Genomic DNA, 56,859 nt, shown 5'->3' with positions numbered 1-56,859 from the left:
ACGATCTACCTCGGCCCCACGCTCGTGATGATCGGCTGGTGGTGGATCCTGCGCAAGCTCGTGCGGATCGGCCGGACGCAGCGCATCACCTCGGTCGCCGACCTCATTTCCTCGCGCTATGGAAAGTCCACCACGCTCGGCGTGCTGGTGACGCTGCTCGCGGTGATCGGCACGACGCCCTATATCGCGCTCCAGCTCCAGTCCGTCGCCCTGTCCTTTGCCGTCTTCGGGCTCAACGATCCCTCGGGGGCGGTCTTTCCCGACCTCGACAAGACCGCGCTCTGGGTCGCGGCGGGGCTCGCGCTCTTCACCGCGCTGTTCGGCACGCGCAACCTCGATGCGAACGAACGCCATCACGGCGTCGTCACCGCCATCGCGCTCGAGGCGGTGGTGAAATTCGTGGCCCTGGTGGCGATCGGCCTCTTCGTGATCTTCGACCTGACCGACGGCTTCGGCGACCTGCTCGCGCGGATCGACGCCTCGCCGGTGTCGCAGCGCCCGATCGACGGGACGCGCTGGGTCGCGCTCACCATGCTCTCGGGCGCGGCGCTGCTGACGCTGCCGCGGATGTTCCAGGTGATCGTGGTGGAGAATTCCGACGAAAGCCACCTGTTCACCGCGGGCTGGGCCTTTCCGCTCTACCTCCTCGGCATGTCGCTTTTCGTGATCCCGATCGCGGTGATCGGCCTCGAGGTGCTGCCCGACGGCTCCAACCCCGACATGTTCGTGCTCACGCTGCCGCTGCAATTCGACCACCGCGAGCTCGCGACGCTCTCCTTCCTGGGCGGCTTCTCCTCCTCGACCTCCATGGTCATCGTCGCGGCGATCGCCCTGTCGACCATGGTGTCGAACCACATCGTCATGCCGATCTGGCTGTCCTCGCGCAAGGGCGGGCCGACGGTGCCGGGCGACGTGCGGCGCGTGGTGCTGACCGCGCGGCGGCTGTCGATCTTCGGCATGCTGGCGCTCGGCTATCTCTATTTCCACTTCTCCGGCGGCTCGGAGGCGCTCGCCTCCATCGGCATGATCTCCTTCACCGGGGTGGCGCAGGTGCTTCCGGCGATGATCGGCGGCATCTTCTGGCGCGGGGCGACGCGGCTGGGGGCGATCTTCGGCGTGGTGCTCGGCTTCCTCGTCTGGACCTACACGATGTTCCTGCCCTCCTTCGGGGCGGCGGCGGGATTCACCGGGGCGCTGCTCGCCGACGGCCCCTTCGGCCTTGCGCTGCTCCGGCCGCAGGCGCTGTTCGGCGTGGACGGGGTCGATCCGGTGGTGCATGCGGTCTCCTGGTCGCTCGCGATCAACACGGGCGCCTTCCTGCTCGGGTCGCTCCTGTCCTTTCCGCGTCCGCTGGAACGGTTGCAGGGGGCGCAGTTCGTGAATGTCTTCGAACATTCCGGGTCGACGCGCGGCTGGTCGCACGGCTTCGCGGAGGCGGAGGACCTGCTGGTGATGGCGCAGCGCATCCTCGGTCCCGTGGAGGCGCAGGACCTGTTCCAGGCGGAGGCGGAGGCGCAGGGGAAGGGCGGCTACCTGCCCGATGCGACGCCCGAATTCATCGAGCGGCTCGAACGTGAACTCGCGGGCTCGGTCGGGGCGGCGACGGCGCATGCGATGCTCGGGCAGATCGCCGGCGGCGTGCTCGTCTCCGTCGAGGACCTGATGGCGGTAGCCGACGAGACCGCGCAGATCATGGAATACTCCAACCAGCTCGAACAGAAGTCCGAGGAGCTGAGCCGGACCGCGCGGCAGCTGCGCGAGGCCAACGAGAAGCTCACCCAGCTCTCGATCCAGAAGGACGCCTTCCTCAGCCAGATCAGCCACGAGCTGCGCACGCCGATGACCTCGATCCGCGCCTTCTCCGAGATCCTGCGGGACGGCGCGCGCGAGGGCGATCTCGGGGCGGAGGATCTCGCGCGGTTCTCCGGCATCATCCATGACGAGGCGCAGCGGCTGACCCGACTGCTCGACGACCTGCTCGACCTGTCCGTCCTGGAAAGCGGCTCGGTCAGCCTCAACTGGACGCGCACCAACCTGCATGACGTGATCGAGCGGGCGGTGCATGCGACGCGGGAGGGGCGCGACGGCCCGCCGCTCGCGATCCGGCGCCACGAGATCTCCGAACATGTCGGGATCGAGACGGACCCCGACCGGCTGGCGCAGGTCTTCATCAACCTCATCGCGAATGCCCGCAAGTATTGCGACGCGCCGCGCCCGGAACTGCGGATCGTCGCGCGCCGGCTGGGCGAGGACCGGGTTCAGATCGACCTCGTCGACAACGGTTCGGGCATTCCGAAGGACAAGCAGGCGGTGATCTTCGAGAAGTTCTCCCGCCTCACCGATCACGCCAAGGCGGGCGGCGCCGGGCTCGGGCTCGCGATCTGCCGGGAGATCATGGCCAATCTCGGCGGGTCGATCTCCTACCTGCCGGGGCAGGGCGGCGCGGCTTTCCGCCTCGACCTGCCGCGGCGTCGTGCGCGGGCGGAGGGCGCCGGACGCCGCGCGCGGGCCTGAGCCGCGCGGGCAGGCAACCCTTTCTTTACCTGTTTGCGTCATAAGAAGGGGGCAACGCCTGCCGCAGTTTTCGAGGTCCCGATGTCCGACGCCGAACTCATCTCCGCCATCCGCCGCAAGGCCGGGGTCGGACGCCCCCCGCCGGAGGTGGAGCCGATGTCGCCGGCGAAGGCGCTGCGCCTGGCCTGCGCGAAGGCCGCGGAGGAGGTGCTCGGCCTCGTGCTCCAGGTGACGCAGGTTCTGGAGGAGAAGACCGCGCTCTCGCGCCTGCCGGGCACGATCCCCGATTTCGCACTCCTCGCCCTGCTCGAGGGGCCACGGAACGCCTGCGGGCTCTGCGTGCTCGACCGGAACGCCGTCGCCGCGGTGGTGGAGCAGCAGACGACGGGCAAGGTGCTCCGCCTCGCGCCGGAGGACCGCCCGCCGACCGCCACGGACGCGGTGATGTGCTCCGGTGTGATCGACGCGATGCTCGCGGGGTTCGAGGGGGAGGTGCAGCATCTTCCGAGCCCGCCGGATGTCGCGGGCTTCCGCTTTGCCGCGCAACTGCGCGAGCCCCGCTCGATCGCCATGGCCTTCGACGACGTGGCCTATCGGCTCTGGCGGGTGACGGTCTCGCTCGGGCGCGGCGTGCGGGAGGGGGAGATCCTCTTCGTCTTTCCCTGCGCCCCTCCGGTCCCGCCGCCGGCACCGGGGATGCAGAGCGATTTCACCCGCGATTTCCAGGCCGCGGTGATGCGTGCGGAGGCGCGGATCGACACGGTGCTGCACCGCCTGCGGATGCCGCTGTCCGAGGCGATGGCGCTTGCCGAGGGCGAGCTCCTGCCGCTGCCGCGGGAGGCGCTGTCGCGGGTCGAGCTGCGGGCGGATGGGCGGTTCCTGTCCCGCGCCCGGCTCGGACAGCTGTCGGGCAAGCGCGCGGTGCGCCTTGTCGACGGGCCGCCGCAGGACGCGCGCGGACAGAAGGAGGCGGCGGCGGGTTTCGAGCTTCCGGCGCCGGGCGCCCTTCCCGGCCTGTCGGGCGGGCGCGGCGCGGGCGGAGCGCGTCCGCCGCTGGCGGATCTGCCGCCGGAGGAGCTGCTGTCGGGGGATCTGGCGGTCTCCCCGGACGGCATGGCGGCGGCGATGGAGGGCGCCCTTCGCGGAGCCGGAGAGCCGGCGCCGGGGAAGGTTTCCGCCGGGGTGCCGACGCCGCCGCCCGGATAGAGGCGTCGCCCATCGGCGGATTCACGCCGCACTCGCGCGAAGGTTGATCTGAATCATAGACCGAAACGGGTTTTGCGGTGACCCTGAAAGACGAAGGAGGACGGGCCATGATGGATCTTGAAAAACGCCGGAGCCAGCTTGTCGCGCGTCGGGTGGAACTCGCCGCGCGGTTGAGGGAGATCGACGCCGAGCTGGATGCGCACCAGTCGAAGGACTGGTCGGAGCTCGCCACCGAGCGGGAGGCCGACGAGGTGCTCGAGGTCATGGGCGCGTCCGGACAGGCGGAACTGGAGCTGATCGCCGCCGCGCTCCGGCGGATCGACAGCGGCGAGTACGGCTATTGCGCCGTCTGCGGCGAGGGCATCAGCGAAAAGCGCCTCGACGTGCTGCCCTACACGCCGCTTTGCAAGGAATGCGCCGCCGCGCGCGGGTAGGCGCCCGCCCGGCCTCGCCGCCTCGCGGACGAGGATGCCGGGCGCGGACCGACGGAGAGAATGCGCCAGATATGGAGGGATGTCGCATGACCAGAAGACCGAAAACCGAAATGGAAATCGACCGGATCGTCGATGAACTCGTCGTGGATGAAGCGACCGCGACGGAACTCAAGTCGCGGCTGCGCAAGTCGCTCGCCGAGGAGGACGCCGATTACACCGGCCCGGCGCTCGTCGCAAGCGACGGCGAGGCCGCCGAGGAGCTCTGGGACAACATGCCCGTGTGATCCGCCGCGCGCCGGCTGCCCCGTGGGCGCGCTGTATGTCACCGGCATGACCCGTCACCCCCTGACCCGCCGTACCGCAGCCTGTGGCACGGCGGGTTTCCCGTTCACCCCCCGCCGGCGGCGCGCGCGGCCGCTGACGGAATGCGCGAGACGGCCACCCGTCCCGGACATGCCCCCGGCGCGGGGATCCCGTGGAAGTCGCCTCCGGGGATTTTCAGGCCGGGGGCGACAAGGCGTTCATGGAGTTTGCACCCGAAGACCCTGGCCTGGCTCCCCAGCCCGCGGGCTCGCGCGGGAAATCCCGGAGGGGACCCGGCGGGGACCATGCCGGGTGGCGCGATTGACGCTCTCGCCCCTCCGTTCCACGGGGGATGCGCGTCCGGTCCGGAGGATCGAGGATGTCCGGGGCCGGAGCGTCCGGCGCTCATGGGATTGCAGGCGAAGACCCTTGAACGGCTCCTGTCGCCTGCGGGGGCATACCGGGGTCCCTCGAGGGGACCGCCGCTGTCCGGGGCGGGACCGCAGGCGGGGATCTCCAAAGGCTCAAGAGAGTGACCGGAGTGTCCCACCTGCGGGCCTCGCGCCGGAAAGCTCACTCGGGACAAGCTCTCTCGCGGGCGGAGCCACGCCGCGTGTGCGTCCGGCGTCCCCGGCTGCTCCCCGACTTCCCGCTCCCGCATCGGCGGACCGCCTGTCCGGGCTCGCGGGCGACGCCCCTGGCCGGGGCTTCCCCTTCCGCAGGCGCTGCGCGCAAAGATCTTGCCTTGCCGGGACCGGGTTCGCATTATGGGGAGGATCTGTGGATAACCTGTGGATAACCCCGCCGCGCACAGGATGCGGCGCGGGGTGCGTGGGGGTCGCAGCGGCAGGCGAGCGGGGCGGGAGCGATGGTGGAGAACTTGGCCGGGCGGGAGTCGCCGGCGCAGGAGGCGGGGCGAAGGACGCAGGCGGCGCCGGAGGTGCGGCCGGTGGAGACGCGCCGCGACGGGCCGGTTGCCCTGCTGCGCCTCGCGGCCCCGGCGGGCAATGCGCTTTCGGCCGGGATGCGGCGGGCGCTGGCCGGGGCGGTCCGTGCGGCGGAGGCCGATCCGTCGGTGGGGGCGATCGTGCTCGCGGGCGAGGGCGGTGCCTTTTGCACGGGTTTCCCGGAGGAGGAGCCGGTGTCCGCGGAGGCGGACCGGGAGCTCCTGGCGCTTTGCGATCTCATCGAAAGCTGTGAGACGCCGGTGATTGCGGCGTTGCAGGGGCCGACGCTCGGCGCGGGGCTCGCGCTGGCCCTTGCCGCGCACGAGCGGGTGATGGGGCGGTCGGCCCGGCTCGGCGCGCCGGAGATCGGTCTTGGCCTCGTGCCCGGCGGCGGGCTGACGCAGCGCCTGCCGCGGCTGGCCGGGGCGGAGGTGGCGCTCGATCTGCTGCTGAGCGGGCGCTCGGTCGCGGGGGTCGAGGCGGCGCGGATCGGGCTTGCGGATGCGCTCGCGCAGCGCCCGCCGGTGGAAGAAGCCATCGTCCGGGCGCGGGAGCGCGCCGCCGCCGCCCAGCCGCCGCGCCGCAGCCGGGAGGAGACCCGCGGGCTGCGGGACGGGGCGGGGGTGCTGCGTGCCGTCGCGATGCGCCGCGCCGCGGAGAAGGGGCGGCAGGGGCCGGCCGCCGGGCTGATCCTGGACTGCGTCGAGGCGGCACTGATGCTGCCGTTCGAGGCGGGGCTCGCGCGGGAGGCGGTCGCGCGGGAGGATGCGGCGGCGAGCCCGCAGGCGCAGGCGCTGCGCCATGTCGCCCTGGCCGAGCGCCGTGCGGTGCGGCTGCCTGCCGGGGTGAGCGTGGCGGCGCGCGCGGTGGAGACACTCGGCATCGTCGGGACGGGATCCGTCGCCCTGACGCTGGCGCAGGCGGCGCTCGATCACGGGATGGGGGTGGTGCTGGTCGCCTCCTCCGCGGACCGGCTGGTGGTCGCGGAACGGCATCTCGTCACCGCCTATGACCGCGCCGTGGCGCAGGGCCAGCTCGCCCCGGAGGCACGCGACGCGCGGCTGGCGCGGTTCCGGGCGAGCCCCCAGGTCGATGCGCTGCGCGCGTCCGGGCTGGTGATCGAGGCGGCGCAGAGCCCGGTGGGCGAGCGGGCGCGGGTGCTGGCGCGGGTCGAGGAATTCCTGCCCGAGGAGACGGTGCTCGCCACCGTCGCCAATCGCGGCTTCGGCGCGCTCGCGCGCGACCTGGCGCATCCCGAGCGTTTTCTCGGCCTGCATCCGGCGGGCGCGGATCCCGCGAGCCCGGTCCTGGAACTCGCGCGGCCGGAGGGGCTGAGCGATGCGGCGCTGGCGATGGCCCATGCCGTCGTGCAGCGGCTGGGCCGGCTGTCGGTGACGCTGCGCGCGCGGGACGGGCTGATCGCGGAGCGGGTGCAGGGTGCGGGATGGGCGGCGGTGGACCTGCTGCTCCTGATGGGGGCACGGCCGGCACGGATCGACGCGGCCATGCGCGGCCACGGTTTCGCGGTCGGGCCCTGCGCGCTCATGGATGCGATGGGGCTCGACCGGCTCGACACCGCGGTGGCGGAGCTTTTCGCCGCGGAGGGCCGGACGGGCAGGGCCGCCGGGATCGGATTTTACCGCTATGACGGGACGGAGGCGGTGTCGGATTCGGAGGCGGTGGAGGTGCTCGACGCGCTGCGGGCGCAGGGCCGGCTTGCCGCGCAGGAGATTGCCGACCGCGAGATCGTGGAGCGAATCGTGCTCGCGCAGGCGAATGCGGGGGCGCGGCTGGTGCAATCGGGGACAGTGGCGCGCCCGCTCGACATCGACGTGGTGATGACGCGCGCCATGGGCTTTCCCCGCTGGCGGGGCGGACCGATGAAAGCCGCCGACCTCATGGGGCTTTTCGCGGCCGAGCGGCGCCTGTCGGCCTTCGCGCCGGCCGCGCCGGACATCTGGACCCCTGCGACAATTTGGCATGAGCTCGTCAAGAACGGCGAGAATTTCGACGATCTGAACGCGCTGTGAGCGGCCTGTTCTGACGTAACTATATGATATGAATTGATTAATTAAGATCCCGCGCGTGGCGGGCCGGGTGTGCCGCCCGTGACTTGGGGCGGGATCAATGGCGAGAAACCCGCGCCCCTTGATCGAGATCAAGGTTCGGCGACTCGCTTCGGCCTATTCCTTATCTCGAGCGCAGGGGGCGCGTCAGCAGTCAGACATCTCCCCCTGCATTCCTCCCGCGGACTCTCCTTCCGATTCGTCCGCGCTGTATCCTGCCTTTTGTGCGTGGGCAGAATACGACACTGGCGCCGTAGGATTTGCGTTTCTCCTACGGCGCCGTTTTTTTTCTCCGGGACGGGTGCATCACGGACGCGCGGTCGCGCGGGCATGGACAAGCGGAGCGCGCGGGATAACACTGCGGGGCGACGGCGAGGCCAGACCCCGGAGACAGCGATGACCCAGAGCGAGACCGCATTCACCACACAGACGACCGAGGCCATTCCCGAAGTTGCGCTCGACTGGCACAGGCGCGGGGCGGGGGCGGTGCTCGCCACGGTGGTCGAGACCTGGGGCAGCGCGCCGCGGCGGGCGGGCAGCCTCATGGCGGTCTCGGGACAGGGCGATATCGCGGGTTCGGTCTCCGGCGGCTGTGTCGAGGGTGCGGTCGTGGCCGAATCGCAGGATCTCCTGGCGGCGGAGCGGCCGGAGGCGAAGCTGCTCGAATTCGGGGTGAGCGACGAGAATGCCTTTGCCGTGGGGCTGGCCTGCGGCGGAACGATCCGCATCCTGCTCACGCCGGTGGGCAGCGTGTTGCCGGCCGGCCTGCTCGAGGAGCTGGTGGCGGCGCGGGCGGCGCGGCGGGCCGTGGGGCTCCTCAGCGATCTGGACAGCGGGCAGCACAGCCTCGTCGGGCCGGAAAGCTATCCCGAACGCTTCGCGGCCGACCGCTCCGGCTGGATCGAGACCGGGTCGCGATGCGTGCTCACCCTGCACAATCCGCCCGCGCGGCTTGCCGTGGTGGGGGCGGTGCATATCGCCCAGGCGCTCGTGCCGATGGCGCGGCTTGCGGGGTTCGACGTGAGCCTGATCGACCCGCGGGGGGCCTTCGCCTCAGAGACGCGCTTTCCCGGCGAACGGATCCGTGACGACTGGCCGGACGAGGCGCTGGCCGATCACGGGCTCGATGCGCATACGGCGGTGGTGACGCTGACCCACGATCCGAAGCTCGACGATCCGGCCCTCCTCGCCGCGCTGCGGTCGGATGCCTTCTACGTCGGTGCGCTCGGCTCCACCCGGACCCATGCCAGGCGGGTCGAACGGCTCGCCGCGGCCGGGCTGGACGCGGCGCAGATCGCGCGGCTGCATGCGCCGGTCGGCCTCGACATCGGGGCGCAGGGGCCGGCGGAGATCGCCGTGTCGATCCTCGCGGAACTGGTGAGCGCGCTCAGGGCGCCGGCGTGACGCTGAGGCGCGCGCCTCGGGACCGTCTCCGCAGCCGCCGCGCCGCGCCGGGCATCAGCCGGGTTTGCGGGCGAGAAAGTCGATGACCGCGGAGCGGCCGACATGGCCGTGCCCTTCGGACAGCTCGGTCTCGAACGCGCGGTTCTCGAGGATCTCATAGCCGGGGAAGGCGGCGGCGAGCATGTCTTCGGTATACATGTTCTCGCGCGCCTTCGGACCGCCTGTGCCATGGTCCACCTGTTTCGGGGTGTAGCCGTGCAGGAGCAACCACCCGCCGGGCGCCGTCGCGCGGTCGATCTCCGCGAAGAGCTGCGCGCGCCGGTCGGGGCCGACGAACTGGATATAGATGCCGGCGACGAGGTCGAACGGCTGCGACCAGTCCCAGCCATCGAGATCGGCCTCGCGTGCATCGACCTCCACGCCCGCCGCCGCGGCGAGGCGCCGGCCTTTCGCAAGCGCGTTCGGTGCGGGATCGAAGGCCGTCACGGCAAGTCCGCGCCGGGCGAGCCAGACCGAATTGCGCCCTTCGCCATCCGCGATGCAAAGCGCGCGGCCCGAGGTCGGGAGCCGGTCGGCGAGACGGGGCAGCACCGCGGCGGGATCGGTGCCGAAGACATAATCGTCCCCGGCATATCGGTCGTTCCAGAAACTCATCGGTCTGCCATTCCCTCAAAAGAAAAGCCCCCGGAGGATCAACCGCCGGGGGCCCGAATTCATGCAGCGTGCCGGATCACGCCTTCGAGGGAAGCGGGCCGATCATCATCACCATCTGGCGGCCTTCCATCTTCGGCATGTTCTCGATCTTGCCGATTTCCTTCACGTCGTCGGCCACGCGTTCGAGCAGGTCGCGCCCGAGATCCTGGTGCGCCATCTCGCGGCCGCGGAAGCGCAGGGTGACCTTCACCTTGTCGCCGTTCTCGAGGAATTTCACCACGTTCTTCATCTTCACGTTATAGTCGTGAATATCGGTGCCGGGGCGAAACTTGACCTCCTTGATCTCGATGGTCTTCTGTTTCTTGCGCGCCTCGGATTCGCGTTTCTGCTGTTCGTATTTGAACTTGCCGAAATCCATGATCTTGCAGACCGGGGGCGTGGCGTTCGGCGAGATCTCGACGAGATCGAGACCGGCCTCGATGGCCATGTCGAGGGCGCGTGCCGGGGTCACGACGCCGATGTTCTCACCCTCTGCACCGATCAGCCGGATCTCGGGCGCGCGAATGCGTTCGTTGACGCGCGGTCCGGTGTCTCTGGTCGGCGGGGCGTTATGCGGTCTGCGGGCTATGGTCGGCTCCTATCGGTGGTTTCACAGGTGTTGCAGGAAAATAAGGCCAAACCACGCCGCTTTCAACCCGATTTCGGCAGCCGATCGCATGGGGGGAAAACCTTGGAACTGAACCCTTTTCTTCGCCCGAGCGGGACTGCATATTATCGGGCGAGGGCGGCAGGGGCCGCCCCTATCAAGGTGAGGACTACACATATGACCAATCGTTTTGTCACCGGCGCGCTCATCACCGGGCTCGCATTGTCGCTGGCGGCCTGCAAGGAAGAGGAAACGCCGGCCGAGTCCGAGACCGGCAGCGCGGTCGAGCAGATGGACGAGGCGGCGGGCAATGCCGTCGAGTCGGCGACCGATGCGGCCAACGAGGCCTCCGATGCGGCCGAGGCGGCGGTAGAGGCGGCGGACGACGCGGCGAACGAGGCGGCCGAGGGGGCGGCGGATGCGGCGTCCGACGCGGCGGCGGACGCGGTCGACGCGGCCAACGAGGCGGTCGATGCGGCCCGGCAGGCGGCGGATGCGACGGTGGAGAGCGCGGGCGAGGCGGCAGAGGACGCGGCCGATGCCGTCACGGATGCCGGGGAGGCTGCCACGGATGCCTCGGATGCGGCAAGCTCCGCGGCGACGCAGGGCGCGGAAGATGCGGCCGAAACGGCGGAGGCTCTTGCCGACACCGCCAACGAAGCCGCCGCGGGCGCGGTCGAGGAAGCCACCACCGCCGGCGAGGCGACCGAGCCGGGCACGCCGGGTGACGGCTATTCCGAGGAGGAGGCGGCCGAGGTGCTGACCACCGACGGGTTTGATCTGGACCGCGCGGTGGAGCTGGTGAATGCCTCGTCGCTGGGCCAGACGGCGAAGGAGACGATCACCACGGCGATGACGCAGGCGCAGGACAATCCCGAACTGCTCGGGCAGATCCTCGCGAATGCGCGCACGCTGCTCGGGATCGAGTGAGCCGCGGCGCAGGCGTTCAGGAGACCCGGTGAAAGCCCCGCTCAGGCGGGGCTTTTGTCATTTGGCGCGCGCGGGCTCAGGCGTCGGATGCGGTGTCCGCTTCGATCCGCCCCCGCCGTCCGAGCCAGCGGGCGACGAGCCAGACGCCGAGCGCCCAGGCCGCACCGAGCGACCAGCCGGCGAGCACGTCCGAGGGCCAGTGCACCCCGAGGAAGACGCGGCTCGCCCCCACCAGCACCGCGATCAGGGCCGCCGTAAGGATGAAAAACGCCCGGATGCGCCGTTTCGGCGTGCTGCGGCTCAGCATGACGGCGAGGGTGAGGTAGGTGACGGTCGCCATCAGCGAATGGCCCGAGGGAAAGGAGGCCGTGGCCACTTCGACCCCGTGGGGCACCAGGTCGGGACGCGGGCGGGAAAAGCCGAGCTTCGTGAGATGGGACAGGGCCTGCCCGCCGAGGATCGCCACGGCGAGAAACAGCGCCGAGGCGCGGCGGCCGTCGAGCAGGAGGTAGATCAGCACCGACAGGGAGATGACCGTGAGCACGGTGACGCCGCCGAGCGCGGTCAGGTCGCGCATCGCGACGGCGAGGCGCCGGCCGCCGATGGGATCGCCCGGATCGTCCGGGTTGCGCAGGGTCAGGAGAAGGCGCTCGTCGAAGGCATGCAGATCGCCCTCGATCATCTCCGCGGCGAGCCCGAAGAAGGCCCAGAGCGCGCCGCCGGTCAGCAGCAGGACGAGAAGCGGCACGAGTTCGATCCTGCGGCCAAGGTTCGCGATCGGGGCGGGGAGGGGCATGGCTTCTCCGTGCGTGTCCATGAGACGGGCGACGTGCTCAAGGTAACCGGGAGCGCCGCGATGTCGAGGGGACGGCACGGACAGGGGACGGGCGCCGGAAGGACGAAGGCCCCGCCGGGGAGGGGCGGGGCCTGTGGTCATGCCAAGGGGGGCGCTGTCCGCCTCAGTCGACGAAGGCCTTCTCGACCACGTATTCCTTCGGTTCGGAATTCGCGCCCTCGCGCAGGCCGAAGCCGTCGAGGATCGCCATGATGTCCTTGTTGAAGGCGAGGTTGCCGCAGACCATGCCGCGGTCGGTCTCCGGGTCGATCGGGGCGATGCCGAGATCCTCGAAGACCTTGCCGGAGCTGAGGTTGTCGGTGACGCGGCCCATGTGGTGAAATTCCTCCCGCGTCGTCGTCGGGTAGTAGCGCAGCTTGCCCTGTTCGATCTCCGAGAGGATCTCGTCGGATTTGATATGCTCGACGAGCTGGCGGCCGTATTCGAGTTCGCTCACCTCGCGGCAGGTGTGCATGAGGATGACCTCGTCGTATTTCTCGTAGACCTCGGGGTCGCGCATCAGCGAGGCGAAGGGCGCGATGCCCGTGCCGGTGGCGAAGAACCACAGCCGCTTGCCGGGCAGGAGCGCATCGACCACGAGCGTGCCCACGGGTTTCGGGCGCAGGATGATCTGGTCGCCCGGCTGGATGTGCTGAAGCCGGGAGGTCAGCGGCCCGTCCGGCACCTTGATCGAATAGAATTCGAGATGTTCCTCCCAGGAGGGGGAGGCGATGGAATAGGCGCGCAGGAGCGGTTTCTGTTTGCCGGTGTTGGGGTCGGGATCGCCCATCAGGCCGATCATCACGAATTCCCCGGAGCGGAAGCGCAGCGAGGCCGGGCGTTCCACCTTGAAGGAGAACAGCCGGTCGTTCCAGTGTGTCACCTCGAGCACGGTCGCGGCATCGGGAAGGGTGGGGACGGGTTTGGATTTGATCTCGGTCACGTCTGTCAGCTCGGTCATCTCGGTCTCTCGCGCCTTTTCAGGGTCGTCTGAACGAATTTCTCGGATGTCTCCCCGGTCCTTGCGGCACCGGCGAGGCACGGCAGGGCGCACTCACGCCCCTTTTGGACTTTCGGATGCCCCGCGTGCAAGGGCTATTCGGGCCGGCGCACGCAAGTGTGCGTTGCACAACTGCGCGCGTCAGGCCCGCGCGCGCAGCCGTGCCTGATAATCATGCGCCCGCCAATCGGCGCGGCGGAGCCATTGCGCCTCGTCCTGCCGCGCGGCCAGGTCGTCGGGGATCTCCACCTCGTCGAATCCCGCGCGGCGTGCCATCGCGTACTGGTCGGCGATGACATGGCCATGGGCGCGCAGCCGGCCGGCGAAGCCCTGGAGCCGCAGAAGCCGGGCGAGGGTGAAGCCGCGCCCGTCGGAGAAGGCGGGAAAGGCGATGCGGATCGCCGCCGCGCCGGCGAATTGCGCAAGCGTGGAAGGATCGGTGTCGGAGGGCAGTTCGAGCCATTCCCCGGTGAAATCCTCGGCGACGAAGCCCATGTCCTGGACGATCTGGGTCATGCTGCATCTCCTTTGAGCGGGCCGCGGACGATCTTGCCGTCCAGAAAGTGGATCCCGCATTCGGTCTTCTCCTCGCCGCGCCAGCGTCCGGCGCGCGGATCCTCGCCCTCCTTCACCGGGCTGGTGCAGGGGGCGCAGCCGATGGAGGGATAGCCCTTCGCCACGAGCGGGTGGCGCGGCAGGCGGTTGTTCACCATGTAATCGCGCAGATCCTCGGGTGCCCAATAGGCGAGGGGGTTGATCTTGATCCGGGTGTCGCCCTCGTTCTCGAAGAAGTCGAGCGTGGCGCGGGTCGCGCCCTGGAAGCGCTTGCGTCCGGTGATCCAGGCGTCGAAATCCCCCAGCGTGTTTTGCAGGGGCACGGTCTTGCGCAGGTTGCAGCAGGCATCCTTGTCGGAAAGGTGCAGCAGCCCCTCCGGGTCATGCGCGTCGAGCGCCGCGGGGGCGGGGCGGATGCGGCGCACGTCGCGCAGGTCGAGCTTTTCGATCAGCTCGAGCTGGTAGTGGATCGTCTCCTCGAAGAGCATCTCCGTGTCGATGAAGATCACCGGCGTGTCCGGCTTCATCACCGAGATCATGTGCAGCAGCACCACGGATTCCGCGCCGAAGGAGGACACGAGCGCGATGCGCCCGAGTTCGCGGTCGCGCAACGCGAGATCGAGCACGGATGTGGCCGAATGGTGCTTGTAGCGCGCGTTGAGGCGCGCCACCCGCTCGTCGACCGTACCGAATTCGTCGTAGAGCGAAACGGTCTGCGCGAGATTATGCTGCATGGGCTTTTTCCTTGCCCGCCTTGGCGTCCTTTTCCGGATAGAGCGCGGTCTTGAACGGATCCATGCCCAAGCGGCGATAGGTCTGGAGGAAGGTTTCCTCCGGCCCCGTGCGCAATTCGAGATAGGCCGCGATCAGCCGCTCGATCGCGGGCACGATCTCGTCATAGGCGAAACCCGGCCCGGTGCGTTCGCCGATCACGGTCGTCTCCGTGCCGTCGCCGCCGAGCGTGATCTGGTAGTTCTCCACCCCCGCCCGGTCGAGGCCCAGGATACCGATATGGCCGACGTGGTGGTGGCCGCAGGCGTTGATGCAGCCCGAGATCTTGATCTTGAGCGGGCCGATCTCGTGTTCGAGCTTCAGTTCGTTGAAGCGTGTGGCGATGCCCTGTGCGACGGGGATCGAGCGCGCCGTGGCGAGCGCGCAGTAATCCATGCCGGGGCAGGCGATGATGTCGGAGACGAGCCCGATATTCGCGGTGGCGAGATCGGCGGCCTTGAGCGCGGCATGGATCGCCGGCAGGTCGGATTTGTGCACATGCGGCAGGATCACGTTCTGCTCGTGGGAGATCCGCAATTCGTCATGGGCGAAGTCGCGCGCGATCTGCGCGAGCGCCCGCATCTGGTCGGCGGAGGCATCGCCGGGCGTCTGGCCGGGCTTCTTCAGCGACACGGTGACGATGGCATAGCCTTCGGCCTTGTGCGCGGCGAGGTTGGTATCGGCCCAGGCGCGGAACACCGGATCGGCCTCATGGGCGCGGGTATAGGCATCGACGGGTTTCGTGACGAAGGCGGGCGGGGCGAAATGCGCCTCGATCTCCGAAAGCATCTCCATGTCGATGCCGCCGAAGGCCGGTTTCACCTGTGCGAACCGCTCCTCGACGCGGGCGCGGATCTCCTCGATCCCGTGCTCGTGCACGGTGATCTTGATGCGCGCCTTGTATTTGTTGTCGCGCCGCCCGAGCAGGTTCCAGACCGACACCGTGGCCTCGAGATAGGGCAGCAGATCCTGGAGCGGGACGAAGTCCTTCAGCGTCTTGCCGACCATCGGCGTGCGCCCGAGGCCGCCGCCGACGATGATCTCCGCGCCGAGCGTGCCGGCGCGTTCGCGCAGCACGAGCCCGATGTCATGGGCGCGCACCACGGCGCGGTCGGCCTCGGCGCCGCTGACCGCGATCTTGAACTTGCGCGGCAGGAACTGGAATTCCGGGTGATCGGTCGACCATTGCCGGATCAGCTCGGCGATGGGGCGCGGATCGGCCACCTCGTCGGCGCTGGCGCCCGCGAAATGATCGGCGGTCACGTTGCGGATCGTGTTGCCCGAGGTCTGGATCGCGTGCATCTGGACATCCGCGAGATCCGAGAGGATCGCGGGCACGTCGGGAAGTTTCGGCCAGTTATACTGGATGTTCTGGCGCGTCGTGAAATGGCCGTAGCCGCGGTCGTAGGTCTCCGCGATATGGGCAAGCTGGTCCATCTGGCGCGAGGAGAGCGTGCCATAGGGGATCGCCACGCGCAGCATGTAGGCGTGGAGCTGGAGATAGAGCCCGTTCATCAGCCGGAGCGGACGGAATTCCTCCTCGGTCAGGCTGCCGTCGATGCGGCGGGCGACCTGGCCGGAGAATTGCGCGACGCGCTCGCGCACGAAGGCTTCGTCGAAGTCGTTGTACCTATACATTGGCCGCGGCCTCCTGCTTGCCGTGGAAGTAGTTGGACGGTCCGGTGCGGCGGAAGTCCTCGCGGAAATGGGTGGGTTCCGGGCCGTTCTCGCCGGGCGCCACATCGGTGAGATAGGCGCCCACGACCATCCTGTCCTTCGCCGCCTCCGCGAGCGCGGCCTCCGCCGCCGCCTGTTCGGTGAAGACCGCGGCATCGGAGAGGGCACGGACCCACTCGCCCGTGGCGGAGAGATAGATCACGTCGCCTTCGAGGAGGGCGTTCGCGGTGATGGCTTTGGGCGTGAACGGGCGCGGCATGGCTCATTTCCAACTTGCGAATTCTTACCTGTAATCTAGAACATTGTCCCTGTAATTGGACATGGCCTCCGGCGAATAAGGACGGAAGTTTCAAACTCTCTTCCGCCGGGGTCCAGAGTTCTGCGAATGGAGGCAAATCCGAAATGGCAGACCAGATCGACGCGATGGACAGGAAAATCCTGGGCGAGTTGCAGCGCGATGCGAGCCAGTCGCTCGATGAAATCGCGCGCAAGGTGGGCTCGTCCAAGACGCCGGTCTGGAATCGGATCCGCAAGATGAAGGAGGCCGGCGTCATCGGCCAGCAGACGGTGATTCTCGACCCGGAGAGCCTGGGCCTCGAGACCTGCTTCTTCGTGCTGGTGAAGACGAGCGCGCATGAGGCGGGCTGGCAGGAGAAGTTCCTGAAGGTGCTGAAGAAGCGCCCGGAAGTGCTCGAGGCGCACCGGCTCGCCGGCGAGATCGACTATATCCTCAAGGTGCGGGTGAAGAACGCGCGCGCCTATGACGCCTTCTACCAGGCGCTGATCAAGGAGGTGACGATCTACAACGTCACCGCGTTGCTGTCGATGGAGGAGATCAAGTCCACCACCGAACTGCCGCTCTGAGGCGCGGCGCGGGGCGTTGAGTATTTTCGGCACAAAGGAAACCCCGTCGGGAGGGCCGGGCGGCGCCGGCCTCAGTGATTGCCCGATCCGGTGAACAGGCCCGCATCCTCGGCCGCCTTGCGCAGGGCGTTGGACTTGTTGACCGTCTCCTGGAATTCGAGCTCCGGGTCGCTGTCGTAGACGACGCCGCCGCCGGCCTGGATATAGAGCTTTTCATCCTTCAGCACGGCGGTCCTGAGCGCGATGCACATGTCCATGTCGCCGCCGGCGGAGAAATAGCCCACGCCGCCGCCATAGACGCCGCGCTTTTCGGGCTCGAGCTCGTCGATGATCTCCATCGCCCGCACCTTCGGCGCGCCCGAGACGGTGCCTGCGGGCAGGCCCGCGAGCAGGGCGGAGAGGGCGTCGTGCTCCTCGGAGAGTTCGCCCACGACGTTGGAGACGATGTGCATGACGTGGGAATAGCGTTCGATGATGAATTCCTCGGTCGGGTGCACCGTGCCGATCTTCGCCACGCGGCCCACGTCGTTGCGGCCGAGATCGAGCAGCATCAGGTGTTCGGCCAGTTCCTTCTGATCCGACAGCAGATCCTCCTCGAGGGCGCGATCCTCCTCGGGCGTCGCGCCGCGCTTGCGCGTGCCGGCGATCGGACGGATCGTCACCTCGCCACCGAAGACCCGCACGAGGATCTCCGGCGAGGCGCCGACGATCTGGAACCCGCCGAAGTTGAAGAAGAACATGAAGGGCGAGGGGTTGGTGCGCCGCAGGCTGCGGTAGAGCGAGAAGGGCGGGAGCGGGAAGTCCTGGGTCCAGCGCTGTGCCGGCACCACCTGGAAGATGTCGCCGGCGGTGATATAGGCCTTTGCCTTCTCCACCGCCTCCTTGTAGCCCTCGTGGGTGAAGTTCGACACGGGCGGCGGGGCGACGAAGCTCTCGCCCAGGTCGTGGGAGGTTTCCGTCGGCGCGCGTTCGAGATCGCGCAGCGCGTCCATCACCCGTTCGGCAGCCTGCGCATAGGCGGCCTTCGCGCTCTGGCCCGATCCGGTCCAGGCCGGGGACACCAGCGTCACCTCGCCCTTCACCCCGTCGAGCACGGCGATCACCGAGGGGCGCATCAGCACCGCGTCGGGCAGGCCGATCGGGTCCGGGTTGACGTCCGGCAGGTGTTCCACGAGCCGGATCATGTCATATCCGAGATAGCCGAACAGCCCCGCGGCGGAGCCCGGCAGGCCGTCGGGCAGTTCGATCCGGCTTTCCTCGATCAGCGCGCGCAGCGAGGCGAGCGGGTCGCGCGCCTCCTGTTCGAAAGCCTCCGGGTCGAAGCGGGCGTCGCGGTTGAGGAAGGCGTCGGTGCCGGCGCATTTCCAGATCAGGTCCGGTTTCATGCCGATGATCGAATAGCGCCCGCGCACTTCGCCGCCGGTCACGGATTCGAGGATGAAACTGTCGGTGCGCGCGCCGGCGAGCTTGAGCATGATCGACACCGGCGTGTCGAGGTCGGCGGCGACCTTGGTATAGACGAGCTGGTTCTTTCCGGCGGTATAGGCGGTCTCGAACGCCTCGAAGGCGGGAATGAGCGTGGCCATGTCTGTCCTGTCTCTTTCTTGCGGCGCGCGGCCTATTGCAGCTGGCTGTGGACGGCGGTGAGCGCGCTGTCGTTCACCGTCACGCCCTCGCGCGTGCGGATGGCGTTGGCAAAGGCGGCGATCGCGTCCTGCGCGGCGCCCTGCGCGGCCGAGGTGATATAGCCCTGGGCGATGGCGGCGTTGTCCTCGTTCTGCTCGGGGGCGTCGATGCGGTTGACCTTCGCGATCACGACCTGTCCCTCGCCGGGGACGATGGTGGTGCCGCCCGCGGTGAGGCCGGGGGCGAAGACCGCGTCGATGAAGCCCTGCGGCATGGAGGCGACATAGCCCTGCCGGGTGATCGCCTCGAAGGTCTCGGAGGGCAGGCCGAGATCGGCGATCGCGGTGCCCGTCGCCACCTGGGTCTCGAGCGCCTCGGCGCGGGCGGTGAGCGCGCGCAGCACGGCATCGGCTTCCCAGTCGGCGCTCACCTGGTCGCGCACCTCCTCGAACGGGCGCAGCGTGGCCGGCACGATCCCGTCGAGGCGCAGGGCGAAGATGCCGCCGTCCGACAGTTCGACGATCTCGGGGAAGTCGCCCTCCTGCACCGCGGCGGCGGCGTTCTGGAAATCGGTATAGGCGGCGATCCCGCCCTCGCTGTCGGGCGTCCAGTCGATCGTGCCGAGGTCCATCGGCGTCTCCGCGGCGAGGTCCTCGAGCGTCGCGCCGGAGGCGAGCAGGTCATCGAATTCCTCGAGCCGGTCGGCGATGAGCCGGGCGGCGGCATCGCCGGCCATCTCGACCGCCAGTTCGTCGCGGGCTTCCTCGAAGGGGATCTCATGGCCTTCGAGCGTGCCGTTCACGCGGTAGAGCGCCGGGCCGAGATCGCTTTCCACCGGGCCGACGACGCCCGTGCCCTCGAGGCCGAACACCGCCTCGGCGGTCGGCGCGGCGAGGTCGTCGCGGCCGACATCGCCCATGTCCGTGTCGATCAGCTCGAGGCCGCGCGCGCGCGCCTCCTCCTCGAATCCGGTCTCGCCCGCGGCGATCCGGTCGGCGGCGGCCTGCGCCTCCTCGGTGCTGCCGAAGACGAGGCGTTCGACGAGGCGGCGTTCGGGCTGCACGTAGGAGGAGATGTTTTCCTCGTAGAGCGCGCGCAGCGCCTCCTCGTTGAGCTCGACCTCGTCGGTCAGCATGGCGGGCGTGACCCAGGCATAGGTGATGCGGCGGGTTTCGGGCGCGGTATAGCTCTCGGGATGGGCGTCGTACCACGCCTCGAGATCGCTGTCGGAGGGCAGGGGCGTGCCGGTCTCAAGATCCGCGGGGGTGAGGGTCGCCACCGAGATCGTGCGGCGTTCGCCGAGCCAGTCCACCACGACCTGACCGTAGGAATTCGGCATGGTGATGCCGGTCGCGAGGGCGCCGGTGAGCACCGCGCGCGCGGCGTCCTTGCGCAGCCCGGCCTCGAAATCCTTGCGGTTCATGCCGTTGCGGGCGAGCAGGTCGCTATAGACCTCGGGATCGAAGCGGCCGCTCACGCCCTTGAACGTGTCGATCGCCATGAGTTCCCGGCGGACCTGGTCGTCGCCCACGGAGATGCCGACCCGTGCCGTCTCCCCGTCGAGTGCGGCCTGGGTGATGAGCTGGGAGAGCACCTGCTGGGACAGGCCGAAGTCGAGCGCCTGCTGGAGCGAGAGCGCCTGTCCGGTCTGCGCCTCGATCCCGCGCATCTGGCTGCGCAGGGCGTTGGCATAGTCGGGGACGGTGATCTCCTCGTCGCCGACGCTGCCCACGCGGTTCACGCCCGAGCCGAAATTCGCGGTCCCGAATCCGCCCAGACCGACGATCAGCAGGGCGAGAATCCCCCAGATGACCATTTTCCCGCCAGATCCCTTGCCGCTCGCCATTGTTCTTCGTCTCCATTCACGATTGGCAAAGTGTCTAGGCGGTCAGGCACCGCTCTGCAAGCGTGAAGGGGAAGGCGATCAGGGTTCGATCGTCGACAGGCGTTCGAAAAGGGTTCCGATCCCGGCGCGGTCGATATTGGCGAAGGCGAGGCGGAGCTGGCGCGGCCCCTGTCTGCTGCCCTCGGGCATGAAGCAGGTGCCGGGCAGGAGCAGCACGCCGGCATGGTCGACATACCAGGGCGCGAGGTCGGGGGAGGGCATGGCGAAAGGGTGTTCGACATAGGCGAAGAAGGCGCCGCAGCCGAGGAGCCGCCAGCCCCGCGCCGAGAGGGCGGCGAAGCCCTCCTCGAGCGCGCGGCGCCGGGCGAGGATCTCCGCACGCTCCGCCGCGACCCAGTCGCCGAGGTTGCGCATTCCCCAGAGCGCGGCGTGCTGGCCGATCTGGTTGGGGCAGATGGTGACGGTGTCGAGATATTTCTCCGCCTCGAAGAGCCGGTCCTCGCCCGCGACGATGGCGCCGACGCGGTGGCCGGTGAGGCGGTAGGCCTTGGAGAAGGAATAGAGCTGGATCAGCGTGTCCTGCCAGCCGGGCTGGCGGAACAGGACGTGGGGCACGGTGTCGCGGCTGTCGAAATCGCGATAGGTCTCGTCAAGCACCAGCGCGATCCGGCGGTCGCGGGCGAGCGCGTAGAAGTTGCTGAGCAGTTCGGAGGGATATTCGACCCCGCCGGGATTGTTGGGCGAGACGAGGACGATGGCGCGGGTGCGCGGGGTGATGAGCCGCGCGGCGGTTTCCAGGTCGGGCAGGAGGCCCGCGCCCGTGGGCAGGGGCACGGCGGTGACGCCCGACATGTCGCACCACATCTTGTGGTTGAAGTACCAGGGCGTCGGGATGATGACCTCGTCCCCGGCGGTCGCGAGCGTGGTCATGACGGCGGTGAAGGCCTCGTTGCAGCCGGAGGTGATGGCGACCTCGGCGGGGGCGACGGGTGCGTGATAGGCGGCCGACCATTGCGTCGCGACTTCGGCGCGCAGCTCCGGCAGGCCGAGCACGGGGCCGTAGAGATGCGCCTCGGGCAGTTCGAGCGCGATCCGCGCGATCTCCTCGCGCAGGGCGCGGGGCGGCGGGTCCATCGGCGCGGCCTGGGAGACGTTCAGCAGCGGGCGCTCTGCGGGAAACTCCTTGCCCGCGATCCACTTGCGGCTTTCGACGATGGGCGAGGGGGCGGTGCGGCTCATCGGGGTTGTCAGCGGCAGCGGCGCGGGGCGGGCCATGTGGCGGTCTCCTTGGTCGTGTCTGTGTCGTGCGGTGTCGTGCGGTCGGTCCTGGAGGACTCTGTGCCTCATCTAGCGGCGGAGCGCGAGAGGGCAAAACGCGCGGCGGCGGCCGGGAGGCGGCGCGCGGGCCGGTCCCGATCACAAGCCGCCTTCGCGCTGTGCAAAAATCGTCCAGCGGATCAAATTTCGGGCGCTGCGGCGGCAGGGCGGGGAGAGTGGGGCCGCGGTTACGGGTCTTTAACCCGTTTCGTCCCTAGATCACCACAGGCATGCGGCGCGGAAGGCGCCGGAGAAGGCGTCCCGACGGAGGACCGCGTGCGAGGCACGGCAGCAGGTTTCAGAGGATCGACAGGTATGGCATCGGACAAGGACACGGACAGGGATATCGTGATCGCGGATCTGACGGCGGCGCTCGAGGCGGCGCGGGCGGGGGAGGCGGGGCGCGTCGAGCGCCTGACGGAGCGGATCCGCGACCGCTCCTATCAGCTCGAGCCGCGGCAGGCGGCCTATATGGTGCGCGCCGCCTGTACGGAGATCGAGCGGGTGCTGCGGATGGCGGACGAGGCGCAGGGCGTCTGGACCGCGCTTTCCGCCATCGCGCGGGTCGAGGACATGTTCCGCCGCGTCGGCTCGGCCAGCGACGCGGCCTGACCGGCGCGGGCCGGATCGGGTCCGGTGTGTCCGGGGTCAGTCGCGCCCGCGATAGGGCTGCACATATTGCAGCGCCATGTCCCAGGGAAAGAAGATCCAGGTGTCCTGCGACACTTCGGTGATGTAGCTGTCGACCTGCGCGCGGCCCTTCGGCTTGGCGTAGACCGTGGCGAAATGCGCCTTCGGATAACGGGCGCGGCAGAGTTCCAGGGTCTTGCCGCTGTCGACGAGATCGTCGATCACGAGGATGCCTTCGCCGTCGCCCATCAGGTCGGGGTCGGGCGCGTTGAGCACCTGGGGCTCGGTCTGGGTCTGATGGTCGTAGGATTTGACGGAGATCGTGTCGACCGTGCGGATGTCGAGCTCGCGGGCGATGATCATCGCGGGGGCCATGCCGCCACGGGTGATCGCGACGATGGCGCGCCAGGCTCCGTTGTCCGGCCCCTTGCCGTCGAGCCGCCAGGCGAGCGCGCGGCTGTCGCGGTGGATCTGGTCCCAGCTGACGTGAAAGCCTTTTTCATGCGGCAGGATGTCGGACATCTTCGGAAACCTCTTTTTCGGGCGGCTGGACTGTCCCCGGCGGGACGGTCGGGGCGGTTGCCGTGCCTTTTGACGAAAAACGCAGCCTGCGGCAAGGCATACCGCAAGCTGCGCCGGAATTTGCCGGAGCCGGGGATCAGTCCTTGGACATGTCCGGCGCGTCGACCGCCTTCATCCCCACGACGTGATAGCCCGCGTCGACGTGATGGGTTTCGCCCGTGACCCCCGCGCCGAGACCGGACAGCAGGTAGAGTGCCGAGCCGCCCACATCGTCGATCGTGACGTTGCGGCGGAGCGGGGAGTTGTATTCGTTCCACTTCATGATGTAGCGGAAATCGCCGATGCCGGAGGCGGCGAGCGTCTTGATCGGCCCGGCGGAGATCGCGTTCACGCGGATGCCGTCCTTGCCGAGATCTTCGGCGAGATAGCGCACCGACGCCTCGAGCGCGGCCTTCGCCACGCCCATCACATTGTAATGCGGCATCACCCGTTCGGCGCCGTAATAGGTCATCGTCAGCATCGCGCCGCCATCGGGCATGAGCTTCGCGGCGCGCTGCGCGACGGCGGTGAAGGAAAAGACGGAGATGTCCATCGTCAGGTTGAAATTCGCCCGCGTGGTGTCGACATAGCGGCCGCGCAGCTCGTTCTTGTCGGAAAAGCCGATGGCGTGGACGACGAAGTCGATCTTGCCCCATCTGTTCTTGATGTCGGCGAAAAGCGCGTCGATGGAGCCTTCGTCGGAAACGTCGCATTCCACCACGAAATCCGACCCGAGGCGCGCAGCGAGCGGATCGACCCGCTTCTTGAGCTGTTCGCCCTGATAGGAAAAGCACAGCTCCGCGCCCTGTTCGGAGAGGGCCCTGGCGATGCCCCAGGCAATCGACTTGTCGTTGGCGAGGCCCATGATCAGCCCGCGTTTGCCGTCCATCAGTTTGGTCATGGGTGGCCTCAACCTTTTGTCGTTTTTCGGTGAAAGCTGCTTTAGGGCTTTTGTCGGACCCTATCAAGCCTGCCGCACGGAAATTCATGACGCAACGTTATTCGCGGCATCGCGCCCGCATTTTGCGGGGTTGTTGCGGACGGGTGATCGCGCTATCGAATGCGGGCGAGACAGGAGAGCTGACATGGGTCCACGCAGGGGCATCTTTGCCGGGGAGAACCCGTTCGAGATCGCGCGCCGCTGGCTGGCGGAGGCCGAGGCGGCCGAACCGAACGATCCCAATGCGATCGCGCTGGCGACGGTCGATCCGGAGGGGCTTCCGAACGTGCGCATGGTGCTCCTGAAGGAGATCGCGCCGGACGCCTTCGTCTTCTTCACCAATTACGAGAGCGCGAAGGGCGAGGAGATCGAGGCCAGCGGCAAGGCCGCCTTCGTGATGCACTGGAAGAGCCTGCGCCGGCAGGTCCGGGTGCGCGGCACCGTCCTGCGCGAAAGCGCGGACCGGTCGGACGCCTATTACGGCTCGCGCGCGCTCGGCAGCCGGATCGGCGCCTGGGCCAGCCGGCAGTCGCGCCCGCTGTCCTCGAAGGCCGCGCTGATGGAGGCGGTCACGCGCGAGGGGCTGAAGCGGGGCACGCATCCGGAGCGGCCGCCCTTCTGGGGCGGCTACAGGATCGTGCCGGTGGAGATCGAATTCTGGGCGGACGGGGAGTTCCGGCTGCACGACCGGTTCCGCTGGCGCCGGGCGGATCCGGAGGCCGGCTGGGACGTCCAGAGGCTCAGTCCGTGAGCAGAACAGGTGTTTCGAGGGCGCGCGAGTGCCGGTTGACGCGAGGTAAGCTGGGCGTTTGACCGAAAAGTTATATAAGGGGGGCCTTGATCCTCGCGCCTGTTTGGCACAGGGTCGGCGTTGGGATGAGGGGCACGAGCCCCGACGTGTTTGGGCCGGTGCGTCTCGCGCCGCCCGTCTGAGTATGGACTAATGAACGATACGAACTTGGGGAAAGTCGTCTCGGGCCATGTGAAATGGTTCGATCCGTCGCGAGGATTTGGTTTCGTCGTCGCGGACGACGGTGGCCCGGACATTCTGTTGCATGCCAATGTCTTGCGGAATTTCGGTCAGAGTTCCGTCGCCGATGCGGCGGTGATCCGCCTGTCGGTGCAGAAGACCGACCGGGGCGTGCAGGCCGTGGAAGTGCTGGAGATCTCGCCGCCCGCAAATCCCGGCGGTCCGCAGCTCGAGGATCTCGAACAGATCATCGGCGCGGAGCGTGACCTGCCGCTCGAGCCCGCGCGGGTGAAGTGGTTCGACAAGGGCAAGGGATTCGGCTTTGCCAATGTCTTCGGCCGTCCCGAGGACATCTTCATCCATATCGAGGTGCTGCGCCGGTCCGGCCTGGCCGACCTCCTGCCGGGCGAGGCCGTGGGGCTGCGCGTGATCGAGGGGCGGCGCGGACGGATGGCCGCCCATGTTGCCGCCTGGGACAGCGCGGTGCGGGAAAATGACATCGGAACGTGAGCGGGGAGGGCGGATGCGCCGGGCGCTCTGGGCGTTCGTGCTCGTCCTTCCGGGCACGCTCTCCGCGCAGGAGGCGTGCCGGCCCGACGAGGTGGTGATCCTCGACGGTGGGAGCGGTGCGGCGCAGGCCCGTTTCAGCGTGGAAATCGCCGATGACGCGCCGGAGCGCGCGCGCGGCCTCATGCACCGCGAAAGCCTTGCGCAGTCGCATGGCATGCTGTTCGTCTACGAGGCGCCGCAACAGGTGGCCTTCTGGATGGAGAACACGCTGATCCCCCTCGACATGATCTTCACCGACCGGACGGGGCGGGTGACGCGGGTGCATGACAGCGCGGTGCCGCTCGACCGCACCCCCATTCCCGGCGGCGACGAGGTGCTTGCCGTGCTGGAGATCAACGGCGGGCTCGCGGCGGCGCTCGGCATCGGTCCGGGCGACATGCTGCGCCATCCCGTCTTCGGGGCGGAGGCCGCCGCGCCCTGCGCGGGCGAATAACCTCTTTTCAACGCCATCGGCAGCGGGTAGGACAGGCGCACGGTCGGGGCGTGGCGCAGTCTGGTAGCGCACCTGTTTTGGGTACAGGGGGTCGTGAGTTCGAATCTCGCCGCCCCGACCATCTTTCCTGATGTCGATAGCCGGGGCACGTGGTTTGCCCGTCGCACATGACCGGGGAGGTGCCCATCCCGGTTATAGCGAGTTGCTGACGCATCCGCCCATGTGCCCTGCCAACTGCCGGGCGGCGTCACCCTGGCTGCTCCAATCGTCCGTGATCTCACCAAGATACGCCCGGCGCGCATAATCCAGTGTCATGGCATCCGAGGCCGAGAGGCGCGGAATCGCCCAGTCGGCGGCGGCATCCTTCGTGACGAACACCCCGGTGCTGGCCGTGTGCCACATCCGCGCAAGCGTCAGCAGGACATTGCGCTCGTCCCCATGCAATCCATCCAGCAAATCCGGCAGCGCACCGCGCATGGCCTGACGGATATGCTCCGGCGAAACTTCTGGCAGCAGGTCATCCCCTGGCGGTCCGAGCAAGGGAATGGCCTGCTGACGGGCCTGTGCGATCACCAGTGAATACTCGGGATCGTGTTCAGGCATCGGGCTCTCACCGGCCTCGAACGCGTCCCGCAGCCATTCTCCATAGACGAATTCGGCCCGCACTGGGTGGTCGCCTCGGGCAAGGTCGGAGCGGCGAAATATCATGACCTCTAGGCAGCGTGGGCCTCCGGGCACGGCAGGGTGGCGTCCGGAAAGGTGCAGCAAGTTCCTCAGCAGACCGTTGCGCTGGTTCCCGGTCAGCTCGGATTCAACCACTGCCAGAAGATCAATGTCGCTCTGCGGCCGGAGGCCGCCCGACACTGCCGACCCATGCAGATACACACCGAGTAGCGCATCGCCGAGACTGCGCTGCAAGATCAGCAAAGCCGACTGGATCTGTTCTGTCTGATGGGGTGCCCTCTGCATGATGTTCTTCTAACGGCCATGGCTCATCATCGGAAGGCAGCTCTGTCCGGGGGGGGCTCGGATGGGCTTGCCGCGGCCTCGAAGCCGGAAGCAGACCACAGGTCAAGCGCTGAGCCTGCGGCCTGCCCGCGAGGGAGTTTTTCGGCGAGATCTCCGCATCGGTGTCGGTGTTGACGCCCGGCATCCACATGGCTAGCCTTTCGCTGTCTGAAACAGGTCAGGCTCGGGAAGGTTGGCCCGGCCCCCGTTCGAGCGGGCGCGACCCGGACGGGCATGTGTGCGACATCGTCTGGAATCCTGATCTGACCCCGTCCGATGAGTGACCGGCCGCCGACCCGTCGATCGGCGGCGCCGGGCCGGGGGATGTGGCGGGATCTCGGCGGAGAAGGGGCGCCGATTTCGCCGCTCCGCCTGCTCGTGCCGGATGCGGACCGGCAACATAATCATAGACATCTAAATATATTTCATCTAAGCAGGATCAGGTATCGGCGCAAAATGAGGCAACCATGAGCATCAAGAATGTTTTGTTGGCACATACGGGAAACACGGCGTTTCTCAGCAGCCTGCGTTATGCGGTGAAGATCGCCAAGCGGCATGACGCGTGGCTGACGGGCCTCTATGGCGGCACGTGGTCCTATGTCGACCAGGTCCTCGCGGTGGGCGGAGATCTTCGCGCCAAGCTGAAGGAGGTCGAGCGCAGCCGGGTGGCGGAGCTTCGGGCGCAGTTCGAAGAGGAGGCGGCCGCCGGCGGCATTGTGGAGCGGTCCGAATTCCTTCCGCCCGACAGCGTCAGCAAGTTCGCCCCGACCGAGATTGCGCGGAATTTCGATTTCATCGTAACCGGCTATCAGCCGAAGCTGCGGAACGACGAATATCGCGCGGTGAGCCCGGACATCATCGCCCTGCGCAGCGGCCGTCCGGTGCTGGTGGTGCCCGATGGCTACGAGGCCGAGACGCTGGCCAGCCACGCGCTCGTCGCCTGGGACGGCAAACGCTCGGCGGCGCGGGCGATCAACGATGCGATGACGGTGCTCGAGGAGAAGCCGCGGAAGGTGTCCATTGTCACCGTCGGCAACGTGCTGCACGAACTTCCCGACGCGACCTGGATCACGCGGCATCTGGAGCGGCACGGGGTCAAGGCGGAACATATCCACCGCACCAAGGCCGGCGGCAGCATCGCGGATGTCGTTCAGACGACCGCCGACGAGATCGGTGCGAAGCTGATCGTCATGGGTGCCTACGAGCACAGCAAGTTTTCCCAGGACATGTTCGGCGGCGTCACCCATCAGGTGCTCCGCACCGCCAAGGTTCCGGTCTTCATGTCGCATTGATCGCATCGAGGCCGCGCCCCGGCGCGGGCCGTGTTCCGGCCGCAAAGCGGCGGCCGGGCGGCGGCCGTGGGCCGGAGAGGAGGGCGCGACTTGGTCGTTGACTGGCCGGGTGAGCGCGGCTAGAAAAGAAAAAGCAACATAGATATCTAATATTAGGCACCTGGCACAGTGCCTCTATGCAGCTACCTAAAGAGGGAGGAAGATAATGAAACGCAAACTTACCATGTTTTTTGCTGCGCTCGGCATGTCCGTGCTCGGCAGCGGTGTCACGGCGCAAAGCGTCAACGTGACGCTTTCGGGGGGCAACCCGTCGGGTCTGTGGTCCCTTCTGGGGGCCGGCGTCGACCGCGCCGTGAAGGCCTCCGACCCCAGGGGGGTCGTCACCTACCAGGCCACGGGCGGCGGCTTTGCCAATATCGCCCTGCTTCAGGCGAACCGCACCGATCTGGGGCTCGCGCATGACGCGGAGATCAAGCTGGCGCTCGAGGGCGCAGAGCCGTTCCGGGGGCCGGTCGAAAATCTCCAGGCCATCGGCTACATGTACAACTGGGCGCCGATGCACTTTTTCCTGCGCAAGTCGATCGCCGACGAATACGGCATCGACAGCCTTGACGACCTTGCCTCCTCGGGCGCGTCCATCCGGGTCGGCAACAACAACGCCGGGAACGTGACGGCCAATATCACGAGCTTCATGCTCGACGCGGCCGGGTTCGACGAGGAGACGATCAGGGCGAATGGCGGCACCATGGTGCGCGGCGGTTCGGCGCAGCAGGCCGACCTGATGGCCGACGGCCGGATCGACATGGTCACCAACGGCATCTTCGTCGGCCATTCGTCCTTCCTCAGCGTCGACCGGAACACCGAGGTCGTGGTTCTTCAGGTCCCGCAGGACGTGATCGACCAGACGAACGAGAGATTCGGCACGACGCCGTTCGAGATCCCGGCGGGGAGCTACAGCAACCAGCCGGAGGCGGTCCAGACGCTTGCCCTCGGTGCGCTGCTGATCACCTCGGACGCGCTGGACGAGGAATCCGGCTACACCATCGCGAAGGACATCGTCGAGAACATGGACGAGGTTCGCTCCGTGCACAGCTCGATGAAGGAACTCACTCCCGAGCTTCTGGTCTCGCAGACCACGCTGCCCTTCCATCCGGGCGCGCAGCGGGCCTATACCGAGCTCGGGCTGCTGGAATAAGATCCTGAATTCCCGAAAATAAGAAGCCGGCGCATCGGAAACGGTGCGCCGGCTTTTTCATGGCCGCCTGATCATGGCCGCGGGTCTCGCGCGACACCTGGCGGGGCGTGCAGGCACAGCCGTTGCACCCATGGCGCGGGGCGACGGGTGGCGCAGGCCGGAGGGCGATGCCCTGTCAGCCGATCTGGTCGGGGGTGCTCTTGCCCTTGGTCGGCGGGACGCGGATGCCGCGGCGGGCCGCCTCGGCCTCGTCGCGTTCGAGGTTGCGGATGATGAGTGCAAGCGCCTTGCGCAGAGTGCGCTGCTCTTCCTCGCTCAGGCCCGCGACGGCCAGATCGTTCGCCTCGATCGCCAGCGGTTCGAGCAGGTCGCGCAGCTCCCAGCCCCTTGGCGTCAGGAAGGCATGCTGGCGGCGCTTGTTGCCCTCGACGTTGCGTCGGACGATATACCCAAGTTCCTCCATCCGAAGCAGGGCGGTATGGGCCGTGGGCTCCGTCAGATGCGCCCGTTCGCTCAGCTCGCGCTGCGACAGCCCGTCCTCCTTCCACAGGATCCGCAGGAAGATCCACTGGCCGAAGGTCACGTTCTGCGTGTTCAGCCGGATCTGGAGAGAGCGGTTGAATCCCCGCGCGGCGAGGCGCACGAGCCTCGCAAGGCGTTCGTCAGGTCTCGCTGATCCGAGATCAGGGCTGACGCATTTGGTTTGTTCGTTCATCCGGAGACTAAACCAATAAAACCCGATGTTGCCAAGAGCATGCAGGCCGGAACACCGCTTGGCAACCAAAACTTCGGCGGGGTTTCGCCCCTCGGGCGGGCTCGCGGTGCGACCCGCGGTCGCGGGAAGGGGGAGCGGCAGGACGCCGGGTTCATTCGCATCCTGCAATATGAGGCGAAATGGAAAAAATCAGTGACAAGCGCGGATCGTATTTTATAATAAGTAAATCAATTACGGAAAAAGAAATGATCCGGTGCGGAACCATGCTGGGAGACGGGCGACGGAGGGAGCCTTCCTGTCATCCCGCCGCGGATCAGGAGGAGAAAACGCATAATGACGGACCGTTTGTCTGGAAAAAAAGCGATTGTCACAGGCGCCGCGCAGGGGATCGGCTTTGCCGTGGCCGACGCCTTCGTCCGGGAGGGCGCGCAGGTGGTGATCCTCGACCTGAATGGAGATCTCGCCAGTGAAGCCGCAGGAAAGATCGGCGCGCGTTGCACAGGACTTCAGATGGATGTCTCCGACGAGGCCTCTGTGAAACAGGGGATCGCCGCGGCGCTCGAGGTGCTCGGCGGGCTCGATATCGTCGTGAACAATGCCGGTGTGCAGCGCGCGAGCAGCATCGAAGAGGCCTCGGTCGAGGACTGGGATCTACAGATGAGCGTCAACATGCGCGGGCCCTTCCTGGTCCTGCGCGAGGCACTGCCGCACCTGTCGGCGGGTGCGTCGGTCATCAATACCTCATCGGCGGCCGGCCTGCGCGGCGCGCCCGGCGTGTCGGGCTACTGCGCGAGCAAGGGCGGGCAGATCCTGTTCACCACCGCCGCGGCGGCAGAACTCGGGCCGCGGGGCATTCGCGTCAACGCCGTCTGTCCGGGCTGGGTGGACACGCCGTTCAACGGTCCGGTGATCCGGCAGATGGGCGGCACCGAGGCGCATGACGCGATGATCCGCGCCACCGTTCCCCTCGGGCGGCAGGCCACGCCGCCGGAGATCGCACCGACCTACGTGTTCCTGGCCTCCGACGAGGCCAGCTACCTGACCGGCAAGGCCATCGGCGTCGATGGCGGCGTCGTCTGACATCTTTCGTGGAACAGCAAGACAGGAGGAGACCTTGACCACATTTCCTTACGACCTCGCGGCCCGTGTGCTGCGTGAAGCCATCGAGGCGAGCGAAGCGCCCTCGAGCGTGACCATCCTCGACGCGGGGGGCAACCTCGTCGCCTTCGCCCGCATGGACGGTGCGCCGCTCGCGAGCATCGAGATCTCGCGCGGGAAGGCCTTTACCGCCGCCGCGATGGGAATGCCGAGCGGCGACCTGCTCGGCGCCGTGCAGCCGGGGGCGCCCTATTACGGGTTCCAGACCACCCATGGCGGCCTGCCGGTGGTTTTTGCCGGAGGACTGCCGATCCGCAGGGACGGGCAGCTCATCGGCGCGGTCGGCGTCGCGGGGGGCTCGACCGATCAGGATACGGCGGCGGCAACCGCCGGTGTCGCAGCCGCAGAGCGCACAGCCGGCTGAACCCCGGCCTCTGCACATCATTAGGGAGGAGAGAACATGTCCAGGAACCTGTTTCTGACGGGAATGGTCCGGGCTGCGTGGCTGTCATGCGTGATGATTGCCCCTGCCGGCCTTGCCGTCGCGCAAACGAACGACGGCACCCCGGCGAAAGGTCAGATCGACGAGGCGCGCGCGGTCGCCGCCGATGACGATATCGACAACTGGCTGCTGCACGGCCGGACCTATGAAGAGAAACGCTACAGCCCTCTGGCGGATATCAACCGCGAGAATGTCGATGAGCTTGGCCTCGCATGGTCCTTCAAGATCGACGACGACCGCGGGATGGAGGCGACGCCCATCGTCGTCGATGGGGTGATGTATGTCACCGGCCCCTGGAGCAAAGTCTATGCGCTCGATGCGACGAGCGGAGAATTGCTGTGGAAATACGATCCCGACGTGGATCGCCAGGTGGCTGCATCCGCCTGCTGCGACGTGGTCAACCGCGGGGTCGCGGTCTGGAAGGGGCGCGTCTATGTCGGCGTGATCGACGGTCGCCTCGCCGCGCTCGATGCGGAGACGGGCGAGGTCGAGTGGATCGTGGACACGGTGATCGACGCCAGCCGGAACTACACGATCACCGGCGCGCCCCGGATCGTGAAGGACAAGGTGCTGATCGGCAACGGCGGTGCGGAATACGGCGTGCGGGGCTATGTCACGGCCTATGACGCGGAGTCCGGGGAGGAGGCCTGGCGCTTCTTCACGGTGCCGGGCGATCCCGAGCTGCCGCCGGAAAACGACGCGATGGCGATGGCGCGCGAGACCTGGTTCGGCACGGATTATGCCGAATACGGCGGCGGCGGCACGGTGTGGGATTCGATGTCCTACGACCCGGAGCTGGACCTGCTCTACATCGGGGTCGGCAACGCGTCGGTCTGGAGCCGCAAGCTGCGCAGCGAGGGGGAGGGCGACAACCTCTTCGTCTCCTCCATCGTGGCGCTGAAGCCCGACACGGGCGAGTATGTCTGGCACTACCAGACGACGCCGGGGGACGAGTGGGACTTCACCGCGACCCAGCAGATGACGCTGGCCGATATCGAGATCGACGGAGAGCTCCGCAAGGTCATCATGCAGGCGCCGAAGAACGGCTTCTTCTACGTGATTGACCGGACCGACGGGACGCTGATCTCGGCCGAGAACTACGTGCCGGTGAACTGGGCCGAGGGGATCGACATCGAGACCGGGCGCCCGATCTTCAACGAGGAGATCGCGCGCTACGACGACGGCGAGCTCAAGCTCGTGACGCCCTCGGGCTTCGGCGGGCACAACTGGCACCCGATGTCCTTCAACCCGGAGACGGGGCTGATGTATATCCCGGCGATGATCGGGGCGTGGTATTTCCAGGCGATCGATGAATCGCCGATGCCCGCGGAGAAGGGCACCTACAACTTCGGCGCGATCATCACCATGGGTCTGCCGCCCGAGGAGGGGAGCGAGGTCCGGCCCTCGGCGGAGGACATTCCCGACCTGTCCAAGCTGGAGGATCGCGAGAAGATGCAGGAGGCCTGGCACGGGCGCCTCATCGCCTGGGATCCGGTGGCGCAGGAGGCTCGCTGGTCCAAGGATTACACCGCCATGTATAATGGCGGGACGCTCACCACGGCGGGCGGGCTGGTGTTCCAGGGCACCGGCGCGGGCGAATTCTTCGCCTATGACGCGGAAGACGGCGCGGTGCTCTACGAGACGCCGGTCAACACCGGGATCGTCGCGGCGCCGGTGACCTACCGGGTCGACGGAGAGCAGTATATCGCCGTCTCCGTCGGTTGGGGCGGGGGCTATACGCTGTTCTCCGGTCCTGTCGCCCAGCAGGCCGAACAGCAGGCGAATGCGCAGGTCATGGTGTTCAAGCTCGGCGGAACGGCCGAGATGCCGCCGGCGCCGTCGCCGCTTCCCGAACCCTCTGTCCTGGCCCAGACCGAGATGAGCGAGGAGCAGCTCGCGCATGGCGCGTTCAACTTCCTCGTCCATTGCGCGGCCTGCCACGGGGTCGACGCGATCAGCGGCGGGGTGGTCCCCGACCTGCGCTACATGTCGCAGGACAGGTACGAGGTCTTCGACGTCATCCTCCAGGGCGGGCTGGCGAGCTCGGGCATGCCCGATTTCAGCACGAAGCTGAGCGAGGAGGAGCAGGAGGAGCTCAAGCAGTATATCGCGCGCCGCAACGAGGATCTGCGCGAAGAGCTGGCCAACAACCAGTAGGCCGGTCGCGAGACGAAGGAGGGGGCGTCACGATGTGGCGCCCCTTTCGCATGGACGGGGGGCGGGTCAGCCCATCCGCGCGCCGAGCATCTCGGAGATGCGCGCGGCGGTCCTGCGGAGGGTCTGCGATATCGGGCTGTCCCTTTCCGTGGAGATCATCCCGGTGATCCCGAGCACCGTGAGCACGGCCACGACGGTGTTGGTCCGGTCGAAGATCGGGCAGCTCAGCGACGCGATGGCCGGAAGCACCAGCCCCACCGCTTCCGCGACGCCGCTCTCGCGCACGGAGTTCAGCACGCGGTCGACATCGGCCCGCGAGCGGATGTTTGCGGCCTCGAGCGCGGCGGAGCCTTCGGCCAGTTCCTTCTCGATCAGCGGGTCGGCCTTCTCGGGCGGCAGGAAGGCGGCGAAGGCGCGCCCGTTCGAGGAGGTGAGCAGCGGCAGGACGGAGCCGACATTGACGGTGATGTTCACCGGCGCGTTGTTCGGCACCCAGCGCACGAGCGTCGGCCCGAAATTCCCGAGCACCGAGAGGGACACGGTCTCGCCCGTCTCCTCGCGCAGCGAGACCATGAACGGATAGGCCAGTTCGACCACATCGAGGCGCCGGATCGCGGCGAGGCCGAGATCCAGCGACAGCGGGCCGAGATCGTAATATCCCGTCGTCTTGCTCTGCGTGATCAGACCGGTCTCGATGAAGCTCGCGAGATAGCGGTGCGCCTTGGCCGGAGCCATGTCCGCCGCCTTGGAAATCGCGGTGAGCGACATCGAGTCGTTGCGGCGGACCAGCGCCTCCAGCAGCCTGGCTCCCACGACGACAGATTGAATGTGCTGACGGGCGCCACCTTTTTCTTCCACATCCGTTTCCTTCGCTTGCTGAGTGGTCATGTATCGAATTGCCTGTAAAATGCGCCTGTGAAAAACTTGGCCGCCCCCGGCCCGGATCGGGAGATCCCTGCGCGTGCGGGTATAACCTCCTGCACATGATGTCGTTTCCCGGTCAAGCTTTCGCAGGCCATGACCGGGGCGTTCCAGGCGCGGTGGCGATATTTTTCAACATATCCGCCTTTCCGGTGCATGGATGCACAGGCTCCTCGTGCGAAAATCTGCCGTGGAAACGCCGGGGCAGGGGTGCGTTCCCTTGACATCCGTTAGAAATCTAAGTTATTTCAGGCCCAAGAAAAAGGGAGGATCATACCTTGACGCACGCTCTGAAAATTGACGTCGATCAGTCGCTGCCGCAGCATGTCGATCTGTATTTCGGCGGGGAATGGCACAAGCCGGCAAGCGGCTCCTACGACGACACGCTGAACCCGGCGACGGGACAGGTCATCCGCGCCGTCGCCACCGCGGGCACGGCCGACGTGGACGCGGCGGTCGCGGCGGCGCAGGCCGGCTTTCTCGAATGGCGCGACGTGCCGCCGCTGGAGCGCGGCCGCATCCTGAAGGAGATCGCCGCCCTCCTGCGCAAGCATGGCGACGAGCTGGCGCTGATCGACGCGGCCAACTGCGGCAACCCCTATACGGAAATGCGCGGTGACGCGGCCATTGCGGCGGCGCAGATGGACCTCTTTGCCGGTCTCGTGACCGAGATGAAGGGCGACACGATCCCGATGGGGCCCGACCGGGTGAACATGACGCTGCGCCAGCCGCTCGGCGTCGTGGCGCGCATCCTGGCGTTCAACCACCCGTTCATGTTCTGCGGCGGCAAGATGGCCGCCCCGCTCGCGGCCGGCAACGCCGTGATCATCAAGCCGCCGGTGCAGGCGCCGCTCTCGGCGCTGCGCCTCGCGGAGATCGTCGACGGGCTGCTGCCGAAGGGCACGTTCAGCGTGCTGCCCGGCGGGACCGAGGCGGGCGCGGCGCTGGCCGAACATCCGGGCGTCGCCAAGGTGACGCTGATCGGGTCGGTTGGCGCGGGCCGCGCGGTGATGCGCAGCGCCAGTTCGACGGTGAAGCCGGTGCTGCTGGAGCTCGGCGGCAAGAACGCGCTGATCGCCTATCCCGACAGCAAGCCCGAAAAGATCGCCGACGCCCTTGTCGCCGGCATGAATTTCGGCTGGTGCGGCCAGTCCTGCGGTTCGACGAGCCGGGCCTTCCTGCATGAGGATATCCATGACGAGGTGCTGTCCTACCTCTCCGACAAGATCGCGCGCTACAAGCCGGGGATCCCGACCGACCCCGAGACCACGATGGGCGCCATCGTCAGCCGGGACCAGTTCAACCGGGTGATGGGCTATATCGAGTCGGCCAAGAGCGAGGGCGCGCGCGCCGTCACCGGCGGCAATGCCGTCACCGACGGGCCGCTGGGCAAGGGCTGCTTCATCGAGCCGACCATCTTCGCCGACGTGACCCCCGAGATGCGCATCGCGCGCGAGGAGATCTTCGGCCCGGTCCTGGCGGTCCGCAAATGGAGCGACGAGACCGAGATGCTGCGCGAGGTCAACGGGCTGGAACTCGGCCTGACCTGTGCCATCTGGACACGCGATCTGGTCACTGCGCACCGCGCCGCGGCACGGGTCGAGGCGGGCTTTGTCTGGGTCAACGAGGTCGGCCGCCATTTCCTCGGCGCGCCCTTCGGCGGGGTCAAGCAATCGGGGATCGGCCGTGAGGAGGGGATCGGCGAGCTGATTGCCTTTACCCACGAGAAAAACGTCCATATCAATCTTTCCGGCCAGTAAGTGCGGGGCGCGGAGGTCCGCGGTCCTGTGACGCTGCCCCGGCATGGCCAGTCCGGCCGAGGCGCGGGCAGGGGCGGGATCGCATCCTGACGGATGGAGACGCATGAGGGTCTGCGCGGGGCATCCCCGCGCGGGCCCTGTTCGCGCTTCGGACCCCGGCGCCGCCCGCCGATGCAGGCCATGACATATCCTCTCCTCCAGGTGCCGGCAGACCGGCCGGAGGGGGCGCGACATCAAAGAAGGAGCACTTACGTGAACAGTTTTGCCAATGTCCCGGACATCATCCTCGAGCCGCTGGTCCGCAACGCGATCATGGAAGACCTCGGCGCCGCGGGTGACGTCACCACGCGGGCCGTCATTCCCGCGGGCACGCGGTATCGTGCGGAGCTGAACGCGCGGCAGGACGCCGTCGTCTCCGGCATGCAGGTGGCCGCGCTGGCCTTCCGGCTGATCGACCCCACGCTCGCGGTCGAGATCCGCGTCGCGGACGGGACCGCCTGCAAGGCGGGGGACACGCTGATGACGATCGAGGGGGCCGCCGCCTCGATCCTCGCGGCCGAGCGCGTCGCGCTCAATTTCGCGGGGCGTCTGTCGGGGACGGCGACGCTGACGGCGCGCTATGCCCGCGAGCTCGAAGGCACCGAAACGCGGATCACCTGCACGCGCAAGACGACGCCGGGGATGAAGATCGTCGAGAAGCTCGCGATTCTCCACGGCGGCGGCTTCAACCACCGCTTTTCCCTCTCCGATGCGATCCTGATCAAGGACAACCACATCGCCTCCGCGGGCGGCGTCCGTCCGGTGCTGGAAGCGGTGAAGCGCAATGCGGGGCACATGGTGGTGGTCGAGATCGAGATCGACGGGCTCGGGCAGCTCGACGAGGTGCTCGAGGTCGGCGGCGCGCATGCCGTGCTGTTCGACAACATGACGACCGAGGACATGGCGACCGCGGTGCGGCGCATCGACGGCCGCATGAAGACCGAGGCGAGCGGCAATGTCCGTCTCGACCGCCTGAAGGAGATCGCCGCCACCAACGTCGACTATATTTCCTCCGGGGCGCTCACCCATTCGGCCGGCACGGTCGATTTCGGGCTGGATTTCTGATCCGGCCCGACCGGCCGAGCGCCTGCGGCCGAAGCGGTGGCGGGCGCCTTCTGGACATCCTGCTCCTCCCGCGCAGCCGGATGGCGTGAGCGGGAGCCAGGCCCGGCGATGCCCCGCGCGGCGGGGCGCCGCCGCATCGCCATCCCAAAGGCCGCCCCCGCGCGGGCGGAGAGGGAGCCGTTCCCATGAGATCCTTGTTTTTCATCCCCACGGAGACGATTGGCGCGACCATCGGCGCGCGGAAATGCGCCGGAGTCTTTGCCGGTCGCTCCCGGTTCGCGGTTGACCCTAATTTATGAAATGTGTAATCAATTTATGAATTGAGGAATATCACGGAAGTTTGGGAGGACAATGTGAGCGAAGGCCGTTTCCAGCTTGGCATCGACATCGGGGGGACTTTCACGGATCTGAGCCTGCTTGCGCTCGACGGTGCCGCCTCGCACACCCACAAGGTCGCGAGCACGCCCTCGTCGCCGTCGCAGGCGGTTGCGCGGGGTATCAGCGAATTGATGGCATCTGTCGGCAGCACGCCGGACGCCATTTCCTATTTCGTTCACGGCCAGACCATCGCCCTGAACGCGGTTCTCCAGCGCCGCGGCGCGCGCTGTGCGCTGATCGTCAGCGAGGGCAACCGGGACATCCTGGAGATTGCGCGGCTGCGCAAGAAGGACATCTTCAACCTGAAGGCCAGCCTGCCGGAGGCGATCATCGCGCGCGAGGACGTGTTCGAAATTCCGCTTCGCGGCGGCGACACCGACCTTTCGGCCGGGCTCGCGGCGGTCGACGCGGCGATTGCCGGGTTCGCGCCCGAGGTCGAGAGCGTCGCGATCTGCCTCCTCGGCTCCTACAGCAGCGCGGCGGCGGAGCAGCAGATCGCGGAGCGGATCCGCGCGGCGCGGCCGGACCTCTACCTGTCCTGCTCCTCCGACCTGTGGTCGGAGATCCGCGAATACGAACGGGCCAGCGTCGCCTCGCTCAACGCCTTCGTGCAGCCGATCATGAGCCGCTATGTCGACAATCTCGTGATCGACACGCAGGAGGTCGGGCTCGACACGGCGTTGCAGATCACCCAGTCGAACGGCGGCGTGCTCAGCGCCGAGAGCGCGAAGGCGAAGCCGGTGAACACCATGCTGTCGGGGCCGGCCTCGGGCGTGGTGGCGGCGGCCTATGTCTCCGGCCTCAGCGGGGTGGCCGATGCGGTGACGCTCGATATCGGCGGCACCAGCGCCGATTTCTCGATCATCCGCGACAATGAGCCGGTCTATTCCACCGATGCGGAGATCGGGGATTTCCCCATCGTCATGCCGACCGTGGACGTCTTCGCCGTGGGCGCGGGGGGCGGCTCCATCGCCTGGTTCGATCCCTTCGGCATCCTCAAGCTCGGGCCGCACAGCGCCGGCGCGGAACCGGGGCCGGCCTGCTACGACCGGGGCGGCACCGATGCCACCGTAACCGACGCCTATATGGTCGCGGGCTTCATCGACGCCGAGAAATTCGCGGGCGGCACGCTGCATCTGAAACGCGAGAACGCGGTCGAGGCCGTGGGCCGGATCGCCGAACGGCTCGGCTGTTCGCCGGAGGCCGCCTCCGAGGCGATCCTGCGCCTCGGCACCGCGACGATGACGAGCGCGATCCTGCCGATGATGACGAAGCGCGGGCTCGATCCGCGCGACTTCACCCTCATCGCCTTCGGCGGCGCCGGGCCGACCCATGCCTGTCTGCTGGCCGAGGAGGTGGGCATCGGCCAGATCCTCGTGCCGCCCTCGCCGGGGACGATGTGCGCCTTGGGCGCGACCATCGCGGATTACCAGTATAATTACATCCGCAGCCTGCGCCGACCGCTGGCCGAGCTCGACCTCCAGAGCGTGCAGGCGATCTATGCCGAGCTCGAGGAGGAGGGCAGGGAGAACCTTGCCGCGGAGAACCCGATGATCGAGCGGGTCGAGATCGTACGCTCGGCCAACATGCGCTACGGTGGACAGGCCTTCGACGTCGACGTGACCCTGCCGGCGGATGTCGCGCCGGGCGATCTGACGCCGGAGCTGCTGGCCCGGAAGTTCCACGAGACCTACGAGACGCTCTATCACAACAGCGATCCGGCCGCCGCCGTCGATCTGGTCTCCCTGCGGGTGAAGGTGCTCGGACGCCGGCCGAAGCCGACACTGCCGCCGGCCCGACAGCGCGCGGCCTCCGAGGCGCTCGAGAGCACCGGTCATCGCGAGATCTACCACGGCGGGCAGGGCCATCAGGCCGCGGTCTACAGCCGCGACAGCATCTGCGACGGGGACATCATCGCCGGACCGGCCGTGATCGAGCAGTTCGACACGACCACGATCGTGACCCCCGGCTTCGTCGCGCGCTGCGACAGCGCCGGAAACCTTCTTCTGACCAAGGCGGCGTGATCGCGACGTGGAGGACACAGACATGACACAGAAAATCTCTTCGCTGCGCACGGATTCGGCCCAGCTCGACATCTTCGTTCAGCGCTTCCGCTCGATCGCGGAGGAAATGGGCTATTCGCTGCAACGCACCGGCCACACGGCCTTCGTGAACGAGACCGCCGATCTCGGCGTGGCGCTCGTCACCCCCGACGGCGAAATCTTCGGCTACCCGCACAGCATCGGGATCACGATGTTCGCGAACCTGAACTTCAGGAAGATGATCGAGGGCTTCGACAGGTTCGAACCGGGCGACATCCTCATCTGCAACGATCCCTATCGCAGCGCCGGCCTGTCCTCGCACCTGCCCGACGTCAGCCTGCTGGCGCCGGTCTTCTCCGGCGGCGAGCTCGTCTGTTTCGCCTATGCCTATGTGCATTCGACTGATGTCGGCGGGCGCGTGGCCGGGAGCCTGTCGCCCTCGAGCTACGAGATCTACCAGGAAGGCATCCGCATTCCCCCCTCCCATCTCTACAGGGCGGGGGAGCTCAACGAGGAGCTGCTGAACCTGATCCTCTGCAACTGCCGCATTCCCGACGACAACTGGGGCGATCTCAAGGCGATGGTCACGGCGCTGCGCGTCGCGGAGCGCCGGGTGGACGAATGCGTGGAGAAATACGGCATGGAAGGCTTCGTCGACGCGATGCGCGACGTGCTGAACTACAGCGAGATGCGCGCCCGCGCGGTGATCGCCGGCATTCCCGACGGCACCTACAGGTTCTCGGACTATCTGGACGACGACGTGGTGTCGGAAATCCCGATCAAGTTCTGCGTCGCGCTGACCGTCGCGGGCGAGGAGATCTCCGTCGATTTCACCGGCACCGATTCCCAGCTCCGCACCGCGTTCAACATCTATTCCGACGGGCAGGCGCATCCCTGGCTGGTCTACACGATCATGTTCGTGCTGCTGACGATCGACCGGGACATTCCCGTCAACGCCGGCCTGATGCGGTCGGTGAAGGTCGTCACCGAGCCCGGCTCCGTGGTGAATTGCGAGGCGCCGGCGGCGGTGGGCCTGCGGACCACGACGGGCGTGCGGGTGCAGGACGCGATCCGCGGCGCGCTGGCGCAGGCCCTGCCGGAGGTCATCCCCGCGGCCGGCGCCGGCTATATCGCGCCCATCGTCTTCACCGAGCCGGATCTCGCCAAGGGCGGGCTGAAGGTGAACGTTCTTGAACCGATGGTCGGCGGCACCGGCGGGCACGAGGACGGCGACGGGCTCAATGCGCGTGACGTGGTGGACATCGCGAACCTGCGCAACAGCCCCATCGAGATCGTGGAGAACGTGTCGGGCGTGCGCATCCTGACCTATGCCCTGCGCCCGGATTCCGGCGGCGCGGGCAAGTATCGCGGCGGTCTCGGCATCGTCTTCGAATTCGAGGTGCTGGAACACGACTGTCTCGTCACCGCGCGCGGACAGGAGCGGCACCGCTTCCGGCCCTGGGGCCTGATGGGCGGCCATTGCGGCGAGAAGGCGTCAGTCTTCATCAAACGGGCCGGAGAAGACCGGTTCGAACCGCTCGACAAGATCGATTCGCTCAACGTCGATTGCGGCGATATCCTGCGCGTGCTCACGCCGGGCGGCGGCGGATATGGCTCGCCGCTCGAACGCGATCCGGCGAAGGTCGTTCACGATCTTCGAAACGGGCTCGTGTCGCCCGAGGCGGCGCATGACATCTACGGCGTGATCGTGCACGATGGAGCCCTGGACCAGGTCGCGACCGAACGGCTGCGACGTGAGAAGGCGGCACAGGAGCGAACGGAGATGTTCAACTACGGAGCGGAGAGAGACGCCTACGAAGCCGTCTGGACCGCCGAGGCCTGGAGCCGCCTCATCGGGCATGTCTTCACGCTTCCGGTCCCGCTGCGCGCCTCGATGCGCCGGCGCCTCTGGACCGCGGCGCAACGGCTCAGCGACGAAAGGAACGGCGGCGCGCTCTCGGCTGCGGATATCGACCGCTGCTGGCGCGAGACCGTGCCGGCGGGGATCGCGCAGGGCGGGTCCACCGCGGGCGGAGCGGCCTCCCGTCCCGAAGTCTCGAAGGCCTCGTGATGGCTGTGCCCACGAACAGCCCGCTCGGGAATGCGCTGCGCGGAGGCAGAAGGATCAGCGAGATCGCGGTGACGGTCTCGGGCATCGTGATGGCGCTCATGGTCGTGCATGTCGTCGCGGATGTCGGATTGCGCTATCTCTCCGGCGTGCCGCTTTCGGGCACGACGGAGATCGTGTCGCGCTACTACATGGTGACGCTGATCTTCCTGCCGATCGCCTTCGTCCATGTCACCGACCAGAACATCTGCGCCAGCCTGGTCAGCGACATGCTCTCTGCGAAATCCCGCGTCCTGCTCGACTGCCTGACGTCGCTGCTCATGGTCGTCTTCGGCGTGCTGCTCGCCTGGCGCACCGGCGCCGAGGCGCTGCGCGCGACCGGGATCAACGAGCAGATCCAGACCGCGGCATTCTTCCTGCCGACCTGGCCGTCGCGCTGGATCCCGGTCCTGGCGATGGGGCTGCTCGTCATCGTCTCCGGCCTCGGGCTGGCGGTCGATATCGAGCGGTTCATCCGGCATGACATCCCGGACGGACCCGATCCCGACAGGGACGAGAAGAAGGTGACGTCTCTATGAGTGCTCTTGCCATAGGTTTCTGCGGCATGGGGATCGCCCTCCTGCTGATCGCGCTGCGCGTCCCGATCGGGCTGGCGCTCGGGCTCGTGGCCTTCGTCGGGATCGCGGTGGTGACGAGCTGGAACGCCGCCTTCAGCATTCTCAGCCTCATCCCCTTCGAGACCGCCGCCAACTGGGAGCTGTCGGCCATCCCGATGTTCCTGCTGATGGGCGCGCTCGCCTTCCGCTCGGGGCTGACGACATCGCTCTTCGATGCGGCGCGGCTCTGGCTCGGCTGGCTGCCGGGCGGTGTCGCGGTGGCGACGAACTTCGCCTGCGCGGGCTTTGCCGCGGCCTCGGGATCGAGCCTTGCGACGACGCTGACCATGGGCCGGATCGCACTGCCGGAAATGAGGAAGACGGGCTACGACATGGGGCTCGCGACGGGCGTCGTCGCCTCCGCCGGCACGCTGGGCTCGCTCATCCCGCCGAGCGTGCTGATGATCCTGATCGGCGTGTTCGCGCAGACCTCGATCATCAAGCTCTTCGTGGCCGGGATCATTCCGGGCCTGCTTTCGGCGGTCGCCTTCGCGGCGATGATCATCGTGCGCGCAAGATTGCGCCCCGGCCTCGCGCCGGGGGCGGTGGAGAAGACCGACCTGCGCACGAAGCTCGTCGCCACCGCCGGCATCTGGCCGCTGCCGGTGCTGATCCTCGGCGTCATCGGCGGTATCTACAGCGGGATCGTCACCGCCACCGAGGCCGGCGCCTTCGGGGCCGCGCTGACCTTCGTGATCGCGCTCGCGAACCGGACCCTGTCCTGGAAGGTGGTGAAGGAGAGCTTCTGGGACGCGCTCGTCGGAACGGCCACGCTGTTCTTCATCGTGCTCGGCGCGGTGCTTTTGACGCGGTTCCTCGCCTTCTCCGGCCTGCCGATGTTCCTGGCGCAGCTCATCACCGACGCGGATGTCTCGCCGCTGGGCGTGATCCTGCTGGCGGGGGCCTGCTATCTCGTGCTCGGGATGTTCCTCGATCCGCTGGGGCTGTTGTTCCTGACGCTTCCGATCATGCTGCCGATGTTCAAGACGGTCGGGCTCGACCTGACGCTGATGGGGGTGCTGATCGTGAAATTCGTCGAGATCGGCCTCATGTCGCCGCCCGTCGGGCTCAACGTCTTCGCCGTGAAGTCGCTCGTCGGCTCGGACGTCCCGCTCACGACGATCTTCAAGGGCGTCCTGTGGTTCCTCGTGGTGGATCTGTTGGTGATCGGACTGCTGATCGCATTTCCCGGCATTACACTGTTCTTACCGAGGGTCATGGGTCTGTGAAACGGCCGGTTCGCCCGGCTCAAAAAAGGGAGGAAACGCACATGCAAAAATGGTTCGGACTGTTGATCGGAACCGCGGTCGCCGGGGCGGCAACCGCGGCCGGCGCCGACAATCTCAGGTACAACACCTTCATGCCGCCGCTTGCCATCGAGGCGACGGAAGCCCAGGCCTTCTTCGACGGGCTCGCGGAGGAGACCGACGGCGGGCTCGAGACCCAGGTCTTCGTCGGCGGGCAGATGCTCGGCGGCCAGGCCACGCTCGGGGGCATCCGCGACCGCCTCGTCGACGGCGGCTTCATCGTCCCGACGCTGAACTCGAGCGAGATCCCGCATGTTGCCATGCTGCCGGAGCTGCTGCCCTTCGCGGACAACTTCTGGGCCGCGGCCGGGGCGACGAACGAGACGATGATGCTGAACTGCGAGGAGTGCATCGCCGATCTCGAGCGGCAGAACGCGGTCTGGCTGGGCGGTCACGCCGCCTCGCCCTGGTACATGATGTGCGCCCGGCCGATCGACGAATTCGCCGACCTGTCCGGCAAGAAGGTCCGGGTGACAGGCGGCTTCGCCGTGCGGCTCGTCAACGCGCTCGGCGCCGTGCCGGTGGCGCTGCCGGCGAGCGAGGTCGGACCCGCGCTCCAGCAGGGGCAGGTCGATTGCGCCGTGGGCAACCTTGCCTGGCTCGACACGCTGGGCCTGATCGATTCCGTGCGCGGCATCGTCGATCAGCCGATCGGGAGCTATCACGGCCTCGGCGAGTTCATCTTCAACCGCGACACGGTCGACGGGCTCGACGAGGCCAACCGGGAGGCGCTTCTCGCCGCGATCCCCGGACGTATCGCCCAGATCAGCAAGACCTATGCCGACCAGGAAGCCTCCGCCCGCGCGGCAGGCGAGGAGAAGGGCATCGTCTTCTGGCAACCCGACGAGGCCTATAACGCGGCGATGGAGGAGTTCCGCGCCCATGAGCTCGAGGCGGTGGCGAACGATATCGTCCAGCTCGGCGGATCGGAGAACGCGCAGGAGATCGTCCAGCAGCATATCGACACGCTCGAGCGCTGGAACGGTCTCGTGCAGGGCGTCGAGGGCGATGTGGAGGGCTTTACCGCGCTGCTTGAACAGGAGATCTTCTCGAAGCTCGAGCGTTGACCCGGCGATCCGGACGGCCCGCGCCCGACCGGCGCGACGGTTTCCGGACATGACGCGCGCCCGCTTGTGCCGGCGCGCGTCCGCCGTGCTGAACGGCCCAACTCAACTGGAAGGACAGATGGCCAGACCGACCCCACAGCAGACCACCACCGACAGCGCGCCCGCCGGACGGGCCGGCACGATCCGGTTCGGCACGCGCGCGCGTTTCGGCATCCTCATGCCTTCGGGCAACAGCGTCGCGGAGGGCGAGCTCGCCGCGATGGTGCCCGCCGATATTTCGCTGCATGTCACGCGGCTGCGGCTGACCGGAAGCTCGCCCGAGGAGCTTGCGGCGATGACGCAGGATATCGAGGGCGCGGCCTCGCTCGTCGCCGATGTCCGGCCCGACCTGATCGGCTTCCACTGCACCGCCGTGTCGATGGCGGATGCGGATGCCGAGGCCGACATCCTCGCACGGGCGCGACAGGCCTCGGGCCGGGAGGTCGTGGCCACGTCGGAAGCGGCCGTCGCCGCGCTCGCCGCGCTCGGCGCGCGCCGGATCGTTCTGGTGACGCCCTATCTCGATCATATCGTCGCGAGCGAGGTCGCCTTCCTGAACCGGCACGGCATCGCCGTGACGGATGCCTTCGGCGCCGGCCTGAACACCACCGACGAGATGGCGCGGGTCGATCCGGAGCGCTGGCACGACATGACGCGCGCGCACCGGAGCACGGAGGCGGATGCCTATTTCATCAGCTGCACCGCGATCCGGTCGCTTCCCGTCGTCGAACGGCTCGAGGCCGTGCTCGGAAAGCCCGTGATCACGAGCAATCAGGTCATGGCCTGGCACATGCTGCGCAAGGCGGGTATTCCGGACCGGCCGCAAGGCTTCGGCCGCCTGCTCGGCGCACACTGAACCACAAACGCGAAACAGAACATGGAGTAACATGATGAGCGAACAGAAACCAACGCGCGTTGAAACGCCTGTCCCGTCGGAGGGCAACGGGGTCTGGGGGAGCGATATCTTTGCGGAGGTTCTGCGCGGCCTTGGCGTGAAATATGTGGCGCTCAATCCGGGATCGAGCTTCAGGGGGCTGCATGACAGCCTGGTGAACCACCTGGGCAACCACGATCCGCAGATGCTCCTGTGCCTGCACGAGGAGCACGCGGTGGCGATCGCGCATGGCTATGCGAAGGTGACGGGGGAGCCGCTGGCGGTGATCCTGCACAGCAACGTGGGGCTGATGCACGGGACGATGGCGATCTTCAATGCCTGGTGCGACCGGGTGCCGGTGCTGATCTACGGCGCGACGGGTCCGGTGGATGCGGCGCTGCGGCGGCCGTGGATCGACTGGCTGCACACCTGCCGCGACCAGGCGGCGATGATCCGCAACTACGTGAAATGGGACGACCAGCCCGGCTCGATGGAGGCGGCAATCGACTCCATGGTGCGCGCCAGCATGATCGCGCGCACGGAGCCGACCGGCCCGACCTATGTGAATTTCGACGTGTCGATCCAGGAGAAGCAGCACCAGTCCGTGCCGGCCCTGCCGGATTATGCGCGCTACCAGCCGCCGCTGCCGGCCGCGCCTTCCGCCGAGGGCGTGGCGCGGGCCACCGAGCTGCTGAAAAACGCGAAGAAACCCGTGGTGCTCGCGGGCCGCGTCTCGCGCGATCCCGCCGACTGGGCGCGGCGCGTGGCGCTGGTCGAGGCGCTCGGCGCCGAGGTGTTGACCGACATCCGCATCGGTGCCTCCTTCCCGACCGACCATGCGCAGCATCGCGGCAAGCCCGCCTTCTTCATCGACGATGCGGCGGGTGAGGTGCTGCGCGGGGCGGATGTGATCCTCAGCCTCGACTGGCTCGACCTCGCCGGCACGCTGAAGCTCGCGGGCAAGGTCGAGGCGAAGGTCATCCAGGTCTCGCTCGACCACCAGCTCCACAACGGCTGGGGCATGGAGCATCAGGCAATGCCGGCGACCGATCTGCACCTCGCCTGCGCGCCCGACCGCGCGACCCACGCGATCGCGGATGCGCTCGGTGTCGGGGCGGGGACCGAGCCGGCGGACCAGCCGGTCAAGCCCGCGCTGTCGGCCCCCTCTGCGGAGACGCCGCTCGACATCATGACGCTCGCGGGCGCGCTCGGCGAAGGGCTCGACGGCGTCTGCGCCAGCATGGTGCGCCTGCCGCTCGGCTGGGCGGGCGAGGCCTGGCACTTCCGCCACCCGCTCGACTTCCTCGGCTCCGACGGCGGCGCGGGCATCGGCTCCGGTCCGGGCATGCTGATCGGCGCGGCTCTGGCGCTGAAGGACAGCGGGCGCGTGCCGGTGGCGGTGCTTGGCGACGGCGACTTCATGATGGCCGCCTCGGCCTTCTGGACCGCGGCGCATTACGGCACGCCCTTCCTTGCGGTGGTGTCGAACAACCGCTCCTTCTACAACGACGAGGTGCACCAGGAGCGCGTCGCGGTCGCCCGCAACCGTCCGGTCGAGAACAAGTGGATCGGCCAGCGGATCGGCGATCCGGACATCGACATCGCGGCCGTGGCGCGTGCCCAGGGCTGCGAGGGAATCGGCCCGGTCTCGACCGCGGGCGAGCTTGTCGAGGCGGTGAAGAAGGGTCTGGAACTGGTCAAGGAGGGCAAGAGCGTGGTGATCGACGCCCGCGTCCAGCCGGGCTACAACCCGAACATGGTCGCCGGCCTGACGCGGAGCGAATGACGATGGCTCCGAAGATCTACATCGCTCAGGATCCGGTGCTGGAGGAGGTGCTCGACCGCGCCTCCGCCACGCTGGACGGGCAGGGATGGGATGTCGTGCGTGGTCCTGCGATCACGCCCGGCGTGCCCCTGCGCCTCACCCCCGAGCAGCGCCAGTCGCTGCTCGGGGATGTCGACATCATCGTGGCCAGCTCACGCTCGCGGCTGAGCGAGGAGGATCTCGACGCCTCGCCGCGGCTGCGCGCGCTGGTCTTCCCTACGATCGGGGTCGATGCGGTCGATCTCAAGGCCTGCACCGCGCGCGGGCTGATGGTCGCGAACGGCGCGACGCCGGAGAACTTCCTCGCCATGTCTGAGGCGACGGTGATGCTGATGCTCGTGCTGCTCTACCGGCTGCATGAATCCGAGCGTCTCCTGCGCGAGAACGCGGGCCGGCCGCAGCAGATGTACGCCCGCATGCTGCGCGGGCGGACCATCGGCCTGATCGGCTCCGGCCGGATCGGCGGCGGTGTGGTCGAACGCCTGCGGGCCTTCGATCCGTCGGAAATCTTGATCCACGATCCCTTCCTCACGCCGGAGACCGCGCCCGAGGGCGTGCGGCTCGTGTCGCGCGAGGAGGTGCTGGGGCAGGCCGACGTGATCAGCCTGCATGTCCCGCTCAATGCCGAGACCCGCGGCATGATCGGCGAGGCGGAACTGCGCGCGATGAAGCCCGACGCGATCCTCATCAACACCTCGCGCGGCGGGCTGATCGACGAGGATGCGCTGGTGCGGGTGATGGGCGAGGGCCATCTCGGCGGCGCCGGTCTCGACGTGACGGAGACCGAACCTCTGCCGGACGACCATCCGCTCAGGTCGCTCGAGCGGGTGATCCTCACGCCGCATATCCTCGGGCATACGGTGGACCTCTATACCGTCATGCCCGATGTGCTGGTGGAGAACGCGACGCGGATCATGCGCGGCGAACTGCCGCTCTATCCGCGCAACCCCGAGGTCGAAGGCGACTGGCGCAAGCGGCTCGACGGCCTGACGGCCTGACGAAACCGCCGGCCGGAGCGCTCCTCCGGCCGGCGGATCATTCCCCTCTCTCGTCAGGAGGGACCGGGACACCCGCGCGATCCGGACGCGCGAGGGGCGGGGCGCTGTGCGGCGGCCCGCCTTTTTAATGTGAAGATTCTAGGTGAAAAGCCAGCGCGGCAGGCGCCGGTTGAGGAAGGGCAGGATATAGCGCGCATTCAGCCCGGTCAGGAAGAACGCGACCAGAAACAGCGACAGCGGCGTCGGCAGGTTCGCCGCCACCGGCCGGAGCATGTAGAAGATCACGATCAGCGCGGGATAGACCGCGATCATGCTCACGAGCCAGCGTTTCCAGAAGGGCGGCAGCGGTGTGTGCGGCAGCTTGTTCTTGAGCGCCGACAGGCAGCTCGTCTCGGTCACGACATCGACGTCCGGCGCGTCCTGCAACTCCCGGATCAGCTCCCCGAGCGGGTTTTCATCCGTCTCGGGATGCGCGCGCGCGTGGACGGTGATCTGGAACCTGTGCCCGGTCTCGGATCTTTTTTCGCGGAATTCGATGCTGTCGACGAGCGGGTTGCGCCGGAGCGCGGCGAGTGCCTCGCTCATGTCCGCGGCCAGTCCCGCCGCGCGTTCCGCCGTGGCGGAGGCGGAGAGGGTAAAGCCCCGTGGCGCGGCCGCGGCGGGCGGCGGGGCGGGGCGGGCGAGGTCGTTCGAACAGTTCGTCATCCGCGGAACATCCTGTTTCTCGTGTCTTTGCTGAAGGGGCGCGGATCATGCACCCCTCTGAACGTGGCAAGTGGCCGCCCCGGAAGGCGGCCACTTCTCGGTTTCCATGTCGCGCGAGACGCTCAGTTCTCGAGCGACTCTTTTGCCAGCGGTTTCGGCATCAGGAAGATCTGACGCCCCATCGTCGCCGCGATCACCAGGATGGCGACGAGCGAGATGAGCGGGTAGGGACAGACCGCCCCGACCGCCGCGAGCGTCAGCACCAGCCGCTCGAGCGTGCTCAACGGATGTTTGAGCATGCCCTCGACCGAACAGGCGATGGCGAGCGTCGCAAAGGCCGCCCCGATCACGGCGAGCGTGTTCGTCACCGGATCCCCGGCGAGAACGATACCGGGATTCCAGACGAAGGCAAAGGGCAGAAGGAAGCCCACGACCGCGAGCCGCACCGCGGAGAAGGCGATCTTGAACGGATCGTCTTCGGCGATGGCGGAGGCGGCGATGGCCGCGACCGCGATCGGCGGCGTGAGGGCCGAGAGGATCGCGTAGTAGAGCAGGAACATCTGGCTCGGCAGGGTCGGGAACCCGAGCTTCGCCAGCGCCGGCCCGACGAGAACCGCCGCGAGGATATAGGCGCTCGGGGTCGGCATGCCGAGGCCGAGGACGATCGTCACGACGGCCGCGATCACGAGGGTGAGGATCGGCTGGGCGTTGCTGATTTCGAGGATGACGTTCGCGGATTTCATCCCCAGACCCGTCATGGACAGGCCGCCGATGACGAGGCCGGCCGCGGCACAGGCCCCGGCGACGGGCAGGATCTGCAACGTCGTCGTGCCGAGCCCCTCGATGATCTGCCAGGGCGTCATGCGCGTTTCCTTGAGGATCATCGAGGCGAGGATGGTGGAGATGATGCCGATCCCGGCCACGAGGGTCGGGGAATATCCGAGGATCAGGGCGATCACGATGCCGATGATCGGCAGCAGGAAGACCCAGCCGGTCTTGAACGTCTCGGCCGCTGTCGGGATCTCTCCCTCGGCGGGGCGCAGGTCGAGCTTCACGGCACGCAGGTGCACCTGGGTGAAGACGCCGCTGTAGTAGAAGATCGCGGGCAGCAATGCGGCGAGCACGATCTCGTTATAGGCGATGCCCGTGTATTCGGCCATGATGAAGGCGGCCGAGCCCATGATCGGGGGCATCGCGCTGCCGCCGGTGGAGGCCGCGACCTCGACCGCGGCGGCGAAGCGCGAGCTGTAGCCAAGCCGCTTCATCACCGGGATCGTGATCGAGCCGGTGGCGACGACGTCGGAGGTGGGGCTGCCCGACATGGTGCCGTAGAGGCCCGAGGAGATCACCGCGATCTTCGCGGGGCCGCCGCGGGCCCGGCCCGTGACGAGGGAGGCGAGATTGAAGAAGAAGTCGCCGCCGCCCGCCTTCGCGAGGAAGGTGCCGAACATCACGAACAGGAAGACATAGCTCGCCACGACCTGGATCGGCACGCCGAACAGCCCGTCCGTGGTGAACACGAGGATGTCGAGCAGGTAGCTGAATTCGCTGACCCGATGGCCGAAGGGCGGGGGCAGCAGATAGCCGAACAGGTTGTAGATGAGAAACAGCATGACGACGCCGGTCAACCCGAGGCCGGTGGTGCGGCGGGTCGCTTCGAGCGTCAGGAACAGCAGGGCCGACCCGAAGAAGAGCTGATCGGGCGTGAACGGATCGAGCAGGCTGATGCGATCCGCGATCACGCCCGTGCTCAGGAAGAAGTAGATGCCCGACGCCAGGCTGAGCGCCGACAGGCCCCAGTCGTAGACCGGAATGGCATCCGGGGCGCGCGATGTCGCGCCGATGGCGAGGAACAGGATCGTGAAGATGCCCGAGATGAACAGGATCCCGAGGATCAGCGGGTCGGAGATGACAAAGAGGTTGGCATAGATCACCCAGAGCGCGAAGGCCGCGGCGAGAAGGATGATGGCTTTTTTCAGTTTGGGCGCGAGGTTCCGGCGGCGCCCGGTTTCCGTCAGAGAGGGAATCATCATGCCTGCCCCGACGTCCGAAGGGTGTGTGCACCCGGTGTGGCGCTCTTCGATGGCTCATGCCGATTCTGTGCGCGCGCGGCCAGCCGGCGGGATCCTGCGGCGGAACGGACCGCACGCGCAGAATCAGAGTCTATGGTGTATAGGTACATACAAATCCTCCCTTTTTTCCACGCGGCTAGGGGCGTGTGCGCGCCCCTTTCCTGACTTGCCGCGTGATCACCATGCGTTTCGACCGCCTCCCCGGCGGCCCGTGTTCTTAGAGATCTATGTTTCATGACATGAGCGGGCGAGTCAATCTGGTATTGTCGTCCCGGAATGTTTCCTCGCCGCGCGGCCCCCTCGGGAGGGGCCGGGGAGGGCGGTGGGAACGGCCGGTGCGGCGGCGAGGCGATTCGGGTCTGACGCCGCGACGGGGAGGGCGTGCAAGCCTTGGCTTTGTCCGGGAGAAACCAAAATGTCGCAGGGGATGTTGACAAAAAGTTATTAGATAGCTAAGAATATTGCGAGCCGCTGGCAAAGACCTGCCGGCCGTATTGGACGCCGGCGCGCTGCCGGCTACGTTGTTTGCTGGAGGAGGCCATAATGCTTACGCCTGAAGAAAATGAACTGCTGACCCGCGTGACGGGTGATGCGCCGATGGCAAAACTGATGCGCCAGCATTGGACACCCGTGTGTCTGATCGAGGAGGTCGCCGAACCCGACGGGAAGCCCCTGCGGGTCGAAGTGCTCGGCAACAGCTATGTCGCGTTCCGCGACACCGAGGGCAAGCTCGGCATGCTCGACGAACTCTGCCCGCACCGCAAGGCGTCGCTCGTCTACGGCCGGAACGAGGAATGTGGGCTCCGCTGCCTCTACCACGGCTGGAAGATGGACGTCGAAGGCAATGTCGTCGCGATGTCCTCCGAGCCGGAAGGCAGCCCGCTGATGGACAAGGTGAAGGCGCGCGCCTATCCGACCCGCGAATGGGGTGGGTTCGTCTGGGCCTGGCTCGGCGAAAAGGACGAGATGCCGGAATTCCAGCCGCCGGCCTTCGCGCCGACCGAGGATACGCCGGTCGCGATCCTGAAGATCCGCATCCCGGCCAACTGGGCGCAGATCCACGAGGGCCAGATCGACAGCGCGCACTCGTCCTCGCTGCACTCGTCGCACATGGTGCCGGCGCGGGTCGAGGGGGCTTCGGCCGACGACAAGTCCTGGTATCGTCCCTCGACCGACAAGTCGCCGCGGATGCAGACCGAGACCACCAGCTACGGTTTCCACTATGCGGCGATCCGCAAGCCGATCAAGAATTCGGCCACGCATAACTACCTGCGCATCACCGAGTTCATCGCGCCCTATTACTCGCTGATCCCGCCGAACAACAACTACAAGGTGGCCAGCGTCATCGTTCCGATCAACGACGACGAGACGGCGTTCCACTTCATCGCCTTCGGCGGCCCGAACGTGCCTTCGACCGAGGAATGGCGCAAGTTCGCCCATGCGGTGCCGGGCGTGGACGTGGACCACAAGTGGCGCACGCTGCGCACGCTGGAAAACGACTTCAAGCAGGACCGCCAGCGCATGAAGGAAGGCCATTTCACCGGCGTCGACGGTATCCCGAACGAGGATATCGTGATGTGGGTGTCGATGGGCAGCCGTGTGCAGCGTCACACGGATACGCTCGGGGCCTCTGACCTTGCCATCGTCGAATTCCGCCGCTTGATGGCGGATGCGGCCAAGAAGGTCGCCGAAGGGGGCCAGGCCATCGGGACCGCTTCCGACATTCCGCAGGCGCAGATCGCGTCGCATGAAGGTGTCTATCCCAAGGACGTCGACTGGCGCACGCTGGTGAACGGCTCCGGCACCACCGAGGCGGCGGAGTAACGACCGTCTCCATCTCTTCCCCGATCCGCCCGGCGTCGCTTCGATCCGGGCGGATCGTCTTTTGACGAGGCGGGGCGGAGATGCAGCGTCCGTCATATGAAGATGAAGAATGCCGTCAATATCGACGATCTGCGCCGGCTGGCGCGGCGCCGTCTGCCCCGTGTCGTGTTCGACTATCTCGACGGGGGCGCCGAGGATGAGTTGACGCTTCGGGCGAACCGTCGCGCCTTTGACGATCTCACGCTCCGGCCGCGACTGCTTGGTGGCGGGCGGGTCGATCTGTCGACCGAGATCTTCGGGCAGAGCTATTCCGCCCCCTTCCTGATCGGGCCCACCGGGCTGAGCGGCATCTATTGGCCGGAGGGCGATCTGCACCTCGCGGGCGCCGCGGCCGAGGCGGGGATCGGCTTTGCCCTCTCGACCGGGTCCAACGCCTCGATGGAAACCATCGCCCGGCGCATCGACGCGCCGCGCTGGTTCCAACTCTATCCCTGGGGCGGACCGGAATTTTCCGAGGCGCTCGTCGAACGCGCCGCCGCAGCGGGCTATTCCGCCCTCATCCTCACGCTGGATTCGCTCGTCGGCGGGAAGCGCGAGCGGGATCTGCGGCATGGATTCTCCCATGAAATCCGAATGAGCGCCCCGGTGGTGCTCGACGGGCTGATGCACCCGCGATGGCTCGCCTCCGTCTGGTTCGGCCGGCACCGGCCGCGGTTCGAGAACCTGATCCCGTTCCTGGGCGACGCGGCCAGCGACCGCGACCTCGCCGAATTCACGCGCTCCCAGAGGAATCCGCACTTCTCCTGGGAGGACGTGCGCCGTATCCGGGGGCTGTGGCCCGGTCCGCTGCTGATCAAGGGCGTGATGTGCGCCGAGGATGCGATCCGGGCGCGGGCCGAAGGGGCGGACGGCATTGTCGTGTCGAACCACGGCGGGCGACAGCTCGACGGTGCGCCGGCGAGCCTGTCCGTGCTGCCGGAGATCGTGGCCGCGCTGGACGAGGGTGCAACCGTGCTGCTCGACGGGGGCATCCGGCGCGGGAGCGACATCGTCAAGGCGCTGGCCCTGGGCGCGCAGGGCGTGCTTCTCGGCCGGGCGCCGCTTTACGGCCTTGCCGCCGGAGGGCGGGAGGGCGTCGCGCGGGCGCTGGCGATTCTCGCCGACGAGATGCAGCGCACGATGATCCTCACCGGCTGCGACGCGCCGCGGCATCTCGGCCGGGACCACCTTGCCCTGCGGACGGATCCGCCGCCGACGTGATCGCATGCGGCTCCCGATCTCACGGGCCCGGCGCGGCCGGTGCAGGGGCAGGGGGCCATTGACATCATAAACTTAGCAATCTAAATAAAAGCAAACGCACTCCAAACGCACTGAAGAAAACGCTCGAAAGATCGGGAGGAACTCATGGAGCAGATCAGAATGCGCGTCGAGAAACGGCGCGCTTTGACTCCGAGCATTTCGGAATTCACCCTCGCGCCGGTCGACGATCAGGTCACGCTGCCGGATTTCGATCCGGGGGCGCATATCACCGTCGAGACGCCCTCCGGGGCGATGCGGCGCTACTCGCTCGTCAGCGACGGCAGCGATCATCCCAAGTCCTATGTCATCGCGGTGAAGCGCGAACCGGCCTCGCGGGGCGGGTCGGCCTCGATGCACGACGAGGCCCAGGAGGGGACCGAGCTCAACGTCGAGCCGCCCGAGAACGATTTCCCGCTGACCGACGTGTCGAAATACCTGCTGATCGCCGGCGGGATCGGCGTGACGCCGATCTACGCGATGGCGCGCCATCTCGCCAAGAAGGGCAAGGAACTGCGGATCATCTATTGCAGCCGCAGCCCCGAGGAATCCGCCTATCTCGAGGACCTGAACAAGGATTTCGAGGGGCGTATCATCGTCCACCACGACGAGGGCGACCCGTCGAAATCCTACGATTTCTGGGACGATTTCCTGACGCCGCGCGCGACGCATGTGTTCTGCTGCGGGCCGAAACCCTTCATGGAAGAGGTGAAGGCGGTCTCCGGCCACTGGCCCGAGGGGCGCATCCATTTCGAGGATTTCAAACCCGTCGAAGTGGTGCGCGAGGACGACAAGCCCTTCGAGGTCGAACTGTCGAAAAGCGGCGAGACGCTGACCGTTCCCGAAGACCGCACGATCCTCGAAACCCTGCGGGACGCGGGTTACAAGACCGTCAGTTCCTGCGAAAGCGGCACCTGCGGCACCTGCAAGACGAAGCTTCTCAGCGGCGAGGTCGATCACCGCGACATGGTCCTGATGGATGAGGAAAAAGAAGATTTCATCATGATCTGCGTGTCGCGGGCGAAGTCGGGGAGGCTGGTTCTTGACCTCTGATCCCGTCCGCCTCGGCGTGGTCGGGCTCGGGCGTGCCTTCATGCTCATGATCCCGACCTTCGACGCCGATCCGCGCGTGAAGCTCGTGGCCGCAGCCGCCCCCAGGCAGGAAAGCCGCACGGCCTTCGAACAGGAATACGGTGGCAAGGGCTACGAGAGCATCGAGGCGCTCTGCGCCGATCCCGATGTCGAAGCGGTCTATATCGCCACGCCGCACCAGATGCATGTCGATCACGTCCTTGCCGCCGCGAAGGCCGGCAAGCACATCCTCGTGGAGAAGCCGCTGGCGATCTCCATGGAGGATGCCGACAGGATGGTGCGGGCCGCGCGCGAGGCCGGCGTCCACCTGATCGTCGGCCCGAGCCACAGTTTCGACCTGCCCGTGGATCTTGCCGCGCGGCTGATCGAAAGCGGCGAGTTCGGCGCGCTGCGGATGATCCAGGCGCTGAACTACACGGATTTCCTCTACCGGCCCCGGCGCCCGGAGGAGCTTCGTACCGAGGAGGGCGGCGGCGTGATGTTCAGCCAGGCCATCCACCAGATCGACGTGGTGCGGCGGCTGGCCGGCGGCATGGCCGAAAAGGTCGTGGCCTTCACCGGCAACTGGGATCCGAAACGCCCGACCGAGGGCGCCTTCACCGCGCTCATGAGCTTTGCGGGCGGCTGCGTCGCCAATCTCACCTATTCCGGCTATGCGCATTTCGACAGCGATATCTGGATGAACGATGTGGGTGAGCTGGGTCAGGCCAAGGATCCCGCGAGCTATGGCAAGGCCCGCCGGGCGCTGATGGATCTCGATCCGGAGGAGGAGGCGCGGCTGAAGAGCACGCGCACCTTCGGCAGCGGGGCGGCGCCGATCGAGGCCGCCCATAACGAACATTTCGGCCCGGTGATCGCGCTGTGCGACCGTGCCGACCTGCGGCTCACCCCCGACGGGATCGAGGTGTTTGGAGATACCGAGCGCCGCTTTATCGAGGCGCCCTTTGGCCCGGCGCCGCGCAAGACCGTCGTGGAGGCCCTGGTCCGGGCCGTCCGCGAGGATGTTCCGCCCGTCCAGACGGGCGAATGGGGTCTCGCCAGCCTCGAAGTCTGTCACGCAATCCTGCGCTCGGCCGAAACCGGCCAGCCGGTCGCGTTGCAGCACCAGTGCAACGCTCATCAATAAGGAGGAGAACAGGATGACGAAGCTCAAGCTTTCCCTGGC

General features: G+C 67.5%; 50 protein-coding genes and 1 tRNA gene (2 of these 51 cut by a window edge). 33 read left to right on the top strand and 18 right to left on the bottom strand.

Annotated features, from left to right (window positions below; translation table 11 throughout):
* The 6 genes from P73_RS15175 to P73_RS15155 form a co-directional block, all read left to right on the top strand.
* Positions 1–2,514, top strand: partial view of an ATP-binding protein gene (locus P73_RS15175; protein ID WP_139267040.1) — the 3' portion only. 213 nt of this gene lie to the left of the window's left edge; only the last 2,514 of its 2,727 coding nucleotides appear in the window; its start codon lies off the left edge, out of view; the stop codon is at positions 2,512–2,514.
* 81 nt (positions 2,515–2,595) lie between these two features.
* On the top strand, positions 2,596–3,720 hold the full coding sequence (locus P73_RS15170; protein ID WP_043870220.1) for a FliM/FliN family flagellar motor switch protein: 1,125 nt from the start codon (positions 2,596–2,598) through the stop codon (positions 3,718–3,720).
* Positions 3,721–3,827: 107 nt separating this feature from the next.
* Positions 3,828–4,154 carry a TraR/DksA family transcriptional regulator gene (locus P73_RS15165; RefSeq protein ID WP_043870219.1) on the top strand — a complete coding sequence of 109 codons (327 nt, stop codon included), beginning with the start codon at positions 3,828–3,830 and terminating at the stop codon, positions 4,152–4,154.
* Between the two features lie 86 nt (positions 4,155–4,240).
* Positions 4,241–4,438: a hypothetical protein gene (locus tag P73_RS25690; protein ID WP_139267039.1), complete on the top strand. Its 198-nt coding sequence runs from the start codon at positions 4,241–4,243 to the stop codon at positions 4,436–4,438.
* Positions 4,439–5,325: 887 nt separating this feature from the next.
* Positions 5,326–7,434, top strand: coding sequence for an enoyl-CoA hydratase-related protein (locus P73_RS15160; RefSeq protein ID WP_043870218.1), 2,109 nt, complete (start codon positions 5,326–5,328; stop codon positions 7,432–7,434).
* Positions 7,435–7,866: 432 nt separating this feature from the next.
* Complete coding sequence (locus P73_RS15155; RefSeq protein ID WP_052453320.1) at positions 7,867–8,874, top strand: XdhC family protein; 1,008 nt, start codon at positions 7,867–7,869, stop codon at positions 8,872–8,874.
* Positions 8,875–8,928: 54 nt separating this feature from the next.
* Here P73_RS15155 and P73_RS15150 read toward each other — a convergent pair whose 3' ends face one another.
* Together P73_RS15150 and infC are read right to left on the bottom strand one after the other, a co-directional pair.
* Positions 8,929–9,528, bottom strand: coding sequence for an SAM-dependent methyltransferase (locus tag P73_RS15150; RefSeq protein ID WP_043870217.1), 600 nt, complete (start codon positions 9,526–9,528; stop codon positions 8,929–8,931).
* A gap of 76 nt (positions 9,529–9,604) precedes the next feature.
* Positions 9,605–10,069, bottom strand: a complete 465-nt coding sequence (gene infC / locus P73_RS15145; RefSeq protein ID WP_245629286.1) for a translation initiation factor IF-3 — start codon at positions 10,067–10,069, stop codon at positions 9,605–9,607.
* Positions 10,070–10,351: 282 nt separating this feature from the next.
* On the opposite strand from infC, the gene P73_RS24495 reads away from it, so the two are divergent.
* Positions 10,352–11,104 carry a hypothetical protein gene (locus P73_RS24495; RefSeq protein WP_052453319.1) on the top strand — a complete coding sequence of 251 codons (753 nt, stop codon included), beginning with the start codon at positions 10,352–10,354 and terminating at the stop codon, positions 11,102–11,104.
* A gap of 76 nt (positions 11,105–11,180) precedes the next feature.
* Here the strand turns inward: P73_RS24495 and P73_RS15135 are convergent, their stop codons facing one another.
* The 6 genes from P73_RS15135 to P73_RS15110 form a co-directional block, all read right to left on the bottom strand.
* Complete coding sequence (locus tag P73_RS15135; protein ID WP_043870215.1) at positions 11,181–11,900, bottom strand: phosphatase PAP2 family protein; 720 nt, start codon at positions 11,898–11,900, stop codon at positions 11,181–11,183.
* 163 nt (positions 11,901–12,063) lie between these two features.
* Positions 12,064–12,900, bottom strand: a complete 837-nt coding sequence (locus P73_RS15130) for a ferredoxin--NADP reductase (protein ID WP_043870214.1) — start codon at positions 12,898–12,900, stop codon at positions 12,064–12,066.
* Between the two features lie 180 nt (positions 12,901–13,080).
* Complete coding sequence (locus P73_RS15125; protein WP_043870213.1) at positions 13,081–13,455, bottom strand: DUF934 domain-containing protein; 375 nt, start codon at positions 13,453–13,455, stop codon at positions 13,081–13,083.
* Complete coding sequence (locus tag P73_RS15120) at positions 13,452–14,228, bottom strand: phosphoadenylyl-sulfate reductase (protein ID WP_043870212.1); 777 nt, start codon at positions 14,226–14,228, stop codon at positions 13,452–13,454. Before P73_RS15120 ends, P73_RS15125 begins: the two co-directional genes overlap by 4 nt.
* Positions 14,218–15,903, bottom strand: a complete 1,686-nt coding sequence (locus P73_RS15115) for a nitrite/sulfite reductase (RefSeq protein ID WP_043870211.1) — start codon at positions 15,901–15,903, stop codon at positions 14,218–14,220. The genes P73_RS15120 and P73_RS15115 overlap by 11 nt, the downstream gene beginning before the upstream one ends.
* On the bottom strand, positions 15,896–16,201 hold the full coding sequence (locus P73_RS15110) for a DUF2849 domain-containing protein (RefSeq protein WP_043870210.1): 306 nt from the start codon (positions 16,199–16,201) through the stop codon (positions 15,896–15,898). The genes P73_RS15115 and P73_RS15110 overlap by 8 nt, the downstream gene beginning before the upstream one ends.
* A 143-nt stretch (positions 16,202–16,344) precedes the next feature.
* Between P73_RS15110 and P73_RS15105 the strand changes: the two genes are divergently transcribed.
* Positions 16,345–16,806 carry an Lrp/AsnC family transcriptional regulator gene (locus tag P73_RS15105; RefSeq protein WP_043870209.1) on the top strand — a complete coding sequence of 154 codons (462 nt, stop codon included), beginning with the start codon at positions 16,345–16,347 and terminating at the stop codon, positions 16,804–16,806.
* Between the two features lie 71 nt (positions 16,807–16,877).
* Here the strand turns inward: P73_RS15105 and trpE are convergent, their stop codons facing one another.
* From trpE to P73_RS15090, 3 genes are all read right to left on the bottom strand, one after another.
* Positions 16,878–18,392: an anthranilate synthase component I gene (gene trpE, locus P73_RS15100; protein WP_043870208.1), complete on the bottom strand. Its 1,515-nt coding sequence runs from the start codon at positions 18,390–18,392 to the stop codon at positions 16,878–16,880.
* A gap of 32 nt (positions 18,393–18,424) precedes the next feature.
* Positions 18,425–20,278 (bottom strand): peptidylprolyl isomerase, encoded by a 1,854-nt coding sequence (locus P73_RS15095; protein ID WP_043870207.1) that lies wholly within the window; start codon positions 20,276–20,278, stop codon positions 18,425–18,427.
* Between the two features lie 78 nt (positions 20,279–20,356).
* On the bottom strand, positions 20,357–21,553 hold the full coding sequence (locus P73_RS15090; protein WP_043870206.1) for an aminotransferase: 1,197 nt from the start codon (positions 21,551–21,553) through the stop codon (positions 20,357–20,359).
* A gap of 357 nt (positions 21,554–21,910) precedes the next feature.
* On the opposite strand from P73_RS15090, the gene P73_RS15085 reads away from it, so the two are divergent.
* Positions 21,911–22,207, top strand: coding sequence for a hypothetical protein (locus P73_RS15085; RefSeq protein ID WP_043870205.1), 297 nt, complete (start codon positions 21,911–21,913; stop codon positions 22,205–22,207).
* Positions 22,208–22,243: 36 nt separating this feature from the next.
* Here P73_RS15085 and gpt read toward each other — a convergent pair whose 3' ends face one another.
* Together gpt and fabI are read right to left on the bottom strand one after the other, a co-directional pair.
* Complete coding sequence (gene gpt / locus P73_RS15080) at positions 22,244–22,747, bottom strand: xanthine phosphoribosyltransferase (protein WP_043870204.1); 504 nt, start codon at positions 22,745–22,747, stop codon at positions 22,244–22,246.
* 136 nt (positions 22,748–22,883) lie between these two features.
* On the bottom strand, positions 22,884–23,687 hold the full coding sequence (gene fabI, locus P73_RS15075; protein ID WP_043870203.1) for an enoyl-ACP reductase FabI: 804 nt from the start codon (positions 23,685–23,687) through the stop codon (positions 22,884–22,886).
* 184 nt (positions 23,688–23,871) lie between these two features.
* Here fabI and pdxH point away from each other — a divergent pair, with 184 nt between their 5' ends.
* The 4 genes from pdxH to P73_RS15055 all read left to right on the top strand — a co-directional run bounded on the left by pdxH (position 23,872) and on the right by P73_RS15055 (position 25,820).
* Entirely contained in the window at positions 23,872–24,477 is a 606-nt protein-coding gene (gene pdxH / locus P73_RS15070) for a pyridoxamine 5'-phosphate oxidase (protein WP_043870202.1), read from the top strand.
* Between the two features lie 192 nt (positions 24,478–24,669).
* Positions 24,670–25,206 carry a cold-shock protein gene (locus tag P73_RS15065; protein WP_043870201.1) on the top strand — a complete coding sequence of 179 codons (537 nt, stop codon included), beginning with the start codon at positions 24,670–24,672 and terminating at the stop codon, positions 25,204–25,206.
* Positions 25,190–25,699: a DUF192 domain-containing protein gene (locus tag P73_RS15060; RefSeq protein WP_245629180.1), complete on the top strand. Its 510-nt coding sequence runs from the start codon at positions 25,190–25,192 to the stop codon at positions 25,697–25,699. The genes P73_RS15065 and P73_RS15060 overlap by 17 nt, the downstream gene beginning before the upstream one ends.
* 44 nt (positions 25,700–25,743) lie before the next feature.
* Positions 25,744–25,820: transfer RNA gene (locus tag P73_RS15055), tRNA-Pro, on the top strand.
* A 71-nt stretch (positions 25,821–25,891) separates the two neighbouring features.
* Here P73_RS15055 and P73_RS15050 read toward each other — a convergent pair.
* On the bottom strand, positions 25,892–26,668 hold the full coding sequence (locus P73_RS15050) for an aminoglycoside nucleotidyltransferase ANT9 (protein WP_043870199.1): 777 nt from the start codon (positions 26,666–26,668) through the stop codon (positions 25,892–25,894).
* Between the two features lie 506 nt (positions 26,669–27,174).
* Here P73_RS15050 and P73_RS26530 point away from each other — a divergent pair.
* Together P73_RS26530 and P73_RS15040 are read left to right on the top strand one after the other, a co-directional pair.
* A complete protein-coding gene (locus P73_RS26530) occupies positions 27,175–27,999 on the top strand; it encodes a universal stress protein (RefSeq protein ID WP_245629179.1) in 825 nt (274 codons plus the stop codon).
* A 205-nt stretch (positions 28,000–28,204) separates the two neighbouring features.
* Positions 28,205–29,194: a TAXI family TRAP transporter solute-binding subunit gene (locus P73_RS15040; RefSeq protein WP_043870198.1), complete on the top strand. Its 990-nt coding sequence runs from the start codon at positions 28,205–28,207 to the stop codon at positions 29,192–29,194.
* 175 nt (positions 29,195–29,369) lie between these two features.
* Here P73_RS15040 and P73_RS15035 read toward each other — a convergent pair whose 3' ends face one another.
* On the bottom strand, positions 29,370–29,909 hold the full coding sequence (locus P73_RS15035) for a MarR family winged helix-turn-helix transcriptional regulator (RefSeq protein ID WP_052453317.1): 540 nt from the start codon (positions 29,907–29,909) through the stop codon (positions 29,370–29,372).
* 333 nt (positions 29,910–30,242) lie between these two features.
* On the opposite strand from P73_RS15035, the gene P73_RS15030 reads away from it, so the two are divergent.
* Genes P73_RS15030 through P73_RS15020 form a run of 3 tightly spaced genes read left to right on the top strand, consistent with a single transcriptional unit; the run spans position 30,243 to position 33,666 of the window.
* Positions 30,243–30,989 (top strand): SDR family NAD(P)-dependent oxidoreductase, encoded by a 747-nt coding sequence (locus tag P73_RS15030; protein ID WP_043870196.1) that lies wholly within the window; start codon positions 30,243–30,245, stop codon positions 30,987–30,989.
* 34 nt (positions 30,990–31,023) lie between these two features.
* Positions 31,024–31,431, top strand: a complete 408-nt coding sequence (locus tag P73_RS15025) for a GlcG/HbpS family heme-binding protein (protein ID WP_043870195.1) — start codon at positions 31,024–31,026, stop codon at positions 31,429–31,431.
* Between the two features lie 36 nt (positions 31,432–31,467).
* The gene (locus P73_RS15020; RefSeq protein WP_202966910.1) at positions 31,468–33,666 is read left to right on the top strand and encodes a PQQ-dependent dehydrogenase, methanol/ethanol family; all 2,199 of its coding nucleotides are present in this window, start codon (positions 31,468–31,470) and stop codon (positions 33,664–33,666) included.
* 66 nt (positions 33,667–33,732) lie between these two features.
* Here the strand turns inward: P73_RS15020 and P73_RS15015 are convergent, their stop codons facing one another.
* Positions 33,733–34,554 carry an IclR family transcriptional regulator gene (locus P73_RS15015; protein ID WP_043870194.1) on the bottom strand — a complete coding sequence of 274 codons (822 nt, stop codon included), beginning with the start codon at positions 34,552–34,554 and terminating at the stop codon, positions 33,733–33,735.
* Positions 34,555–34,865: 311 nt separating this feature from the next.
* Between P73_RS15015 and P73_RS15010 the strand changes: the two genes are divergently transcribed.
* The 10 genes from P73_RS15010 (at position 34,866) to P73_RS14965 (ending at position 48,705) form a co-directional block, all read left to right on the top strand.
* The gene (locus P73_RS15010) at positions 34,866–36,347 is read left to right on the top strand and encodes an aldehyde dehydrogenase family protein (RefSeq protein ID WP_043870193.1); all 1,482 of its coding nucleotides are present in this window, start codon (positions 34,866–34,868) and stop codon (positions 36,345–36,347) included.
* A gap of 252 nt (positions 36,348–36,599) precedes the next feature.
* Positions 36,600–37,451 carry a carboxylating nicotinate-nucleotide diphosphorylase gene (nadC, locus tag P73_RS15005; protein ID WP_043870192.1) on the top strand — a complete coding sequence of 284 codons (852 nt, stop codon included), beginning with the start codon at positions 36,600–36,602 and terminating at the stop codon, positions 37,449–37,451.
* Between the two features lie 353 nt (positions 37,452–37,804).
* Entirely contained in the window at positions 37,805–39,853 is a 2,049-nt protein-coding gene (locus tag P73_RS15000; protein ID WP_043870191.1) for a hydantoinase/oxoprolinase family protein, read from the top strand.
* A gap of 22 nt (positions 39,854–39,875) precedes the next feature.
* Entirely contained in the window at positions 39,876–41,942 is a 2,067-nt protein-coding gene (locus tag P73_RS14995; RefSeq protein ID WP_052453315.1) for a hydantoinase B/oxoprolinase family protein, read from the top strand.
* Positions 41,942–42,517 (top strand): TRAP transporter small permease, encoded by a 576-nt coding sequence (locus P73_RS24490; protein WP_052453314.1) that lies wholly within the window; start codon positions 41,942–41,944, stop codon positions 42,515–42,517. Before P73_RS14995 ends, P73_RS24490 begins: the two co-directional genes overlap by 1 nt.
* Positions 42,514–43,824 carry a TRAP transporter large permease gene (locus P73_RS14985; RefSeq protein WP_043870190.1) on the top strand — a complete coding sequence of 437 codons (1,311 nt, stop codon included), beginning with the start codon at positions 42,514–42,516 and terminating at the stop codon, positions 43,822–43,824. Before P73_RS24490 ends, P73_RS14985 begins: the two co-directional genes overlap by 4 nt.
* A gap of 41 nt (positions 43,825–43,865) precedes the next feature.
* Positions 43,866–44,969, top strand: coding sequence for a C4-dicarboxylate TRAP transporter substrate-binding protein (locus tag P73_RS14980; RefSeq protein WP_043870189.1), 1,104 nt, complete (start codon positions 43,866–43,868; stop codon positions 44,967–44,969).
* Between the two features lie 118 nt (positions 44,970–45,087).
* Complete coding sequence (locus tag P73_RS14975) at positions 45,088–45,864, top strand: maleate cis-trans isomerase family protein (RefSeq protein WP_052453313.1); 777 nt, start codon at positions 45,088–45,090, stop codon at positions 45,862–45,864.
* 34 nt (positions 45,865–45,898) lie between these two features.
* A complete protein-coding gene (locus P73_RS14970; RefSeq protein ID WP_043871785.1) occupies positions 45,899–47,668 on the top strand; it encodes a thiamine pyrophosphate-binding protein in 1,770 nt (589 codons plus the stop codon).
* A 2-nt stretch (positions 47,669–47,670) separates the two neighbouring features.
* A complete protein-coding gene (locus tag P73_RS14965) occupies positions 47,671–48,705 on the top strand; it encodes a 2-hydroxyacid dehydrogenase (RefSeq protein ID WP_043870188.1) in 1,035 nt (344 codons plus the stop codon).
* 138 nt (positions 48,706–48,843) lie between these two features.
* Here P73_RS14965 and P73_RS14960 read toward each other — a convergent pair whose 3' ends face one another.
* Together P73_RS14960 and P73_RS14955 are read right to left on the bottom strand one after the other, a co-directional pair.
* The gene (locus P73_RS14960; protein WP_043870187.1) at positions 48,844–49,410 is read right to left on the bottom strand and encodes a putative antibiotic biosynthesis monooxygenase; all 567 of its coding nucleotides are present in this window, start codon (positions 49,408–49,410) and stop codon (positions 48,844–48,846) included.
* A 122-nt stretch (positions 49,411–49,532) separates the two neighbouring features.
* Positions 49,533–51,443, bottom strand: a complete 1,911-nt coding sequence (locus tag P73_RS14955; RefSeq protein WP_245629178.1) for a TRAP transporter permease — start codon at positions 51,441–51,443, stop codon at positions 49,533–49,535.
* 582 nt (positions 51,444–52,025) lie between these two features.
* Here P73_RS14955 and P73_RS14950 point away from each other — a divergent pair.
* From P73_RS14950 to P73_RS14930, 5 genes are all read left to right on the top strand, one after another.
* Positions 52,026–53,306 carry a Rieske 2Fe-2S domain-containing protein gene (locus P73_RS14950; RefSeq protein ID WP_043870186.1) on the top strand — a complete coding sequence of 427 codons (1,281 nt, stop codon included), beginning with the start codon at positions 52,026–52,028 and terminating at the stop codon, positions 53,304–53,306.
* A gap of 96 nt (positions 53,307–53,402) precedes the next feature.
* A complete protein-coding gene (locus P73_RS14945) occupies positions 53,403–54,566 on the top strand; it encodes an alpha-hydroxy acid oxidase (RefSeq protein ID WP_245629177.1) in 1,164 nt (387 codons plus the stop codon).
* Positions 54,567–54,710: 144 nt separating this feature from the next.
* A complete protein-coding gene (locus P73_RS14940; protein ID WP_043870185.1) occupies positions 54,711–55,655 on the top strand; it encodes a PDR/VanB family oxidoreductase in 945 nt (314 codons plus the stop codon).
* Entirely contained in the window at positions 55,645–56,820 is a 1,176-nt protein-coding gene (locus tag P73_RS14935; protein ID WP_074743022.1) for a Gfo/Idh/MocA family protein, read from the top strand. Before P73_RS14940 ends, P73_RS14935 begins: the two co-directional genes overlap by 11 nt.
* A 13-nt stretch (positions 56,821–56,833) precedes the next feature.
* A protein-coding gene (locus tag P73_RS14930; protein ID WP_174446910.1) for an ABC transporter substrate-binding protein crosses the window boundary here: on the top strand, positions 56,834–56,859 show its 5' portion. 967 nt of this gene lie beyond the right edge of the window; only the first 26 of its 993 coding nucleotides appear in the window; it begins with the start codon at positions 56,834–56,836; the stop codon falls past the right edge of the window.

The organism is Celeribacter indicus, assembly GCF_000819565.1.
In the GTDB taxonomy this organism is placed as follows: Bacteria; Pseudomonadota; Alphaproteobacteria; order Rhodobacterales; family Rhodobacteraceae; genus Celeribacter; species Celeribacter indicus.
This window is presented reverse-complemented; position numbering and strand designations above follow the sequence as displayed.

Bases quoted from the DNA above. Each gene is read 5' to 3' on its own strand.
- P73_RS15170 (WP_043870220.1), top strand. From the start codon at position 2,596: ATGTCCGACGCCGAACTCATCTCCGCCATCCGCCGCAAGGCCGGGGTC.
- P73_RS15165 (WP_043870219.1), top strand. From the start codon at position 3,828: ATGATGGATCTTGAAAAACGCCGGAGCCAGCTTGTCGCGCGTCGGGTG.
- P73_RS25690 (WP_139267039.1), top strand. From the start codon at position 4,241: ATGACCAGAAGACCGAAAACCGAAATGGAAATCGACCGGATCGTCGAT.
- P73_RS15160 (WP_043870218.1), top strand. From the start codon at position 5,326: ATGGTGGAGAACTTGGCCGGGCGGGAGTCGCCGGCGCAGGAGGCGGGG.
- P73_RS15155 (WP_052453320.1), top strand. From the start codon at position 7,867: ATGACCCAGAGCGAGACCGCATTCACCACACAGACGACCGAGGCCATT.
- P73_RS15150 (WP_043870217.1), bottom strand. From the start codon at position 9,528: ATGAGTTTCTGGAACGACCGATATGCCGGGGACGATTATGTCTTCGGC.
- P73_RS24495 (WP_052453319.1), top strand. From the start codon at position 10,352: ATGACCAATCGTTTTGTCACCGGCGCGCTCATCACCGGGCTCGCATTG.
- P73_RS15135 (WP_043870215.1), bottom strand. From the start codon at position 11,900: ATGCCCCTCCCCGCCCCGATCGCGAACCTTGGCCGCAGGATCGAACTC.
- P73_RS15130 (WP_043870214.1), bottom strand. From the start codon at position 12,900: ATGACCGAGCTGACAGACGTGACCGAGATCAAATCCAAACCCGTCCCC.
- P73_RS15125 (WP_043870213.1), bottom strand. From the start codon at position 13,455: ATGACCCAGATCGTCCAGGACATGGGCTTCGTCGCCGAGGATTTCACC.
- P73_RS15120 (WP_043870212.1), bottom strand. From the start codon at position 14,228: ATGCAGCATAATCTCGCGCAGACCGTTTCGCTCTACGACGAATTCGGT.
- P73_RS15115 (WP_043870211.1), bottom strand. From the start codon at position 15,903: ATGTATAGGTACAACGACTTCGACGAAGCCTTCGTGCGCGAGCGCGTC.
- P73_RS15110 (WP_043870210.1), bottom strand. From the start codon at position 16,201: ATGCCGCGCCCGTTCACGCCCAAAGCCATCACCGCGAACGCCCTCCTC.
- P73_RS15105 (WP_043870209.1), top strand. From the start codon at position 16,345: ATGGCAGACCAGATCGACGCGATGGACAGGAAAATCCTGGGCGAGTTG.
- trpE (WP_043870208.1), bottom strand. From the start codon at position 18,392: ATGGCCACGCTCATTCCCGCCTTCGAGGCGTTCGAGACCGCCTATACC.
- P73_RS15095 (WP_043870207.1), bottom strand. From the start codon at position 20,278: ATGGCGAGCGGCAAGGGATCTGGCGGGAAAATGGTCATCTGGGGGATT.
- P73_RS15090 (WP_043870206.1), bottom strand. From the start codon at position 21,553: ATGGCCCGCCCCGCGCCGCTGCCGCTGACAACCCCGATGAGCCGCACC.
- P73_RS15085 (WP_043870205.1), top strand. From the start codon at position 21,911: ATGGCATCGGACAAGGACACGGACAGGGATATCGTGATCGCGGATCTG.
- gpt (WP_043870204.1), bottom strand. From the start codon at position 22,747: ATGTCCGACATCCTGCCGCATGAAAAAGGCTTTCACGTCAGCTGGGAC.
- fabI (WP_043870203.1), bottom strand. From the start codon at position 23,687: ATGACCAAACTGATGGACGGCAAACGCGGGCTGATCATGGGCCTCGCC.
- pdxH (WP_043870202.1), top strand. From the start codon at position 23,872: ATGGGTCCACGCAGGGGCATCTTTGCCGGGGAGAACCCGTTCGAGATC.
- P73_RS15065 (WP_043870201.1), top strand. From the start codon at position 24,670: ATGAACGATACGAACTTGGGGAAAGTCGTCTCGGGCCATGTGAAATGG.
- P73_RS15060 (WP_245629180.1), top strand. From the start codon at position 25,190: ATGACATCGGAACGTGAGCGGGGAGGGCGGATGCGCCGGGCGCTCTGG.
- P73_RS15050 (WP_043870199.1), bottom strand. From the start codon at position 26,668: ATGCAGAGGGCACCCCATCAGACAGAACAGATCCAGTCGGCTTTGCTG.
- P73_RS26530 (WP_245629179.1), top strand. From the start codon at position 27,175: ATGAGCATCAAGAATGTTTTGTTGGCACATACGGGAAACACGGCGTTT.
- P73_RS15040 (WP_043870198.1), top strand. From the start codon at position 28,205: ATGAAACGCAAACTTACCATGTTTTTTGCTGCGCTCGGCATGTCCGTG.
- P73_RS15035 (WP_052453317.1), bottom strand. From the start codon at position 29,909: ATGAACGAACAAACCAAATGCGTCAGCCCTGATCTCGGATCAGCGAGA.
- P73_RS15030 (WP_043870196.1), top strand. From the start codon at position 30,243: ATGACGGACCGTTTGTCTGGAAAAAAAGCGATTGTCACAGGCGCCGCG.
- P73_RS15020 (WP_202966910.1), top strand. From the start codon at position 31,468: ATGTCCAGGAACCTGTTTCTGACGGGAATGGTCCGGGCTGCGTGGCTG.
- P73_RS15015 (WP_043870194.1), bottom strand. From the start codon at position 34,554: ATGACCACTCAGCAAGCGAAGGAAACGGATGTGGAAGAAAAAGGTGGC.
- P73_RS14995 (WP_052453315.1), top strand. From the start codon at position 39,876: ATGACACAGAAAATCTCTTCGCTGCGCACGGATTCGGCCCAGCTCGAC.
- P73_RS24490 (WP_052453314.1), top strand. From the start codon at position 41,942: ATGGCTGTGCCCACGAACAGCCCGCTCGGGAATGCGCTGCGCGGAGGC.
- P73_RS14985 (WP_043870190.1), top strand. From the start codon at position 42,514: ATGAGTGCTCTTGCCATAGGTTTCTGCGGCATGGGGATCGCCCTCCTG.
- P73_RS14980 (WP_043870189.1), top strand. From the start codon at position 43,866: ATGCAAAAATGGTTCGGACTGTTGATCGGAACCGCGGTCGCCGGGGCG.
- P73_RS14975 (WP_052453313.1), top strand. From the start codon at position 45,088: ATGGCCAGACCGACCCCACAGCAGACCACCACCGACAGCGCGCCCGCC.
- P73_RS14970 (WP_043871785.1), top strand. From the start codon at position 45,899: ATGAGCGAACAGAAACCAACGCGCGTTGAAACGCCTGTCCCGTCGGAG.
- P73_RS14965 (WP_043870188.1), top strand. From the start codon at position 47,671: ATGGCTCCGAAGATCTACATCGCTCAGGATCCGGTGCTGGAGGAGGTG.
- P73_RS14960 (WP_043870187.1), bottom strand. From the start codon at position 49,410: ATGACGAACTGTTCGAACGACCTCGCCCGCCCCGCCCCGCCGCCCGCC.
- P73_RS14955 (WP_245629178.1), bottom strand. From the start codon at position 51,443: ATGATGATTCCCTCTCTGACGGAAACCGGGCGCCGCCGGAACCTCGCG.
- P73_RS14950 (WP_043870186.1), top strand. From the start codon at position 52,026: ATGCTTACGCCTGAAGAAAATGAACTGCTGACCCGCGTGACGGGTGAT.
- P73_RS14945 (WP_245629177.1), top strand. From the start codon at position 53,403: ATGAAGATGAAGAATGCCGTCAATATCGACGATCTGCGCCGGCTGGCG.
- P73_RS14940 (WP_043870185.1), top strand. From the start codon at position 54,711: ATGGAGCAGATCAGAATGCGCGTCGAGAAACGGCGCGCTTTGACTCCG.